The following is a 55,445-nucleotide window of genomic DNA, read 5'->3' on the forward strand; positions in this document are numbered from 1 at the left end:
ACAGACTTGGCGCGGGGTGGAGCAGCCCGGTAGCTCGTCAGGCTCATAACCTGAAGGTCACAGGTTCAAATCCTGTCCCCGCAACCAAATCCGACACACAGAACCCGCCGCGCTCAACAGCGCGGCGGGTTCTGTGTTTGTCCGGCCACGGACGGAGCCCGAACGCCCGAGCGAGTTCGCGATCAGGTTGCGCCACTGGCGCACCGTCGGTCCGCGTCCAGACCCTCCGTCGCTCACCGCCGAGGTGCGGTCGCCACAAAGCGTCGTTGAGGTTGTCCTATCGGCTTTGAGGTATCGGCCAGCGACGCTCTGCGAATGCACAATCGATGGGCAGAAACGGCCTCGTAAGCTCTATAGCCGGCACCGCATCGCACCTTCGGCTGTAGAGTGCAGGCCGCGTCAGGTCGCAGGGATAATTCGGCAATATCGATTGCGCACAAGCGAGACCCCGACAGGCATTACTCCTTGAGGTTGAGCGATCAAGATCGCTCTTATTACGCTATTTGGGACCGTATACCCCAGTTCCGAATTTAAGACTTGACGCTTCTTGCGAATGCGATTGTATCAGGCGTCCGAATCGCGACGCAGTGCTTGCGTTCTGGCGAGTTTCGTCATCACGAGAAGGCAACGCACGAGACATGGCCCAGTCGAACGGCGGCTCTCTCCGCCTCGTCACGCTCGCCTCCGAGATCGTCTCGGCCTATGTGAGCCACAATCACGTGCAGAGCGCGGATCTGCCCGGCCTCCTCAACGAGGTGCACGCGGCGATTCGGGGGGTCTGCGACGCCGGCCAGAGCCCGCCGATCGCCAAGGCGACCGCGCAGGAGATCCGGCGCTCGATCAATCCGGACTTCCTGATCTCGTTCGAGGACGGGAAGCCCTACAAGACGCTGCGCCGGCACCTCACCCTGCGCGGCCTGACGCCGGAGGCCTACCGCGCCAAGTGGGGCCTCGCCTCGGACTACCCCATGACGGCCCAGAGCTATTCCGAGCAGCGCTCGCAGCTCGCCCGCTCCCTGGGCCTCGGGCAGCCGCGCGCCGCGGCGCCGGAACCCGAAGCCGAGCCCGCGCCGCAGCCCGCCGGGAAGCGGCGGGCGCGCAGCAAGGAAGCCGTCTGACGGCGACACGCCCCGCCTGCGGCGAAGGTGTCGTCGACCTGCCGCAATCGGCCTCGATAGCGTGGGGCCGCACGGTGCGCCTGCCTTGTCTCGGCCTGGACGGCGCGCCCGCCCAGACGCCGGAGCCCTGCATGCTGACCCGCCTCACCCTGCCCGCCCTCGTCGCAGCCCTGCTGGCCGCCAGCCCGGCCGCGGCGCAGATGGCGCGGACGGAGACCCGGGAGCCCGCGAAGGACGGCACCGCGAAGGTCGTGCCGCTGAGCAAGGCCGACGTGCAGCTCTCCTTCGCCCCCGTGGTGAAGCGGGCCGCGCCCTCGGTGGTGAACGTCTACGCCTCCCACGTGGACAAGCGCTCCAGCGCGCGCACCAGCGCCATGGAGGAGTTCATGCGCCGCTTCTTCGGCGAGCCGGAGGGCGGCCGCGGCCCCCGGGGTGACCGGGCGCAGCGCTCCCTGGGCTCGGGCGTGCTGGTCGATGCCGACGGGCTCGTGATCACCAACAACCACGTCATCGACAACATGAACGAGGTGCGGATCGCCCTGGCGGATCGCCGCGAGTTCGAGGCCACGATCGTGATGCGCGATACCCGCACCGACCTCGCGGTGCTCAAGATCAAGGAACCGCCGAAGGGCCTCGTGCCGATGCCGTTCGGCGATGCCGACGCCCTGGAGGTCGGCGACTTCGTGATGGCGATCGGCAACCCGTTCGGCGTCGGCCAGACGGTGACGCAGGGCATCGTCTCGGCGCTGGCGCGCACGCAGGTCGGCTCCGCGGACTACCAGTACTTCATCCAGACCGACGCGGCGATCAACCCGGGCAATTCCGGCGGCGCGCTGGTGGACCTGCGCGGCCAACTCGTCGGCATCAACACCGCGATCTACTCGCAGTCGGGCGGCAGCCACGGCATCGGCTTCGCGATCCCGGTGGGCATGGTCAAGGCGGTGGTCGACGCCGCCCGGGACGGGGCGAACGTCGTGCGCCGGCCCTGGCTCGGGGCACGCATCCAGAGCGTGACGCCCGACATCGCCGACAGCATGGGCCTCGACCACCCGACCGGCGTGCTGGTGGCGAGCCTCCAGCCCAAGAGCCCGGCCGAGGAGGCGGGCCTGAAGCGCGGCGACCTGATCCTCACGGTCGACGGCCAGGAGGTCGCCGATCCGGAGGCCTTCGGCTACCGCTTCGCCCTGAAGGGCGTGCAGGGCCACGCCCGGTTCGGGATCCTGCGCGGCACGACCCGTCAGACGGTCCCGGTCAAGCTCGCCCCGGCGCCCGAGACGCGTCCCCGGGACGCGCTCAAGGTGAAGACCCGCTCGCCCTTCCTCGGCGCGACCCTCGTCAACACCTCGCCGGCGGTGGCCGAGGAGATGCAGGTGGACTTCCCGGCCGAGGGCGTGGCCGTGCAGGCGGTGGACGAGAACTCCATCGCGGCCCGGGTCGGGCTGCAGAAGGGCGACGTGATCGTGGCGGTCAACGGCGTGCCGATGGCGACCACCAAGGACCTCGACCGGGTCACCCGCAACAGCCTCAATTCCTGGGAGGTCGCAATCAACCGCAACGGCGAGATCCTGACCTCGGTGTTCGGCGGCTGATCCCGTCGCGGGGCGCCAGGTCCGTGGCCGTGGGCAAGCCCCGGCTCCCGGCTTGCGCCCCCGGCCGCGCCCGGTGTTGATGCGCGGATGTCCGACCTGTTCGCCTCCGCGGAGACACCCGCCGCGCCGGATCCCGGCCGCGCCCCCGGCGCCGAGGCCGCCCGCCCGCTGGCGGACCGGCTGCGCCCGCAGACCCTCGCCGAGGTCGTCGGCCAGGAACACCTGACCGGGGAGGGCGGGGCGCTCACGCGCCTGCTGCGGGGACGGACGCTCGGCTCGCTGATCTTCTGGGGGCCGCCCGGCACCGGCAAGACCACGGTGGCGCGGCTGCTCGCCCAGGGCACCGACCTGCATTTCGAGCAGATCTCGGCGATCTTCTCCGGCGTGCCCGACCTGCGGAAGGTGTTCGAGGCGGCGCGCAAGCGGCGGGCGACCGGGCAGGGGACCCTGCTGTTCGTCGACGAGATCCACCGGTTCAACCGGGCCCAGCTCGACGCCTTCCTGCCGGTGATGGAGGACGGGACCGTCACGCTGGTGGGCGCGACGACGGAGAACCCGTCCTTCGAGCTGAACGCCGCGCTCCTATCCCGCGCCCGGGTGCTGCTGTTCCGGGCCCTCGATCCGGGCGCCGTCGCGCGCCTGCTGGTCCGGGCCGAGGCGCTGACGGGCCAAGCCCTGCCGCTTACCGAGGAGGCGCGCGGCGTTCTGGTCCGCATGGCCGACGGCGACGGCCGCGCGGCCCTGACCCTGGCGGAAGAGGTCTGGCGCTCGGCCCGCCCCGGCGAGACCCTCGACGCCGAGGCGCTGCAAGCGATCGTGCAGCGGCGCGCGCCCATCTACGACAAGGCGCAGGAGGGCCACTACAACCTGATCTCGGCGCTCCACAAGACCGTGCGCGGCTCGGATCCGGACGCGGCGCTCTACTATCTCTGCCGGATGCTCGATGCCGGGGAGGACCGGCTGTTCATCGCCCGCCGGCTCGTGCGCATGGCGGTGGAGGATATCGGGCTCGCCGACCCGCAGGCGCTGGTGGTGGCCAACGCCGCCAAGGACGCGTTCGACTTCCTCGGCAGCCCCGAGGGCGAGTTGGCCCTCGCCCAGGCGGCGATCTACCTCGCCTGCGCGCCGAAATCGAACGCCGTCTACGAGGCCTACAAGGCCGCGACGCGGCTGGCCAAGGAGGCGGGCTCCCTGCCGCCGCCGCGGACCATCCTCAACGCGCCGACCAAGCTGATGAAGCGGATCGGCTACGGCGAGGGCTACCGCTACGACCACGACGAGCCCGACGCCTTCTCGGGCCAGGATTACTGGCCCGACGCGCTCGGGCGCCAGCACCTCTACCAGCCGACCGAGCGGGGCTACGAGACCCGGCTCGCCGAGCGCCTCGACCGGTGGGAGGCGCTGCGCAAGGCGCGGCGCGGGGAGGGGTAGGGGGCCCTCACAGATCGAGCGGCGCGTTGTCGATCACCTCCTTCATCACGAAGAAGGTCCGGGTCTGGCGCACCCCCGGCAGGCCGATCAGCGTGGCGCTGTGGAGGCGGTTGAAGTCGGCCATGTCGGAGACCCGGATCTTCAGCATGTAGTCGAAGTCTCCAGCCACGAGGTGGCAGTCGAGGAGCGCGGGGATCGCCCGCACGGCGGCCTCGAACTCCGAGAAACTCTCGGGCGTCGAGCGGTCGAGCACGACGCCGACGAAGACCAGGGTGCCGCGCCCGACCCGCATCGGATCGATCAGCGCCCGGACCGCCCGCACGAACCCGTCCGCGAACAGGCGCTGGATCCGGCGATGGCAGGTGGCCGCACTGGTGCCGACCCGCTCGGCGATCTCGGCATTCGCCATGCGCCCGTCCGTCTGGAGGAGGCGGAGGATCTTCTGGTCGATCCGATCGAGCCCTGCGGACATGGATGATTCTTTCGGACGCGGCGCGAAATCCGGAATACTCCGTAGCCAGCCTGGTCAGCAGCGCAAGTCAAGCTCTGTTCATGCTCGAAGATCGAGAGCACCTTTCATCCCGGATCGGGTAGATTCTCCCCGCGCCTCGAAGACGGAGCCGGGCCTCGCGCCGGGCCGTTGCCGAGGCCTCGCTTCGACGCGCCCGGGCGGACCGAGACCGCTGCTGCCCCGGGGCGCCCCGAGACCCGGAGAGACCCGATGCTGGACAAGTTCGAGCGCTATCCCCTGACCTTCGGCCCGACGCCGATCGAGCCGCTCAAGCGCCTGACCGCGCATCTCGGCGGCGAGGTCGAGCTCTACGCCAAGCGCGAGGATTGCAATTCCGGCCTCGCCTACGGCGGTAACAAGCTGCGCAAGCTCGAGTACATCGTGCCGGACGCGATCAAGAGCGGCGCCGACACGCTTGTGTCGATCGGCGGCGTGCAGTCGAACCACACCCGCATGGTCGCGGCGGTGGCCGCCAAGATCGGGATGAAGTGCCGGCTGATCCAGGAGGCCTGGGTGCCCCACGAGGATGCCGTCTACGACCGGGTCGGCAACATCCTCCTGTCGCGGATCATGGGCGCGCAGACGCAGCTCGTGGATGACGGGTTCGACATCGGCATCCGCGATTCGTGGAAGCGGGCGCTCGCCGAGGTCGAGGCCGAGGGCGGCAAGCCCTACGCTATCCCGGCCGGCGCCTCCGTGCACAAGTACGGCGGGCTCGGCTACGTCGGCTTCGCGGAGGAGGTGCGCAAGCAGGAGGCCGAGATGGGCCTGCGCTTCGACTACGTGGTGGTCTGCACGGTGACGGGCTCGACCCATGCCGGCATGTTGGTGGGCTTCTCGGCCGACGGGCGCGCCCGCAACGTTATCGGCATCGACGCCTCCTGCACCCCGGCCCAGACCAAGGCCCAGGTCCTCGACATCGCCCAGAACACCGCCGCCCTGGTCGGCGCGGGCGACATCGTGGCCGACGACGTGGTTCTCAACGAGGATTACGCCTACCCGGTCTACGGCGTGCCCTCCAAGGAGACCGTGGAGGCGATCCGCCTCTCGGCCCGGCTCGAGGGGATGATCACCGACCCGGTCTACGAGGGGAAGTCGATGCAGGGCATGATCGACCTCGTGAAGAAGGGCTTCTTCCCGAAGGGCTCGAAGGTGCTCTACGCCCATCTCGGCGGCGCGCCGGCGCTGAACGGCTACAGCTACACGTTCCGCAACGGCTGAGGCCTTCGGCGGCGCCGTCCTTGCGAGCGGAGCGAAGCAATCCAGCAGCGCCACGCTTCCTGACGTGGCGCGACCCTGGGTCACTTCGCTGCGCTCGTGATGACGGAGAGGGGCACCTCAACCGAACCGTTCCAGCGAAACCGAGTGAGGCGGATCGGCCCGATCCCTCACCGCCCTTCGCCCCTCTCATCCTGCGGTGCTGTGCAGCGGGCTCGGAGGGGCTCGGAGGGGCTCGGAGGGGCTCGGAGGGGCTCGGAGGGGCTCCGGAAGTCTCGCGAGCCCTCGGAGGCTCCTTCGCGGCGGCTTCGCCGCCCCTTGGGATGCGGTGATCGGACGGGTCCAGCGACTCCAGCGCATGGTCCCCTATATGACGGCGCGGGACCCGCACCGGAGAGGGCAGGGATGATCGCACCGGCACGCGCGCTGCTCCTCACGGCCCTGCTCGCCCTGGGCGCGCCCGCTGCGCGCTCCGCCTCGGGACCGGCCGTCGAGGCCGAGAACGGGATGGTGGTCTCGTCCCAGCGCCTCGCCTCGCAGGTGGGCGCCGACATCCTGAGGGCCGGCGGCAACGCCGTCGACGCCGCGGTGGCGGTCGCCTACGCCGAGGCGGTGGTGAACCCCTGCTGCGGCAACATCGGCGGCGGCGGCTTCCTGGTGCTCCACAGCGCCGACGGGCGCAGCCGCTTCATCAATTTCCGCGAGACCGCCCCGGCGGCCGCCACCCGGGACATGTATCTCGACGCTGCCGGCAACGTCGTGAAGGGCGCGAGCCTGCGCGGCTGGAAGGCGGCCGGCGTGCCCGGGACGGTGCTCGGCCTCAACACCACCCTTGCCGCGTACGGGACCCTGCCGCTGGCGCGGGTGATGGCGCCGGCGATCGCGCTCGCCCGGGACGGGTTCGTGCTGACCCGGGGCGACACCGACATCCTCGAATCCGGCACGAAGCTGTTCGCGGGCCAAGCGAACGTCGCCCGGATCTTCCTGCGCCCGGACGGCAGCCCCTGGCGGCCCGGGGACCGGCTGGTCCAGTCCGACCTCGCCCGCACCCTCCAGGCCATCGCCGACCACGGCGCGGACGCGTTCTACAAGGGCGCGATCCCGGAGGCCGTGGAGGCGGCCTCCCGGGCGGGCGGCGGCCTGCTGACGGCCTCCGACTTCGCCGCCTACACGGTGACGCAGTCCGAGCCGCTCACCTGCCGCTACCGGGGCGCCACGATCCTGTCGGCGCCCCCGCCCTCGTCCGGCGGCACCACGCTCTGCGAGATCCTCAGCATCCTCGACGGTTACGACCTGCGGGCGGCGGGGTTCAACTCGGCCCGGACCGTGCACCTGATGGTCGAGGCGATGCGGCGCGCCTACGCGGACCGCAACCTGCTGCTCGGCGACCCGGCCTTCGTGGAGAACCCGGTCGACCGGCTGCTGTCGCAGGCCTACGCGGAGACGCTCCGGGCCTCGATCCGCCCGGACCGGGCGACCCCGTCGGCGGAGATCCGTCCGGATCCCGGCCCGGAGCCGCGGGAGCGGCCCGAGACCACCCACATCTCGGTGATGGACAGGGCCGGCAACGCGGTCGCGCTGACCTACACGATCAACGGCTATTTCGGCGCCGGGGTGATCGCCGGCGACACGGGGTTCTTCCTCAACGACGAGATGGACGATTTCACGGTCAAGACCGGGGTGCCGAACCTGTTCGGGCTCGTGCAGGGGACGAAGAACGCGATCCAGCCGGGCAAGCGCCCGCTCTCCTCCATGGCGCCCACGATCGTGCTGCGCGACGGCAAGGTCGCGCTGGTGGCGGGCTCGCCGGGGGGCTCGCGGATCATCACGATCAACGCGCAGACGCTGATCAACGTGCTCGATTTCGGCATGGAGCCGCAGGAGGCGGTGGACGCCCCGCGCATCCATCACCAGTGGCTGCCCGACACGGTCTACGCCGAGCCCTTCGCGCTCTCGGCGGACACCCAGGCCATCCTCAGGGGCATGGGCCACACGATCGTCGAGCAGAGGCCCTGGGGGGCGCAGGAGCTCATCGCGGTCCGGGCCGCGGCGCCCGCCCTGCCGGAGGCCGCGTCGTCGGGCAACGACGCCTCGCGCACGGAGCGGATGCGGCCGGGCCTGCTCTACGGCGCCAACGACAATCGCCGGCCGGCCGGCGCAGCGGTTGGGGAGTAGGGGAGGTTTCCGGACGCTGCGCGGCACCGCGCGGGCTCGGGTCCCGGATCAGCCTCCGCGGCGTCCCGGGCGTCGGGGGCAGGGAGGCGCACGGCCCGCCGCGGCGTCGAACGCGGGCGCCGCTCAGCCCTCTTCCGCCTCCCGCGCCACGGCGCGGAACCCGATGTCGCGCCGGCAGAAACCCTCCGGCCAGTCGATCCGGGCCACCGCCGCGTAGGCGCGGGCCTTGGCGTCCGTGACGCTGTCGCCAAGGGCCGTCACCGCCAGGACCCGGCCGCCATCGGCGAGCAGCTGCCCGTCCTCGGCGCGGGTGCCGGCCTGGAACACGTGGACCCCGTCGCCCTCGGCGGCGTCGACGCCCCGGATCACCGAGCCCCGGACCACGGCGCCTGGATAGCCGGCCGCCGCCATCACCACGGTGAGGGCCGCCCGGTGCGGATCGAATTCCAGGCTCACGCCGGAGAGGTCGCCCTCGCAGGCCGAGAGCAGGGCCGGCACGAGGTCGGAGGCGAGGCGCGGCATCAGCACCTGCGCCTCGGGGTCGCCGAAGCGGGTGTTGTACTCGATCAGCTTGGGGCCGTCGGCGGTGAGCATCAGGCCGGCGTACAGGATGCCGGTGAACGGGCAGCCGCGGGCCCGCATGCCGGCAAGCGTCGGCGCGATGATCTCGGCCATGACCCGGGCCTCGATCTCCGGGGTGACCACCCGGGCCGGGGAATAGGCGCCCATGCCGCCGGTATTGGGCCCCCGGTCCCCGTCGAAGACCCGCTTATGGTCCTGGGCGGTGCCGAGGGAGATCGCCCGCGTGCCGTCGCACAGGGCGAAGAAACTCGCCTCCTCGCCGAACAGGCACTCCTCGACCACGACCTCGGCGCCGGGCTCGGCGAAGAGGCCGGTCAGCGCGTCCTCGGCCTGGTCGACCGTCTCGGCCACGGTGACGCCCTTGCCGGCGGCGAGGCCGTCGGCCTTCACGACGATCGGGGCGCCCTGCTGGCGGACATAGGCCAGCGCCGGCTCCAAGTCGGAGAAGCGCGCGAAGGCGGCAGTCGGGATGTTGCAGGCGGCGCAGAGATCCTTGGTGAAACCCTTCGAGCCCTCGAGCCGGGCGGCGTCGCGGGTCGGCCCGAAGGCGCGGATCCCGGCGGCCTTCAGGTCGTCCACCAGGCCGGCGACGAGGGGCGCCTCGGGCCCGACCACCACGAGGCCGATCGCCTCCGCCGCGCAGAAGGCGGCGACGGCCGCGTGGTCCGTGACCTTGAGGTCCGGCCGGTTGGTCCCGTGGCGGGCCGTGCCGGGATTGCCCGGCGCCGTGAACAGGCGGGTGCAGAGCGGGCTCTGGGCCAGTCGCCAGGCCAGGGCGTGCTCGCGGCCGCCGGAGCCGATCAGCAGGATATTCATGCGCACGCCACCATGGGCCCAGCTTCTGGGGGAAGCGTGCCCGCGGGAAAAGGTTTTTTTCGGGCTTTCCCCGCTCTGCGCGGATATCCCGGCGGCGCGGAGGCCGATGTCAGCAGCCGGTGCAGACGCTCGTGTTGAGGCCGCCGCCCCGCCGCACGATCCCGTTGCGACCGATATGGCGGCCCCGGTACACATCCCCGCGGACGCCCCGATAGGGCAGGTAGGGCCCGAAGGAATCGGCCTGGACGTTGCGCTGGAACGTCTGGTTCAGCGTGTTGAAGTCCGAGACCCGCTGCTGGTTGAGCGACCGGATCTGGCCCTGCAGGGCGAATGAGGCGTTGGCGGCATTCGGGTCGTTCTGCTGCACCTGCGCCGAGGCGGAGCCCGCCGGGAGGGCGAGCGCCAGGGCGAGGAGCGCGCGGGACGCGGCACGCATGGGTCCCTCCGTGCGAGAGTCGAGCGGGTTTCGGAAACGCTTGTGCGAGTCGACGCGCCAGGATCGGTCCGGGTTCCCGGGCGCGTCAACCCGGCACAACGGGGGACTTCGTCTCCGGCAGGGCCTCAAGGCGCTCGGGATCCAGCCCGGTATGGGCCTGAACCAGGGGGTGCGGGGTCAGGGCCAGCCACTGCGTCAGGGAGATGTCGGCGTAGCGCGGGCTCTTGAACATCTCCAGGAATGTCAGGGTCGTGTCGCCGGTATTCTCGATGTAGTGCCCCATGGCGAAGGGCACGTAGCCGACGTCGCCGGCCCGGTAGTCGAAGGTGCGGGCCTTCGATTCCGAGCCGAACACCGTCATCCGGCCCTGGCCGGAGAGGTAGTACTGCCACTCGTCGCTGTTCGGGTGCCAGTGCAGCTCGCGCAGCCCCCCGGGCTCGACCTCGACCAGGGCCGCCGCGATCGTCACGGACGCCGGGAACACCGTGGAATCGGTGATGCGCACGCTGCCGCCCCGGGTGCGGACCGGCTCCTGTGCCAGCATACGGTGGCTGAAGGTCTTCGGCACCGGCCCGGAGCCGCCCATCCTGTCGGCCGCGAGCGGGCCGGGTTTCGGGCCGGGGAAGATGTAGAGCTCCTTCTCGGGGATCCTGGCGAAGGCGCTCTCGGGCAGGCCGAAATTCTTGGCGAGCACGTCCCGGGGCGTGTGGGCCAGCCAGTCGGTGAGCAGGAAGGTGGAATCCTCCGAGAAACCGCCGTCGTCGAAGACGAGCAGGAACTCGCACCCGTCGATCCCGTCGGCGGCGAGTCCCTGGATGGCGTGCGGGATGCCGCCCGGGAAGTACCAGAGGTCGCCCGCGCCGACATCGTCCGCGAAGGTGCGCCCGTCCTGGTCGACCGCGGTGATCCGGGCCTTGCCCTTGATCATGTAGGCCCACTCGGATTCCTTGTGCCAGTGCATCTCGCGGACCGCGCCGGCCTTGAGCCGCATGTTGACCCCGGCCATGGCCTTGGAGACCGGCAGCTCGCGGATCGTGGTCTGGCGCGCCCAGCCGCCCTCCTCCAGCCGCATGTGGCTGTCCGCGAAGGACCATTTCAGGTTCGGCATGGTGCCGTGGTCGGTGGCGGGCGGCGCCAGGGTGAACGGCTCCTCGGCGGCGCGGGGCCGGTTCTGCGGGCCCAGGATGTCGGCGCCCTTGCCGCCGCGCTCGGGGCGGGGCGCGGCCGGCCCGGCGGATTGCGCCGCGGCGGAGGATGCCGCCATCGCGCCGCCGGCGGCTGCGATGACGGCGCGCCTGGAGATCTCGGTCATCGTGGATCGGTCCCTGAGTCGGTGGCAGGGAAACCGGTCGCGTGCTCGGAGGATCCGCGGGCGGGCCGCACTGTGCGCTGCGGCATCTCGCCCGGAGCCCGCGCGCGGTCTATGCATTGAAGACGGCGCATTGAATACGGCGGCGCACGCGTCCCGGCCGGGCGCCGAGGCGGCGGTTCAGGCGCGGCGCGACCCGAGGGCGAGGATGGCGGACCGGGACAGTTCAGCCACGGACGGAACCGTCCCGCCCGCCCGCGGCGGCCGCCGGTGGCTCGCCCTGCTGGCGCTGGCGGGCCTCGGCGTCCTCGGATACCGCCTGTGGCCGGACGCGTCGCGCGCGGCGAGTCCGCCCGCCGCCGAGGCGAAGCCGCCGACCGTGCGGGTCGCCGCCGCGGCCCGGGCCTCCGACACCCTGAGCCTGACCCAGACGGGCACCACCCAGGCGTTCGACATCGCGAACCTCTACCCGCGGGCGACCGGCTACATCGTCGAGCGCAAGGTCGATATCGGCTCGCACGTGAAGGCGGGCGACCTGCTGTTCCGGATCAGCGCGCCCGACCTCGACCAGCAGTTGGTCCAGGCCCAGTCGCAGGTGCTGCAGCTCCAGGCGGCGCTGATCCAGGCGCGGGCGATGGTGGATCAGGCCGAGGCCAACCGCCACCTCGCCGACGTGACCAACCGGCGGACCTCGACGCTCGCCGGCACCGGGGTCGAGACCCGGCAGAACGCCGACACCTCCCAGGCCGGGGTGCTGGCGCAGACCGCCAACGTCGACGCCGCCAGGGCCGCCGTGAAGGTCGCGGAGGCCAACATCGCCGCCCAGGAGGCGCAGGTCGCCCGGCTCAAGGTCCTGACCGGCTTCGAGGAGATCCGCGCGCCCTTCGACGGGGTGGTGACGGCCCGCAACAACGACGTCGGCGACGCGGTCACGGCGGACACGAATACGGGGGCGCCGCTCCTCACGCTGAACCGGGACGACGTGCTGCGCATGGCGGTGAACGTGCCGCTCTACGCCGCCGACGGCGTCCGCGACGGGCTGGCCGCCTCGGTCGAGGTGGCGCAGATCCCGGGCCGGATCTTCCCCGGCACGGTCTCGCGCTCGTCGACGACGCTGCTCTCGGCCGCGCGCACGCTGGTCACGCAGGTCGACATCCCCAACCCCGACGGGGCGCTGCGGCCGGGACTCTACATCACGATCACGCTGGAGATCCCGCGGGTCTCGCCCGCCGTGACGGTGCCGAACGACGCGCTGATCTTCGACCAGCACGGGACCCGCGTGGCCGTGGTCGAGGCGGCCGGGGACGGGGGGGGCGTGGTGCGGATGCGCCCCGTCACGATCTTCCGCCAGACCCGCACGCTCCTGGAGCTGCGCGACGGTCTGAACGGCGGCGAGCGCGTCGTCGTGGGCCCGCCGGCCTCGCTGCGCGACGGCGACCGGGTCACCCTGCGTCCGGAGGACCGGGCCGGAGCGTGAGCGGCGGCGCCCGGCAGCCTTGTCCAGCCTTGGGACAGCTACGGCGGCGATAAGCCGTCGGGCATGCGGCGGCGCCGTGGGGGCTCAGCTTCCGGCGCCGCCGTGACCGGCCGGCTCAGGAAGCGGATACCACCGCCGTGGCACTCGGAACGATAGCGCTGTCGATCGCGCTGCTCGGGCTCGCCCTCGCGAGCTTCGGTCTGACACTGGCCCTCGCGGGCGGGTCCTGGTTCTACGTCGCCCTGGGCTTGGGCGTGCTGGTCTCCGGCGTCGAGCTGCTCCGGCGACGCCAGAACGGCCTCCGGATCTACGCCCTGGTGCTGGCGGCGGCCTTCGTGTGGACGCTCGGCGAGGTCGGATTCGACAAGTGGCAATGGATCCCGCGCGGGGGCCTGCTCCTCCTCGTCGGGCTCGTGCTCTGCCTGCCCTCCGTGGTGCGGCGCCTGCGCGACGCGCCCGAACGGCCCTGGAAGCCCGGTCTCGGGAACGGTCCGCTCGCCCTCCGGGTCGTCGTCCTGCTGATCGCGGCCTCGGGCGCCGCGTCCTGGTTCGTCGACCCGGTCGAGACGCGGGGCAGCCTGCCGAAGGTCGCGGGGGCGGGGCCGGCCGCCGTCGATCCGAGCGGCGTTCCCTTTCCGGCCGACGACTGGGTCGCCTATGGCGGCACCAATCTCGGCCAGCGCTACTCGGCGCTGGCGGATATCGGCACCGCCAATGTCCGGGGCCTCGCCGTGGCCTGGGAGCACCATACTGGCGACCTGCGCGGCGACAGCCGGGCGGATCCGAAGGAATTCACCTTCGAGGCCACGCCGATCAAGGTGAACGGGCTGCTCTACCTCTGCACGCCGCACAACATCGTCCAGGCCCTGGAGCCCGAGACCGGCCGGCTGGTCTGGGCCTTCGACCCGAAGATGGCGCGGGACGGCCAGTACCAGCACCAGACCTGCCGCGGCGTGTCCTACAACGACTCGACCGGCTACGCGCCGCCCGCCGAGACCGACGCCGACCGGGCCGCCGCCGTCGCGGCCGCGGTCGCCGAGTGCCCGCGCCGGATCATCGCGGCCTCGGTCGACGCCCGCCTCTACGCGCTGAACGCCGAGACCGGCGCCCCGTGCAGGACCTTCGGGGCGGACGGGTTCGTCGACCTGAAGGCGCAGATGCCGAACCTCCGGCGCGCCGCCTATCAGCAGACCTCGGCGCCGCTGGTGACCCGGAACCTCATCGTCCTCGGCAGCGCGATCGCCGACAACTACTACGCGGACAACCCCTCGGGCGTGATCCGCGCCTTCGACGTGCGCACCGGCGCGATCGTCTGGAAGTTCGACGCCGGCAAGCCCGACGCGACCGCGCCGCTGCGGCCCGGCGAGTCGTACGAGCCCAACTCGGCGGTGGCCTGGACGCAGTTCTCGGCCGACGAGGCGCTGGGGCTCGTCTACGTGCCGTTCGGCAACCGGGCGCCCGATCAGGTGGGCGTGGCCCGGTCGAAGGCGGACGAGGCCCTCATCGACGCCCTGGCGGCGCTGGATCTGGAGACGGGCGCGCTGCGCTGGGCGTTCCGGACCGCGTATCACGACCTGTGGGACCGCGATAACCCGTCCCAGCCGGTCCTCCTCACCCTGCCGCAGGGCGAGGAGACGGTGCCGGCGATCCTGATCCCCACCAAGGTCGGCAACGTCTGGGTCCTCGACCGCCGCACCGGCGCCCCGGTCCGGCCGGTCTCCGAGATTCCGGTCTCGACCCGGACCGACATCCCGGGGGAGACGCCGTCCCCGGTCCAGCCGATGTCGTCCCTCCGCTTCACGCCGGCGCCGCTGACGGAGGCCGGCATGTGGGGCGTCACGCCCTTCGACCAGATCCAGTGCCGCCTCGCCTTCCGGTCGAATCGCTACGACGGCAACCCGTTCACACCGCCCCAGGCGTCGGAGGGCGCGATCGTCTGGCCCGGCAATATCGGGGTGTTCAACTGGGGTTCGGTGGCGGTCGATCCGGTCCATCACTGGATGATCGCGACGCCGCAATACCTGCCCTACATCTACCGCCTGCTCCCGCGCCCGCCGGGCGAGCCGGAGAGGCGCCTCCTCGGCGCCGATCCCGAGGCGAGCCCAGTCAACGAGAATCTCGGCGGCCCCTACGCGGTCGCGATCGCGCACATGCGCTCCGCCCTCGGCATCCCCTGCAGCGCGCCGCCCTGGGGCGTGCGCGTCGGCGTGAATCTCGCCGACGGCACCGTCGCCTGGAAGCGCCGCAACGGCACGGTCGCGGGGCAGAAGGTCGGCGGTCTGGCCGTCCCGCTTCCACTGGAGATGGGCATGCTGGCCCACGGCGGCACCCTGACCACGGCGGGCGGCGTCGCGTTCACGGCCGCCACGCTCGATGACCGCATCCGCGGCTACGACATGCAGACCGGCGAGGTGCTGTGGTCCACGACGTTGCCGGCCGGCGGCCAGGCCACCCCGATGACCTATCGCGGCAGGGACGGCCGGCAGTACGTGGTGATCGCAGCGGGCGGGCACGGCTCACTCGGGACCACGCCGGGCGATTCGGTCATCGCCTACAGGCTCGAGTGAGCCGTCGCGCGCCGGACGCAACCCGGCAGCCGCGGCGGGTTGAGCGAGGGCCCCGGCCTTCCGGCCGGGGCAGGGCGCGGCGGGGGCGGTCTAGGCCGCGAGCCGGGCCCGCGCGTCGGTGCGGGCGAGGCGGGCCAGCAGGTACTCGACCTCGGCCTTCGCCTGCGCGGTCAGCGCCTGCGACGGCTTGCGCTGCGCGTCGGACGCGAAGATCCCCCGGCGCATGAACACGTATTTGCGGACCGCGAGCCCCAGCGGGCCCTGCTGCTGCTCGTAGCGGAGATAGGGGAGGTGGGCGTCGAACAGGTCGTGGGCGGCGTCGCGCTCGCCGGCCCGGCCGAGGCGGACCACGTCGACCAGCATCTCCGGGAAGGCGTAGCCGGTATTGGCCCCGTCGGCGCCGCGCTCGGTCTCGAAATCGAGGAACAGACCGCCGTTGCCGACCAGGATCGAGATGTGGCGCATCGAGCCGTCCGCCTCGAAGCCGCGCAGCGTCGAGATCTTCTCCAGCCCCGGCCAGTCCTCGTGCTTGAGCATCACGCAGGAGGGGTTCTCCGACACGATCCGGCGGATCACGCCGGGGGTCATCTGGACCGAGAAGGTGAGGGGATAATCCTGAAGCACGAAGGGCACGTCCGGGCCCACGGCCTCGGCGGCATTCCGATAATAGCCGACCACCTGGTCGTCGGTGCGGAGCGTGTTGGGCGGCGCGATCATCACGCCGGCCGCGCCCAGCTCCATCACCTCCCGGGCGAGCGACCGCATGGCCGCGAAGCCCGGCGCCGTGACACCGACGATCACCGGCAGCCGGGTGCGCCCGAGAACGCGCCGCGCCACGGCGATTCCCTCCGCGTGGTCGAGCTTGCCGGCCTCGCCGAGCTGGCCGAGGATCGTCAGGCCGTCGACGCCGGCCGCCCCGAAGAAGTCGGTCATCCGGTCGAGGGAGACCTCGTCGATCCGGCCGTCCGGATGGAACGGGGTCGGCGCGATCGGGACGACGCCGCCGATGTCGCTGGTGAGGGGCATGCCGGTCTCCGCGCTGCTGCGGCGGCCGCCGGCCGCCGGGTGGCATGCCCCATACTAAAAAAACCCGGGCGGCGCGACGCGCCCGGGACCGGTTCCACGCGACCGACGCGCTCGATCAGCCCAGCAGCTTGTCGAGGGTGATCGGCATCTCGCGGACCCGCACGCCGGTGGCGTGCCAGACCGCGTTGGCGATGGCGCCCACCGTGCCGGTGATGCCGATCTCGCCGACCCCCTTCACGCCCAGGTTGTTCACCACCGCGTCGTCCTCGTGGACCAGGATCGCCTCCAGGGCGGGCACGTCGGCGTTCACCGGCACGTGGTACTCGGCGAGGTTGTCGTTGAGGAACCGGCCGGTGCGCGGGTCCATCTCGGCCCGCTCGTGCAGGGCGAAGGACAGGCCCCAGATCATTCCGCCGTAATACTGGCTCTGGACGAGGCGCGGGTTGATCACCCGGCCCGCCGCGAAGGCGCCGACGAGGCGGCTCACGCGGATCTGGCCGAGATCGGGATCGACCTTCACCTCGGCGAAGACCGCGCCGTGGGCGTGCATGGCGTAGGAGGCCTGCGCGGCCGGGTCGGCGCCGGCCTTGCCCTGGCCCTCGATGCGCGACCGGCCGGCCCGCCGGAGGATGTCGGTGAAGGACTCGCTCCGGCCCGGGTCGTCGCGCCGGGTCAGACGCCCGCCCGCGGCGGTCACGCCGGCATTGCCGGCGCCGTAGAGCGGGGAGGCGGGGTCGTTGGTGGCGAGCTCCGCGAGCTGCCGGATCACGTCGCCGGCCGCCGCGTGGACCGCGCCGCCCGCCGTGGCGGTGTGGCCCGAGCCGCCCGCGATGCCGGCATTCGGCAGGTCTGACGAGCCCATCCGGAAGGTGAGGGCGTCCATCCCGATCCCGAGCCCGTCGGCGGCGATCTGGGCGAGCGCCGTCCACGAGCCCTGGCCCATGTCGATCGCCCCGAGCTCCACCGTGCCGGTGCCGTCGGCGCGGATCTCGGCCCGGGCCATCCCCTCGAAGATCAGCGCCGGGAAGGTGGCGGTGCCCATGCCGGTGCCGACCAGGAACCCGTCCCGGTCGCGGGTCTGGCGGGGCTGAAGCGGGCGACCGGCCCAGCCGAAGGCCTCGGCGCCGCGCCGGTAGCAGTCCCGCAGGGCCTTCGAGGAGAACGGCTTGCCGGTGATTGGCTCGACCTCGGCGTAGTTGGCGAGCCGGAACTCCAGCGGGTCCATGCCGAGCTCGTGGGCCATCTCGTCCAGCGCGCTCTCCAGGGCGACGCTGCCGGTCGCCTCGCCGGGCGCGCGCATGAACAGCGGCGTGCCGGTGTCGAGCCGCACGGCCTCGTGCCGGATGGCGATGGCCGGGCTCGCGTACAGGGTGCTGGTCGCCCGGCCAGCCGGCTCGAAGAAGTCGTCGAAGCTCGACGAGGCGGTCCGGATGTGGTGGTCGAGGGCCGTCAGCTTGCCGGAGGCGTCGGCGCCGAGCCGGAGGGTCTGCCGGGTCGGTCCGCGATGGCCCATCGGGCCGTACATCTGGGTCCGGGTCGGGACGAGTTTCACCGGCCGGCCGACGAGCTTCGCCGCCATGCAGGCGAGCACCTGCGGCCCGGCGGGGACGCCCTTCGAGCCGAAGCCGCCGCCGAGATAGGGGCTCTCGATGTGGATGTCGTCGGGGCCGATGCCGAACAGCCCGGCGAGCCTTGCCTGCGACATGGCGAGCGCCTGGGTCGGCATGAACAGCGTCAGCCGGTCCCCGTCCCAGCTCGCCACCGCCGCGTGGGGCTCCATGGCGTTGTGATACTGGGCCGGCGTCTCGTAGGTGGCGGCGATCGTCTTGGACGCGGCCGCGAGTCCGGCCTCGACGTCGCCGTCCGTCTCGACGGGCGGCGCGCCGACGCCGACCGAATCCGGCGTGAAGGCCTCGCCGGAATCGAGCCCGATCCGCGGCGTCTCGGCCGCGTAGGTCGGGGCGAGCAGCCGGGCGCCCTCGGTGGCCGCCTCCAGGGTCTCGGCGATCACCACGGCGATGGGCTGGTTGGCGTAGCGGACGCGATCGTTCTGCAGGAGGTCGAGGCGGAACGTGAACGGCCCGTCCTTGGCGTCCGGGTCCTTGGCGAGCGTCGGGGCGTGCCCCGGCCGCATCACCGCGACGACGCCGGGATGCGCCTCCGCGGCGGCCACGTCGAGGCCGGTGACGCGTCCGCGGGCGATCCGGGCGACGCAGAGCGCCGCGTGGAGGGTTCCGGGCGGCAGGTTGTCGGCGGAGAAGCGGGCCTGGCCCGTCACCTTGAGCGGGCCGTCGCGCCGGGTCAGCGGCTGGCCGATGCTGGAGCCGTGCCGGATCGCGCCGGCGGGGAGATTCGAGGCGGGCGTGGAGGTCGCGGTCATGCGGGTCTCCTCAAAGGGTTCCGGTTGAAGCCTTCGGTTGCGGTGACCCGCTCCGTCATCACGAGCGCAGCGAAGTGACCCAGGGCAGCGCGACACCGGGCATCGTGGCGCCGCCTGGGTTGCTTCGCTCCGCTCGCAAAGACGGCCCTGGAGCCGCCGACCGGGGGCAGGGTCAGACGATGCCGAACGGGGAGGCGGGGAGGGCCGGGATCCGTGCGGGCGTGCCCGCGGCGGCCTGGGTCAGCGCGCGGATCGCCACCCGGCGGGCGAGCTCGACCTTGAAGGCGTTGGCCTCACCGGTGGGCTTGGCGCCGGCGAGCGCGGCCTCGGCGGCCTTCGCGAAAGCCTCGGGGGAGGGTGCCTGCCCGGCGAGCGCGGCTTCAGCCTCCGCCACCCGCCAGGGCTTGAGCGCCAGCCCGCCCAGGGCGAGCCGGGCCTGGCCGATCCGGCCTCCGGCCTCCAGGGTGAGGGCGGCCGCCGCCGAGACCACCGCGAAGGCGTAGGAGGTGCGATCGCGGACCTTGAGGTAGCGGGCATTGCCCCGGAACGCGGCCGCCTCGGGGGGCAGGCGCAGGGCGGTGATCAGCTCGCCGGCCCGCAGCTCGGTCTCCCGCTCCGGGTGGTCGCCGGGAAGGTGGTGGAACGCGGTGAGCGGCACCTCCCGGGCACCGTCCGGCCCGGCGATCTCGACCACCGCGTCGAGGGCGGCGAGCGGCACGCAGAAGTCGGACGGGTGGGTGGCGATGCAGTGCTCGCTCCAGCCCTGGACCGCGTGGATGCGGGTGGCGTGCCCCAGGGCCGCGCAGCCGGAGCCGGGCGCGCGCTTGTTGCAGGGCGAGACCGCGTCGGTGAAGTACTGGCAGCGGGTGCGCTGCATCAGGTTGCCGCCGACCGTGGCGGCGTTGCGCAGCTGCGCCGAGGCGCCGGCCAGCAGGGCCTCGGCCACCATCGGGTAGGCCTTGGCGAAGGCCGGGTCGTGGGCGAGGTCGCTGTTGCGGACCAGGGCCCCGACCCGGGCGGTGCCGTCCGGCAGCCGCTCGATGGCCGAGAGGCCGGGGAGGCGGGTGATGTCGACGACCCGCTCCGGGGTGGCGACACCGCCCTTCATCAGGTCGACGAGGTTGGTGCCGGCGGCGAGGAAGGCGGTGCCCGGCTGCTGGCCGGCCGCCACGGCCTCGGGCACGCTCGCGGGGCGGATGTAGTCGAAGGTCCTCACGCCGCGTCCTCCCGCTGCTCCGAGGTCCGGGCGGCCGCGTCCTGCACGGCGTCCAGGATCCCCGCGTAGGCGCCGCAGCGGCAGAGATTGCCGCTCATGCCCTCGCGGATGCGCTCCGGATCGGTCCCGGCCTGGCCCTCGCGGATCAGGCCGACCGCGCTCATGATCTGGCCCGGCGTGCAGAAGCCGCACTGGAAGCCGTCATGGGCGATGAAGGCCGCCTGGACCGGGTGCAGCCGGTCGCCCTCGGCGAGCCCCTCGATGGTCAGCACCTCGGCGCCGTCGAGGCTCGCGGCGAGGGTCAGGCAGCTGTTGATCCGGCGCCCGTCCACCAGGACCGTGCAGGCGCCGCACTGGCCGCGGTCGCAGCCCTTCTTGGCGCCCGTCAGACCGAGGCGCTCGCGCAGGAGATCGAGGAGGGTGACGCGCGGATCGTCGAGGGCGATCTCGCGCGGCTGCCCGTTCAGGGTGAGCCTGAGGGGAATGGTCATGCGGGGGTCCCGGCTTCCAAGGCTGGAACCGTTACAGATAGCCGCCGCCCCGCTTCCGGCGAGACCTTAAGCAGAAAGCGATGTGCGCAAGATCACGGCACGCGAAGGTTGCGCGCTTACGCCGACTTGACCCGGACCTCAGAGGCCGATTTCAGCACGGTCTTGCCCTTGGCGGTCTTGATCTCGAGGGCGGGCTCGGCCTTCGAGGCTTCGCGCTTCACCGTGTTGCCCTTGATGGTCTTCTCCACGTCCCGCGTGTGGACCTTGGTCACCTCACCCGAGACGGTGCCCTTGCCCCATTTGTAGGTGACGTCGTCCCCGGTCTTCACCTTCGCCTTGGCGGTCATGCGCGTCTCCATCGTGGATATGAGCGTGAATGAGGGCGTGGATGCGGGGAAAGGCGCCCGGCGGCGGGCGCGTTCCCGGGTTTCCACGGCCGGGATGCCGCACTCAGCGGCCGACCTCCCGACGCAGGGCGGTGACCATCGTCTCGACCGCCGCCTGCGCGGTCTCGCCGAGGTCGATGGCGCTCTCGCCGGCGGTGACGAGGCCGCGCCCCTCCAGCTCCTTCACGCCCTCCGGGTCGGCCTCGTGGCCGGCGCCGTCACGGCGGATCACCGAGGTGACCGTCTCGCCGCTGACGAGCCGGTGATAGGCTGCGAAGGCGAGGATCGAGAGGGCCTTGTCGGAGAGTCCGTTCAGGTCGTCGGCCATGCGTGCGTTCCTCCGCGCGTTTCTCCACGCATTCGTCGAAGCGTGCTCGACGGACGAACGCCGTACGGGGCCGGGGGGTCCGGGCGGCCGCCGGGGTGCGACGACACGTGCGACGACACGTACGACGACACTCGCGGCGACGGGTGCGAGGACGGGTGCGCTCCTCCGGGCGACGACGCTTCGCGCCGGGGCCACCTTCCTGCTACCCTGCCGCCCTCCATGACTCCGCAGACCGACCAGACCGAAGTGGAACCGAGCCCCGAGCCGCGCCGCGCGCCCGCGCCGCCCGATCTCGACTATCGCCTGCGCCAGCAGGCGATCCTGTCGGAGTTCGGTGTCGAGGCCCTGCGCGGCACCGATGTCGACCACCTGCTGCAGCGGGCCGCGGAACTGTGCGCGCAGGGCATGGGCGCCGAGTTCTGCAAGGCCCTGGAATATCGGCGCGGCGCCGACACCCTGCTGGTCCGGGCCGGTGTCGGCTGGGGGCCCGACGTGATCGGCAAGGCCCGGATCGGGGCCGATCTCGCCTCCCCGGCCGGATTCGCCCTCAAGACCGGCCGGCCTGTGATCTCCAACCACCTCGCGGACGAGACCCGGTTCCGCACGCCGCAGCTCATGGCCGAGCACGGCATCCGCCGGGCGATCAACGTGCTGATCGAGAACCGGGACGGTGCCTTCGGGGTGCTGGAGGTGGACGACACCCGCGAGGGCATGTTCGCGGAGGCCGACATCGCCTTCATGCAGGGCTTCGCCAACCTGCTCGGCGGCGCCATCGAGCGCCAGCGCACCGAGAGCCTGCTGCGGGCCGCCCTCGCCCGGCAGGACCTGCTCGCCCGCGAGATGAGCCACCGGGTCAAGAACAGCCTCGCCATCGTGGCGAGCCTCCTCGCCCTGCAGGCCCGGGCCGCCGAGGAACCCGCCGTTCAGGCGGCTCTGTCGGACGCGCGCAGCCGCGTCGAGGCGATCGCGGGCGTGCACGACCAGCTCTGGCGGCAGGGTGACAAGGTAGAGGGTGAAGGGGAGGGGGTGCCGGGCGAGCTCGACCTCGCGCCCTTCCTGGAGAAGCTGGTGGCCAACCTCGCCAGCGGCGTGCCGGGTCAGCGGCTTACCTGCACGGCCTGCCCGCAGCGGATCTCGGCCGACCGGGCGATTCCCATCGGCCTCCTGGTCAACGAACTCGTCACCAACGCGCTGAAATACGCCTACCCGACCGAGACGCACCCGGCGGGCGGCGAGATCCGGGTCCGCGCCGAGCGGCGGCCGGAGGGGCTCGTGGTCGAGGTTGCCGACGACGGGATCGGCCTTCCGGCGGGGTTCGAGATCGGGCGCAGCTCGAAGAGCCTGGGCATGCGGGTGGTCGGCAGCCTCACGCGCCAGCTCGGCGGCAGCCTGACGATCCCGGCCCGAGAGAAGGGCGCCTGCTTCCGCCTGGAAGTGCCCCTGGAGGTAACCCCGGAGGCGCCCCCGGCCGGCTGAGCGTGGGGCGCGCCCCGACGAGGGGGCGGGGACTGGACAATGGCCCTACCCCGCCGCGATCGGGGTGCGACGGGCGCGGCGAGACAGAGCGGATGCAGTGACCGAGAACAGGACGACGGCGGCGCTCCTCGCCGAACGGCTCCACGCCTTTCGGAGCCTCGGCGACAATTGCGAGTTCGGGTTCGTGCAGCGCTACGGCGGGGTCGAGCCTTCCGGCCTGCTGCGCTTCTCCTACACGCCCATGGAGGACCTGATCCGCGGCCTGCGCTGCGGCTTCGCGGATTTCGGCGTGCCGGGCGACCTGCGGCTCTCCGTGAGTTCCGGCGGCACCTATTACTGCCACAGCGTCGCCTACAACATCTGGGCGAATACCGGGCACCCGGCCGGCTCGATCGAGCCGGAGGTGCTGCTGGAGCGGGAGTACGGCCGGCTGGCCCATCTCAAGCGCAAGCTGCTGGACGAGCTCGCCGACGGGTCGAAGATCCTGGTGCGCAAGGTCGGCCGCGACGAGCCCGAGGCCGATTTCGCCCGCCTGGCCGAGGCGGTCCGTGCGCACGGGCCCGCGACGCTGCTCCGCGTGACCGAGGCCGGGCCGGACTGGGTTCCCGAGCCCGCCCGGCGCGTCGCCGACCGGCTGATCGCGGGACGGGTCCGCCGGTTCGCGCCAGTGGAGCAGGCGTGGGAGGTCGATCTGGAACCCTGGATGCACCTCGTGGACAGCGTCTACGCGCTGGAGCGCGGCGCGGCACCGACCCGCCTCGACGCCGCCGCCTTCCCGGAGGCGCTGGCGCTGCCGGGGCGCCTGCGCCGGCATGTCGGCCGGCACCGGGCGACGGCTCTGAGCGCCTACACGCGGGCGGTGGATCCGGCCGGCTTCCGCGCCGACACGGTCCACGTGTTCTCGAGCTGGGTTTGGATTCCGGAGGATTTCGCCGGGGACCGGGTCTTCGCGGCGGCCGGCTACGCGCGGCTGGGCTGGCGGGACGCCGACCTGTCGCGGCGCCGGTGCTGGCAGCGCGTCTGGGCGGCGGGACGGCTGCGCCCCGACGCGGCGCGGGAACCCGTCGGGCTCGGCATGATCGGCACGCGGCGGGACGGGTTCTGGTCCGCCGGGGCCCGCTTCGCCGAGGGGCCGATCCCCGGCGATGAGCCGGCGCCGGACCTGCGGATGCCGCCGGTCCGGTTCCCGGGGCGGGATCTCCTCGGCCGGCTGCTGCCGCGGGTCCTGTAGCCCCGGACCGGCGCCCGACCGGGAACCGATCCGGCACGGCGGTCTTGCCTACCGGGCCGCACGGGACCGCGCCCGTCGCGAGGGGGCCCATGCCCGGTTTCGTGCCCGACCGCCGCTCTCTGCTCCTCACCCTGGCCGCGGGTTCGGCCGTCCTGTCCGCGCGGGGGGCCGACGCCGTCGGGGCACCGGAGCGGATCCCGCTCTGGCCGGGCGAGCCGCCGGGCGGCGGCGGTCCGCAGGGTCCGCCGGTCCGCGACGACAGCGGCGCGGTGAAGAACGTCGCCGTGCCGGTCCTGGAGGTGTACGCCCCGGAGACGCCGACCGGCGTGGCGGTCCTCGTCGCCGGCGGCGGCGGCTACGCCCGGATCGGGATGGTCAAGGAGGCGCTCCCCGCCGCGCTCTGGCTCGCCGCGCAGGGCATCACGGCCTTCGTGCTCACCCACCGCCTGCCGGGCGAGGGCTGGGCGGCGGGCCCCCTGGCGCCGCTCCAGGACGGGCAGCGGGCCCTGCGCCTGATCCGCGCCGCGGCCGCGCGCTTCCGGATCGACCCGGCCCGCGTCGGCGTGCTCGGCTTCTCCGCCGGCGGGCACCTCGGCGGCCTCATCGCCGCGCGCTCCGCGTTCCGGGCCTACGACCCCGTCGACGCGGCCGACGACCTGTCGGCGCGGCCCGACTTCGCGACGCTGATCTACCCCGTGGTGAGCCTGGAGCCGCCCTACGACCGCACGACCACCCGGCGGTCCCTCGTCGGCGAGACCCCGAGCCCGGCGGCGAGCCGGGACTGGTCGCTCCAGACCCATATCCGGTCCGGTTGCCCGACACTGTTCCTCGTGCAGGCGGACGACGACGCGGTCATCAGCCCGGAGCACAGCCGCATCCTGGACGCGGCCTGCCGCGAAGCGGGTGTACCGGTCGAGTACCACCGCTTCGCGGTCGGCGGCCACGGTTTCGGGATCGGCCGGTCGGAGGCGCCGGTCGCCCTCTGGCCGCGGCTCTGCCGGCTCTGGCTGACCAGCGTGTCGGTGATGCGCTGACGCGGTGCGCGCACCGCCGGCCTGGATGGCCCCGCCGGGTTGGCCATCCGGCTCGGGAGCCGTCAGACAGGCAGGTCCGACAGGCAGGGCAGGGGACCGGTGAGCCCGGCCGGACGCGCAGGTGCCCTCGCCCGCGCTGACAGGACCGCGCCGGGCGCGTCGGAGATCGCCGCCGCCGGGTGCGCGGGCGGCCACGCCCGAAGAGGCGGGCAGCCACCGCGCGCGACGCTGAGCTAGCCGGAGCGCTGCGGCAGCGCTCGGCCGTGCGTCGTTCCAGTCCGTCCGCCGCGGGGAGGGGCCTCCGGCCCCTGACCCGACCGCCCTGCCCGGGAGCGTCGGACTTCGGCGCCCGTCGGCCCCTTCGTCCCCGCGCCCGCCGTGGCGATCACGCCGCGTCGCGCGCGACGACGGGCACGTCGCGGCCCGGGTCGGGGCCGAACATGCCCGGCGGCGGCGCGCGGTCTTTCAACCCTGCGGCCTCGACCTGACGTCCGATCAGCAGCCCTGATCCAACCGCGCGGCCTCCAGGTCGAGGCGCCCAGCACCCGACAACCCAGCCCCCGACAGCTGCTCCCTTGTTCGCATAAGATATATTATGGAATGCAACGAGCAGATCGGGCCGGGTGAGGGGTGGTCCGCCGGCTGAGCCGCTGTGAGTGACCGGCTGCGAGCCCGGATGGGATCTCGTCTCCGGCCGCCTCCGGATCCGGGCGGTGCGGCCCGGCGTCGAGGCCCGCTCGGCTCGGCGGCATCCGGATCGGGCGAGGGCGGTCCGAGCCCCCTCCCCGCCGCGACTCGCGCCGCCTCACGCGGCGCGCCCGCCCAAGCGGCGCACGTCGCCGAGGATCCGGCCGTCCCGGGTCCGACAGTCGATATGCTCCGACAGCCGGCCCGGCCGGATCCGGATCGAGGCCGGCCGGGCCAGGAGCGCGGCGCGCTCCAGGAATTCCGCGGCGCTCATCGGCGCGTCCCGGCCGCCGCCGAGGCCGCGCCACCAGGACACCGCCTTCTCCCGCTCGTAGCCGCTGCGTTCGGGCCGCAGGCGGACGCGCCACGCCGCCTCGGCGGGGCCGTCCCGCCAGCCGAGGACGAGGTCGAGGCCGTCGGGTGCGGCCTCGAGCTTCAGGGCCGTGACCGGATGCCAGGCGGCCTCCTGCCGAGCAGCCTCCTGCCCGCCGGCCTCCGCCACCGGGGCAGGGCCCGCCGGCTCGGGACCGGGCAGCCCGGGATCCGCCGAGAGGATCGCCAGCTCGTCGTCGGCGGCGGCCTCGTGCGGGGCCTCGGCGTCCGGGTCCGCCTCCGGCTCGGTCCAGCACGCCTCGCAGGCGGAGGCGTTCAGCGCGATCAGGGCGCCGCAGCCGGGGCAGGGCTTGGCGCGCGGGGCCCCTGCCCCGCCCAGTCCCTGGGTGGCGCTCCGGACCGTCACGGCGTCCACGGGCCCGTGCATCCGCACCAGACCGGCGTAATCGAGGATCAGCGCGTCGGCCTTGCCGGGCGCGCAGCGCAGCGCCCGGCCGACCTGCTGCACGTAGAGGCCGGTGCTGCGGGTCGGGCGCAGCAGCGCCACGAGATCGACCTCGGGCACGTTGAAACCGGTCCCGAGCACGCCCACCGAGGTCAGGCAGCGGATTTTTCCCGCCCGGAACGCCGCCACGATCCGGTCGCGCTCCCGGCGGGGTGTCTCGCCCGAGACGCTCTCGCAGGAATACCCCTCCGCCCGCACCGCGTCGCGCACGGCCTCCGCGTGGGCGAGGCCGGCGCAGAAGGCGAGCCAGGCCCGGCGGGCACGCCCGTACTCCGCGAGCTCCGCGACCGCCGCCCGGGTGATCCAGTCGCGGTTGACCGCCGCCTCCAGCTCGCCCGGGATGTAGTCGCCCCCGCGCCGGCCGACGCCCGAGACGTCGAGCTGGGTGAGGGTCGCCTTGGAGACGAGGGGCGCCAGGAAGCCGCGCCGGATCAGCGTGAACGTGTCGGCCTCGTAGGCGATGCCGGAGAACAGCCGGTGCTCGCCTTCGTCGAGCCGGCCCGAATCGAGCCGGTAGGGCGTGGCCGTGAAGCCCGCCACCCGCAGCCCGGGGGTCCGCGCGCGCAGGCCAGCCAGGAAGCGGCCGTAGCGGGTATCGGCGGCGCGGGGGATCAGGTGGGCCTCGTCGACGATCACGAGGTCGCGCGGGCCCACCGTGTCGAGCCGGTCGGCCACCGACTGGATGCCGCAGACCAGCACCTGCGCCCCGGCCTCCCGCCGCCGGAGCCCGGCCGAGAAGATCCCAGCCGGCGCCCCCGGCCAGGACCGGGTCAGCTCGGAGAAATTCTGGGCGACCAGCTCGCGGCTGTGGGTGACGATCGCCACCCGGGCGAGGGGGTTCTCCTCCAGGGTTTCCCGGGCCAGCGCCGCGATCACGAGCGCCTTGCCCGCCCCGGTGGGCAGCACGATCAGGTGGCCGGGCGCCGCGTCGTCCGCCCCTCCCCGCGCCCAGGCGGCCGAGAGCGCGTCGAGGCTGGCGCGCTGGTAGTCCCGCAGGCGCAGCATGGCGGCGGTCTAGCCGGCCGCGCCGGCCCTGTCCGTGGCGGCGCGGTCACGGCGCAGCAGGTAGATGTCCATGATCCAGCCGTGCCGGGCCCGGGCCTCGGCGCGGACCCGGCGGATCTCGTCGCCCGCGTCGCCCAGCCGGCCCGAGACCAGGATCTCGTCCGGGCTGCCGAGATAGGCGCCCCAGTGGATCGTCAGGTCCGGGTCGAGATGCGCGAAGGCCGGGTCGCCGTCGAGCATCACCACGACGCTCTCCGCCTCCGCCGGCCACCCCGCGGCGAGGCGCCGGCCGGTGGTGATCAGCACCGACCCGCCGATGCCGTTCAGCGGGACGCCGTGGCGGGCGGCGAGGACCTGCACGCTGGACAGCCCGGGCACGACGAGGCGCCGGAACGGCACGCGCCCGCGGGCCAGGATGTGGTCGAGGATGCGCAGGACGCTGTCGTAGAGGGCCGGGTCCCCCCAGGCCAGGATCGCCCCCACCTCCCCGGCCCCGAGATGGGCCGCGAAGGCCGCCTCCAGCCGCTCGGCCCGGGCCGCGTGCCAGGCCTCGACCGTGCGCCCGTAATCGGCCGGGCGGCGCTCCCGGGGCGGGTCCTCGACGGTGACGAACCGGTGTGGCTTGGCGATATGGGCCGCGCAGATCCGGCGGCGGATCTCGACGAGGTCGGCGGTCTCGGCGCGCTTGTCGAGGACGAACACCGCGTCGACGTCGGCGAGCGCCCGCACCGCCTGGAGGGTCAGGTGCTCGGGATCGCCCGTGCCGATGCCGATGACCCGGATCTGCCTGTCCTGCATGCCGTCCTCCGCCGGGGCAGGGAGGGCCGGCGCCGGCCTCCCCCTACAGGCGCGCGTCGGCTTTGGCGAGGATCGCCCGGGCGATGGTCAGGTCCTGCAGGGCGATGCCGGAGGAATCGAACACGGTGATCGCCTCCGGATCCGTCCGGCCCCCCTCCCCGCTCCGGAGCACGTCGCCGAGCGCCCGCATTCCGGCCTGGGCGTCCGCGGAGGCGTGCTGGAACTCGCCGATGGTGCGCGACTGCTCCGGCAGGTCGCAGAACAGGGCCGCCCGCTCCAGCAGGGCGGGGGGCAGCTCCTGCTTGCCCTTGGCGTCCGCGCCCATGGCGGCGACGTGCGTGCCGGGGCGGACCCAGTCGGCCTCGAACAGCGGCGCGCGGGCCGGCGTCGCCGTGACGATCACGTCGGCCGCCGCGCAGGCCTCCCGGGGCGCGGCCGCCCGCACGTCGAGCCCGGACGCCCCCTGCCCCGCCAGGCGCTCGGCAAAGCCGGCGACCTTGGCGGCGTCCCGGGCGACGACCAGCACCGTCCGGATCGGCAGGACCCGGGCGAGCGCCGCGCACTCGAACTCGGCCTGGTTGCCGGCCCCGAACACGGCGAGCACCGCCGAATCCGGCCGCGCCAGGACGCTCGCCGCCACCGCGTCGGCGGCGGCGGTCCGGTAGGCGTTCACCCGCCCGGCCTCGATCACCGTGTCGACCCGGCCGACGGCCTGATCGAACAGCAGGATCACCGAATTGTGCCGCGGCAGGCCCCGGTCCGGGTTGCCGGGCCAGAACGAGCCGACCTTCAGGCCGGCATAGTCCGCCGTGGAGCCCGACTTGATCGAGAACCGGTTGGCCGGCTCCGAGCCGTGGCCGAGCACCGCCGGGAACAGGGTGGTCCCCGGCGCCACCGCGGCGATCAGCGCCGCGCGGGCCGCGTCGAACGCCATGGCGTGATCGACCAGGGCGGCGGAGTCCTCCTCGGAGATGAAGCGCATGGATTCAGGGATCTCCCGAGTCATGGTTTCGAAAGGTCGAGACCTTTCGCGGGTATCGGGCGGAGCCCGATGTCGGGGCGCCGCCCCGACGCCCCGCCGAAGGGCCTCGGCCCTTCGGAATCCCGTTACAACGTCATGCCGCGGGCGGTGACCGGCCAGATCGCCTCGACGCGGCCGTTCCGCACGCCCACGTACCAGTCGTAGACGTTGACCGTCGGGTCGCAATGGCCGGGGATCAGTTTCAGGCGCTCGTTGAGCTTCAGCACGTTGCCGGGATCGCTGATCACCCCGTGCTCGTCCGAGCACTTGACGTACTCGACGTCGTCCCGGCCGAAGACCACCGGCAGCCCGCTGTCGATGCTCTGCGCCTTCAGGCCGGCATCGCAGATCGCGACGTCCGCCTTCGCCTTGCTCATGATCGCCGTGTAGATGAACAGGCTGTTCTCGAACTCCGCGATCGGTCGCCCGTCCGCGTCCTTCACCCGCTGGTAGTCGGCGTCCATGAAGACGTAGGAACCGCATTGCAGCTCGTTGTAGACGCCGCTGCCGCCCTCCATGGCGAAGCTGCCGGTGCCGGCCCCCGCCACGATGGCGCAGTCGAGCCCTTCGGCCTTGAGCAGGTCGACGGTGCGCTTCGTCTCGTCGATCGCCGTCTGGATCAGGGCCTTCCGCTCGCCGAAATCGCGCACGTGCTGGGCCTTGCCCTGGTAGGCCTGCAGGCCCGCGAAGCGCAGGCCCGGCGCCGCCGCGATCTTCTTCGCGATCGCCACGGCGGGCTCGCCCGGCGCGACGCCGCAGCGGCCGGCGCCGACGTCGATCTCCACGAGGCACTCGAGGGTGACGCCGTACCGGACCGCCGCCGCCGAGAGGTCGTCGACATTGCCGAGGTCGTCGACGCAGACCAGCACCCGCGCGCGGGTAGCGAGCGCCGCGAGGCGCTCGATCTTCTTCGGCGCCACCACCTGGTTGGAGACCAGCACGTCGCGGATGCCGGCGCTCACCAGCGCCTCGGCCTCGCTGACCTTCTGGCAGCAGACGCCGCAGGCGCCGCCCCGCTCCATCTGCAGGACCGTGATGTCGGACGACTTGTGGGTCTTGGCGTGCGCCCGGTGGCGCAGGCCGTGCGCCTTCATGAAGCGTCCGAGCGTGTCGACGTTGCGCTCGAGGGCGTCGAGGTCGACCAGCAGGCAGGGGGTGTCCACCTCCTCGACCGGCATCCCGACGGTGGCGGGGATGTTGTTGCGCATGGTGTGTCCTCCTGAACGCGTGCGGATCTCGTGGGGGCCGGGATTACGGGGCGAGGCCCAGAAGCTCGGCGATGCGCGGCGTCGCCTTGATGCCGGTGCCGGTGAGCACCACCACGGTGGTCTCCCCGGGCCGGATCGCGCCGCGCGCGGTGAGGTCGGTGAGCGCCGCCGCCGCCATGGCGCAGGTCGGCTCGACGTAGAGGCCCGAGCGGGCGAGCTCCATCAGGGCGGCCTCGATGGCCTCCTCGGAGACCGCCACGGTGCCGCCGCCGGAGCGGCGGAGCGCCGCCAGCACCTCCCGGCCGCGGACCGGCTGGGCGATCGAGGCGCCCTCGGCCAGCGTCGGGCGCGGGGTGACCGGCACGAAATCCGCGGCGCCGGCCTCGAAACCCGCGTGCAGGGGGGCGCAATGGGCCGGCTGGACCGCGTAGAGCCGCGGCAGGCGGGCGATCGCCCCCCGGCGCAGCAGCTCCGAGAAGCCGATATCGCAGCCGAGGATGTTGCTGCCGGCCCCGCACGGGATGATCACGGCGTCGGGCGCGGTGAAGCCCAGATCCTCCCACAGCTCGTAGGCCAGCGTCTTGGTGCCCTGGAGGAAATGGGCCTGCCAGTTGTGGCTGGCGTAGAAGATCGACTCCGCTTGGGCGACGGCCGCGTCGGCGGTGTCCTGGCGGGTGCCGGGCACCAGCTCGACCTCGGCGCCGGCGGCCCGCATCTGGACGGTCTTGGCCGGCGAGGTCGAGGCCGGGACCAGGATCTTGGCCCGCATCCCGGCGGCCGCCGCGTAGGTCGCCACCGCGGCGCCGCCGTTCCCGGAGGAATCCTCCAGCACCGCGTCGATCCCCTGCTGGCGCAGGATCGACAGCATCACGGCGGCGCCCCGGTCCTTGAAGCTGCCGGAGGGCGCGAACCACTCGAGCTTGAAATGGGCGTGGCCGCCCCGCCAGGGCCGGCGCACCAGCGGGGTGCAGCCCTCGCCCAGCGTGACCGGGTCGGCCACCGCCACCGGCAGGGCGGCGGCGTAGCGCCAGAGGGAGCGCCGGCCCGTGTCGATCTCCGCCCGCCCGATTCCCGGCAGGTCGGTGATCATCAGCGGACCGCACGTCTCGGAGCGCCAGCGCGGCGTCTCGATCGGGTAGGTCGCCCCGGTCGCGGGGTCGAGATAGGCGGGAGACGAGGGCATCGCGGCTCGGGTTCCGGGGTGGTTCGGAAAGAGAATACAAAATAATCTTCGACGGCGCGCCCCCGGTTCGAGGATGGGACGGCGCGCCGCGCTGCGCGTCAGGGCTCTGCCCTGACAACCTGCCGAAGGGCCTCGGGCCCTTCGGAGACCCGGGTCAGGCCGCGAGCGGCAGGATCGTCGGCTCCGGGGCGTGCTCGGCGGCGACCGCCCCGGCGACGAGCTCGGCGGTGGCGCCCGAGAGGGTCCATCCGAGATGGCCGTGCCCGGTGTTGTAGAAGATTCCGGGCAGTCGGCCGCGGCCGACCTTGGGCAGCATGGTCGGCAGCATCGGTCGCAGCCCGCTCCAGGCCACCACCCGGTCGGTGTCGACGCGCGGGAACTGCTCGCGGGTCCAGTCGACCAGCGGCTCGATCCGGTCGTGGCGGATGTCGCGGTTGAAGCCGTTGAACTCGGCGGTGCCGGCGACCCGCAGGCGCTCGTCGCCGAGGCGGCTGGTGACGATCTTGGCCGCCTCGTCGAGGATGCTCACCTCCGGGGCCGCCGCCTGCGCCTCCGGGGTCAGCAGGTTCACGGTGATCGAGTAGCCCTTCACCGGGTAGACGTTGACCCGGTCGCCCAGCATCGCCGCGAAGTGCCGGCTGGCGCAGCCCGCGCAGACCACCACCGCGTCGGCCCGCAGGACCCGCGCGTCGCCGGCCGGCCGGCCCGCTTCGCGCCAGCCGACGGCGTAGCCCCCCTCCCCGGGCGCGATCGTCTCGACGCTGGCGTCCTGGACGAAGCGGACGCCCTTGCGCGCGCAGGCGGTCGCGAGGCCGCGGGTGAATTTGTGGATGTCGCCGGTGGCGTCCGAGGGCGTGAAGAAGCCGCCGTGGTAGCGCCCGGCCAGCGTCGGCTCGATCGCCCGGATCTCCTCGGGGGTCACGGCGTAGCGCTCCAGGCCGCCCTCCCGCAGCAGGGCGTTGACGGCGGTCGCCTTCTCGAAGCTCGCCCGGTCCCGGTAGAAGTGCAGGATGCCGCGGGTCTTCAGGTCGAAGTCGATCCCCTCGGCCTCGGCCATGGCGAACAGGGCCTCCCGGGCCTTCAGCGCCAGCCGCACCGTCTCCACGGTGTTCTCCCGGTAATGGGCGATCTCGCGGACGAACTCGGCCATCCACGACAGCTTGTGCCAGGAGGGCTTGGGATTCATCAGCAGCGGCGCGTCCCGGCGCAGCATCCAGCGCAGGCCCTGCATCACCGTGGAGAGCTTGTTCCAGACCTCGGCGTTGCAGGCCGAGAGCTGGCCGCCATTGGCGAAGGAGGTCTCCATGGCGGCGTAGCGCTGCCGGTCGAGGACGGTGACGCGGTAGCCGCGCTGGGCGAGCGCGTAGGCGGTCGTCACGCCGGTGATGCCGGCGCCGATCACGGCGATGTGGGTCATGAGCTTGGACTCCGGGACTGGACGCGTGGAGGCCGCCCTCGAGCGGTCGGCCGGTTGCGCGCCCCATCTGTCCCGGTGCCTGAGAGCTTGATCCGACCCGCCCTGGCGAGGCGAGGCACGGACGTCCCCTTCGGCGGGTGCCCACGGTTTCAGCCCGCTGCACCACTCTCCAGATCGCCCTGACGACACGGTTCCGGTGCCTGAGAGTTTCCGGGGCGGTTGCTCCGTCGGCGCCGGGTCCCCTCTGCTGGGAAGATCCCGGTCTCTCCCGCATCGTCACGATGGGCTGTCCCTGAATACGCCGACCGGCCGCGGGGGAGAAGCCCGTCCGTCCCGCCGGCGGCCGATTCCGCCGACAGCCGGTGCGCGTTGTCACCGCCGGAGCGCTGCCGGAGCGCTGCCGGATCATCGCGGGGAGCGATCCCCGCCGCCGGCGGTTGACCCGGGGGTTTGACGGGGACTTCCGGGGGACGGCCGATGCTGACCAGGACCGCGATCTACGAGGGCACGGTGCGCGACGGGCGGGAGGAGGAGTTCTTCCGCCGGGTCCGGGACGAGCTGGAGCCGTTCTGGCGGCGGTTCCCGGGCGTCACCGCCGTGCGGGTCCAGCGCCTCGTCTCCAAGGACGACGACGCGCGGCCGATCGCCATGATCCTGGAGATGGACTTCCCCGACCAGGCGGCCCTGGACGCCTGCCTCGCCTCGTCGATCCGCCCGGAATCGCACGCCGCCACCGAGGCGGTGATGCAGATGTTCGACGGCCGCTTCTACCATCTGGTCAGCGCCGGACGGACCTTGTCGCTGGTGGATTGAGATCAGGTCCCGGGACGCCGATGACCGACCATATTCACCGCCGTATTTACCGTACATAAACCGAGACTGACAGATTCATATCTTCTAGAGACAAAACTATTCGCCTACACACCAGTCGAACCAACCCTCTTAAGGGTCTCGGTGCAGCTTGTGCCCGAGCGACACCCTTGGTTCAGGCGGACGGCGCGATGGCGAAGTGGATACCTGGCGCGGCCGTCTTCGGTCTCCTGTGCCTGATGATCATCCCGGCCCCCGGGATCTGGGGCGTCCTGATCGGGGCCGCCTGCGTGCTCGCCATCGTCGGCAGCCTGTGCATGCTCGTCCTCGATCGGGTGGCGAGCGCCATCCTCGTCTGGCGCCAGCGGGTGCGGGTGCGACGCCCGAGTTCGGGCCGGAGCCGCAGCCGGGTGGTCCATGCCGGCGCCAGGGTGACCCGGAAGGTCTGAGCCTCCGGCGGGGCGCCGGGGACTGGATTCCCCGCGGTATCGGTGCAAGGTCCCGGCGCCGCGATCACGGCGCCTGAGACCAAACCGGGACGGTCCGATGAAGCTCCTCTACTCCCCCGCCTCTCCCTACGCCCGCAAGGTGCTGGTCCTCGCCCACGAGACGGGACTGATCGACCGGATCGCCGTCACCGTCGCGGGGGCCTCGCCGACCGGCCCCTCCGCGGAGGTCGCCGCCCACAATCCGCTGGGCAAGATCCCCGCCCTGGTGCTGGAGGACGGCACAGCCCTCTACGACAGCCGGGTGATCTGCGAGTATCTCGACAACCTCTCCGCCGGCCCGCGCCTGTTCCCCGAGGGCGCCGCCCGCTGGGACGCGCTGACCCGGCAGGCGCTCGCCGACGGCCTGCTCGATGCGGCGCTGCTCACCCGCTACGAGCGGGTGCTGCGTCCCGAGCCCCACCGCTGGGACGCCTGGGAGGCCGGTCAGGTCGGCAAGATCCGCGCGGCGCTGGACCGGTTCGAGAGCCTGGTCGGCGGGATGCCGGCGCTGGATATCGGCACGGTCGCGCTGGGCTGCGCGCTCGGCTACCTGGACCTGCGCTTCCCCGATCTCGCGTGGCGGGAGGGCCGCCCGGCGGTCGCCGCCTGGTACGCGGAGTTCGAGCGCCGCCCGTCCATGGAAGCCACCGTGCCGAAGGGCTGAGGGCCTCGCCGCGCCGAGCCCCGCAGATCGCGCCCCGCAGACCGCGCCCCGCTACGGCCGGGCCCGGTCGGCGATCGCGTAGGGATGGGTCGATCCGAGCGGATCGGCGAGGAAGTCCTGGACCGTCCCGGCGCCGGTGCCGAAGGTGATGAGCAGGAAGCCGCCCGCCAGCGCGAAGTTCTTCAGGAAGTCCCAGAACAGCTCGCGGCCCCTGCCCCCGGCCCAGAAATCCCCCGGCACCCAGAACTGCTTCCACAGCAGCGCCGTAACCCCGCAATAGCCGGCGAGCACGAAGGCGGCGGCCCGGTCGGCGGTCCCGGTCAGGATGCACAGCGACATCCCGATCTCGACGCAGAGCCCGATCAGGATCAGCGCCGCCGCGGGCGCGGTGGCGTGCACGGCCTGCCGCGCCTGCCCGACCGCGCCCCTGAAGTTCAGGATCTTGTCGAGGGCGCTGAACGGCAGGAACAGCAGCACGAGGAGCAGGCGGACGCCGAACGCGATCGCGACGCTGAGGCTGGCCATGCTCTGAAGGGTCTCCCTCAACCCGGCCCGGTGCGGACCGCTGATCCAAGGCGGTGATCCAAGGCGCTGATCCAAGCCGCGAGCGGCGCGAAGGTTTCCTCCGCGACGGGCCGGTGCCGGCCGGGAGGGGCTCTGCCGCCCGGCATGCCGCGCTTCTTCGAGCGAGGGTGGCATCGCGGCAACAATGATTCAAGCCGTTTCGCGAAAATAATGGAACACCGGAAATTTTCAGAATTTCGGATCGATTCTCGGCCGACCGATCGATCTCGATGTATACAGTAGCTCAGAATCTTTTCGACTATTATTGAACTCAACCCGAACCGATCGCCCGAGACTTGACAGGCACGGTCCGGTCTCGGCTCCAGTTCTGCAAGTCTCTCTCGGTCGACGCGCGGTGATCACGCGTGACGGCGCGCGGATCGGGGGAACCGGACCGCAAACCGTATCCGCAGAACCGGCGAGCCTTGACCATGCGAATCGCGATCATCACGCCGTCGCGGCTCAAACCCTCGACCCTGGCCGGAGAGGCCGGCCCGTACTTCCTGGAGCACGCGATCGCGAGCGCCAACGCCCAGGAGCTCGACCGGCCGGCGACGATCCACTTCTTCGTCGGGACCGATCCCGGGACCGAGATCCCGGCACGGCTCGCCGCGCACCCGCAGGTCACCTTCGCGCGAGGCGCGCGCAAGGGCCAGATCCCCGCGCTGAACGCCGCCATCGCCGCCGTCGACGACAGCTGGGACCTCGTCGGCTTCCTCGAGGACGACGATCGCTGGCTGCCGCCCTATCTGGGCGTCGCCGTCCGCGCCCTGGACCGCTTCGATTTCGTCTCCTCGACGCAGCTCGAGACCGACGAGGCCGGCGAGGTGGTGCGGATCAACGACTTCGCGACGCCGTCGGGCTGGCTGATGCGGCGGACGACCTTCGCGCAGGTCGGCGCGATCAGCCCGGCCGCGAAGTGGCACTACGACAACGAGTGGCTCGGCCGCCTCGCCGAGACCGGCCTGCGCCGCGCCCACCTCGTCGAGGCGACGGCGCCCGTCACGCTGCAGCACGCTTCCCTGGTCCGCCCGTGGCTCGTCAACGTCCTCCAGCTCGGCGGCCCCAACGTGCAGCTCGCGCGCCACGGCTTCGTCCTGCCGCTGGTGTGCCGCCTCGTGCATCCGGGCTCCGGAAGCTCGGATGTCGGCCAGGGCGGGACGTCGAGGGCCGAGAGCGAGGCCGAGTACCGGCGGCTGGTCGACCGCTTCGGCCGCATCCCCTGGTGAGATCGCCCTGGTGAGATCGCGCCGCGCGGCGGAGGCTCCGCGGACCGGCGGCGCGCCCGACCGGCGCGGAGGCCGGTTCAGCCCGGGAGCGCAACCTGGGACGCCGCCGCGGAGCCGGTCACGCAGGCGCCGATCAGCCGCCGCACGAAGCCCGCGCAGGCCGCGAGTTCGTCCCGGGTGACGTACTCGTCCGCCCGGTGGGCGCGCGCGATCGAGCCCGGCCCGATCACCACGGCCGGCACGCCGCCGAGCCGCTCGAACAGCCCGCCCTCCGTGCCGTACGAGACCTTGGCGTGGCCGTTGCGGCCCGCGAGGCGCTTGGCCAGGGTCACGATCGCCGCCTCCGGATCGGTGTCGAGGCCCGGATAATCGATCAGCGGCTCGACCGCGACGCCGCAGGCCGGATCGCCGGCCCGCATCAGCGGCGCCAGCGTCCCGGTGGCGTAGGCGATCGCGGACGCCGCCAGCGCGGCGGCATCGTCCGCGCCGATCGCCCGGTACTCGAACTCGACGCTGCAGCTGTCGGGCACGATGTTGAGCGCCGATCCGCCCCGGACCACGCTCGACAGGCCGGTGGTGTGGGGCACGTCGTAGAGCGCGTCGCGGGCGCCGTCCCGGGCGATGGCCTCCGCCGACAGGCGGACATGCTCGATGAAGCGGGCGGCGTACTCGACCGCGTTGACCCCCTGGGGCGCCAGGGCCGAGTGGCTGGCCTTGCCGCGGAAGGTGAGGCGGGCGGCCGATTTGCCCTTGTGGCCGACCACCACGTCCATCCCGGTCGGCTCGCCCACGAAGCAGCCGAGCGGCCGCGGCACGCGCTCGAGCATCCGGGCGATCAGCGGGCGCACGCCGAGGCACCCGATCTCCTCGTCGTACGAGATCGCGATGTGGATCGGGGTGGCGAGTTCCGCCGCGACCATCTCGGGCAGGAGCGCGAGGCAGACCGCGAGGAACCCCTTCATGTCGGAGGTGCCGCGCCCGTAGAGCCGCCCGCCCTCCTCCCGCAGGACGAACGGGTCCGACGACCAGGGCTGGCCGTCGGTCGGCACCACGTCGCTGTGGCCGGAGAGCACGTAGCCGGGGCGCGTCTCGAAAGGCCCGACGCTGACCAGCAGCGCCGCCTTCCGGCCCGTCGGATCCGGCACCCGCTCGACCGCGGCGCCGAGGTCGCGGCAATAGGCCTCCGCCCAGTCGATCAGAGGCAGGTTCGAGCGGGCGCTCACCGTGTCGAAGGCGACGAGCGCGGCGAGCAGCGCCGCCGGATCGGGCGTGCCGGGGCGCGGCGTGGCGGTCTGTGCGGACTCTGTCATGGATCCCATGTCGTGGGGAGGCCGTGGGGAGGTCTTGGCTGGGTCTTGGCTGGGTCTTGGCCAGGTCTTGGCCGGGCCGCGGCCGGCACACCGCCCCTCCCGAATCGGTTTCGGAGGGGCGCGGCGTCCGCCGGAGTTCTCGGCCTTCCGGGGATCCAGGGCAATGCCCGGCCGGGCCGGCGCCGCTCCGGAACCGGGACGACGTTCGGGCGTAGCCGCCGGGTAGGGCCCCTTCGGCCCGCTCGTCCCGGAGCCCCGACCATGCGTCCCGGTCCCGCCCCGATCCTCGCCGTCCTCCTGTCGACGCTCCTCTTGCCGACGCTCCTCCTGCCGACGGCCCCGCTGCTGGCCGCCCCGGCCGAGGCCCGCCGGCAGGCCGGTCCCCCCGCCGGGCGACCGCATCACCGCGCGGCCTCCGACATGGACCTGACCCTCGCCCGCATGGCGGCGCGCGACCGGCCGCTCTGGCGGGTCTGGCAGCGGCCCCGGCCCCTCGCCCGCACGGTCGCGCCGGCGACGCGCGAGCGGGTCGCGGCGCCGCCGCTCACGGGCTGGGGCTACGGCGGCACCGTCCCGGGTGCCGCGCCCGGCTTCTGAACCGCCTCGACCCGGGCCCGGCCGCCTGCCATGGTGCGGGCGACCGCAGCGGCCCGAGACGGACACGATGGTGCTGGAGTTCCGCCTGGACGATCCGACCCCCGCGGATCCGCGCCGCCGCTGGGACACCCTCGCGCAGGAGGCGCGGGACGCCTGCTACGATAACACCCGCGCGGTGGCCGACAGCGCCGCCCAGGTGGCCGCCCGGGACGCGGCCTCGGCCGCCTATCGGGCGGCGCATCCGGCCGGCCTCGACGTGCCCTACGGCCCCGGCGCCCGCAACGCCCTCGACCTCTACCCGGCGCGGGACGCGGCGGCGCCCTGCCTGGTCTTCATCCATGGGGGCTACTGGCAGCGGGGCGCCCGGGAGCTGTTCGCCTGCTTCGCGGAGGGCCCGAACGCCGCCGGCTGGTCGGTGGCGATGGTCGGCTACACCCTGGCGCCGGAGGCGAGCCTTTCCCGGATCGTGGCGGAGATCGGCGCGGCCCTCGACTGGCTGGCCGCCCACGGGGCCGCGCGCGGGATCCGCGGTCTCCTGATCCTGTCGGGCTGGTCGGCGGGCGGGCTGCTCACCGCGATGCAGCTCGGCCATCCGGCGGTGGCGGCGGGTCTGGCGATCTCCGGCGTCTACGACCTCGCGCCGATCCGCCAGACCTCCCTGGACGCCAAGCTGAGCCTCACCGACGGCGAGATCGAGACCCTGTCGCCCCTGCGGCTCCCGGTGATCGCGAAGCCGCTCTGCATCGCCTACGGCTCCCGCGAACTGCCGGCGCTGATTCACGACGCCCGCAACCTGCACGCCCTGCGGGCGGCGGCCCACGCCCCCGGCTCCCTGCTGCCGGTCCCCGGGGCCGAGCACTTCTCGGTGCTCGACGCCCTGCGCCGGCCGGGCGGGCTCCTGGTCCGGGCGGCCCACGCCCTTCTCGAGGACTGAGGCCCCGGCCGGCAGCCCGGACCGCACCCAGACGCCGGGGGGACGACGGGGTGCAGATTTGCAACTCCCGATAGAAATTCTGCATCGCCGAGGCCCGTTTCCGCCTTGCTGAGGCCTGCCCCGCGTGCTGAGACGGGATCGCGGGCACGATCTCCCTCCACCGGGAGCCGGCCGATCCCAGGGAGATCGGATGCAAGCGGTCGCGCGATCGGAATCCCTTGCGGCGCCCTGCGCCGGCCCCGCGGACCGGACCGGCCGCCGCGGCGGATGGCGTGACCGGTGGCGCGCGCCGCGGCTGCGCGTCGTGCTGGCCCTGGGTTTCGGCACGCTCGGCTTCCTGACGACCCTGACGCTCGCCGCCCTGGTGAGCCGCGAGGCGACCCGACGGCTCGAGGCGGAGGTCGGCGGCCAGCTCGCCGAGATCGCCGGTCAGATGGCCCGGGGCCTCGATATCGGGATGTTCGAGCGCTGGCGCGACATCCAGATCGCCGCCGCCTCGGACAGTCTGCGCGATCCCGGGACCGGAACGGCCGCCAAGCGCGCCGTGATGGAGCGGCTCCAGGCGACCTACCCGGCCTACTCGATCATCGGGCTGATCGACGCCGACGGGCGCTTCTCCGTCACCAGCACCGGCGCCCTGGAGGGCGCCGACGTCTCCGGCCGCGACTATTTCCGCGGCGGCCGCGCGGGCCCCTACGTGGGCGACGTGCACCCGGCCAAGCTCCTCGAGGCGCTGATGCCCCCGGACGAGGCCGCCGCGCGCGCGGCGTCGCGCGAGCCCCTGCGGCTCCTCGACGTCGCGGCGCCGGTGCGGGCGACGGACGGCCGCGTCCTCGGGGTGCTGGCCGCCCATCTCGACTGGACCTGGGCGCGCGACATGGCCCGCATCCTCGAGGCTGGCCTCCGGGGCCACCGCCAGGGCGCCGAGATCCTGATCCTGTCCCGCGACGGCACCGTGCTCCTCGGGCCGCCCGCCCTGCAGGGCGCCCCCCTGCCCCGCTCGGTCCTGGCGGGCGGCCGGCCCCTCGATCCGGAGGGCACGAGCCGGGTCGGCCCCTGGCCGGACGACGCCGCGTATCTCAGCGCCCGCGCGTCCACGGCCGGCCACCGCGACTATCCGGGCCTCGGCTGGCAGGTGGTGGTGCGGCAGACGGCCGACCGGGCCCTGACCTCGGTGGCGGCCCTGCGCGGGGGCATCCTGGCGGCGGGCAGCGCGGTGGCCCTCGCGGCGGCGCTGCTCGCGTGGCTGCTCGCGGGCCTGATCGCCCGCCCCCTGCTGGATCTGGCGGTCGCCGCCGAGACCCTGGGCCGCGATCAGCCCCTGCCGACGCTGCCGCGCTCCCTCGTGCGCGAGGGCGCGACGATCGCCGACGCCCTCGCGGCGGCGGCGGACGAGCGGGCCCGGCGCGCCGAGACCCACCGGCTGCTGATCGACGAACTCAATCACCGGGTGAAGAATACCCTCGCCACCGTGCAGGCGATGGCGGCGCAGAGCCTGAAGAATCTGGGCGCCGGCGCGGCGGCCGGGCGCGACGCCTTCGAGGCGCGGCTCCTCGCCCTGTCGCGCGCCCACGACATCCTGACCCGCGAGAGCTGGGCGAGCGCGGATCTGCGCGGCATCGCCGCCCAGGCGGTGCGGCCCTTCCTGGGTCCGGACCCCGCGGGCGGCGATCCGTCGAACCGGGATTCCTCCGGTCGGGAGACTTCGGATCGTGACCCTGCGGACCGGGACGCTCCGGGTGCGAACACCCCGCGCATCACCCTGGACGGCCCCGACCTGCGGCTGCCGCCCGAAGGCGCCCTCGCGCTCACGATGATCCTGCACGAATTGTGCACCAACGCGGTCAAGCACGGCGCCCTGTCGGTTCCGGGCGGGCGGGCCGCGCTGGCCTGGACGGTGGAGGCGGGTCCGGACACCGAGACCCTGCGGCTGACCTGGCGCGAGTGCGGCGGCCCGCCGGTCGTCTCGCCGTCGCGGAAGGGGTTCGGCACCCGCCTGCTCGAGCGGGGCCTCGCCGGAGGCAGGACCGCCAGCCTCACCTACGAGGCCGGCGGCCTCGTCTACGTGGCGGCCAATCCCCTGCCCGCGGCGCGTCTCCACACCGGACGGGCCTGACCCCGCTCCGGCCCGGGCGACCGTCGTCCCGACCGCACCCGACAGCGCGCGCGTCCGCGGTGCGAGGGCGGCCGCGCGGCCCTGCGCGCCGCGGACTCGCGCCGGAAGGACACGCTCCTGAAGGACACGCTCCTGAAGGACACGCTCCGCGCCGTCGGCGCCAGATCTGTCCTTAATCCCGGCCGCTCTCTCAAGATGGACAAAGACGTGCGCGGACGCACACGATAGTACTTACGCCACGGATTAAAGCTTTCGTCGATACAATGTGCCGATGCGCACACGCTATTCCGAAAATGTAGACTAGGGTCGACTTATCGGCAGGGATGCGGTGTCCCTCGCCACAAGTCGAACAGCGAGGAAACGTCATGATCCAGTCCCGCACCCAGTCCCGACATCTCCCGGTTCGCGGCCACGCGGCCGGTCCCGCCTTCGGCCTCGCCCTCGGCCTCGTGGTCGGAATCCTCGGAGCGCCCCTGGCGGCGCAGGCGGGCGAAGGCGGCGGCGGGAGCCGGCAGGCCGCCGGCGGCGGCCACATGAGCTCCTACATCAACGACCCGCACCACGACCCGCGCTCGCTGCACTCGCAGCGCTCCGGGTCCGGGCAGCTCCTCGGGGCGCCGATGGTTCACGACAGGGCCGGGGCCACCGTGGCGCGCGGCCAGGTCGTCGACCCGCACTGGGCCTCCGGAACCGCGGAGCGCCGCCGGGTCCGTCGCTGAGACTTCGGAGGCCGGGCCTCCGACGCGACACCCGACACGTCACCCGACACCGAGACCCGCCGCCCGGCCCCTCCGGCCGGGCGGAGCCGACCGAACACCGCTGCGCGCTCCGGCGCATCGCCCTTCCCCGCTCTCGCCTTCCGGTTCTCCCGGCCTCAGGGACCCTTCATGAACAACCTCATCCAGGGCATCGCCAGCTTCCAGGGCAGCGTCTTCCCCGGCCAGCGGCAGATGTACCAGCAGCTGGTGCGCGACGGTCAGCACCCGAGCGCGCTGATCATCGCCTGCGCGGATTCCAGGGTCTCGCCCGAGCACATCACCCAGGCGGGACCCGGAGACCTGTTCGTCTGCCGCAACGCCGGCAACATCGTGCCCCCGGCCTCCGACGTGGTCGGCGGCGTCTCCTCGGCGATCGAGTACGCCGTGGTGGCCCTCGGCGTGCGCGACATCGTGGTCTGCGGCCACTCGGATTGCGGCGCCATGAAGGGGCTGATGAACCGGGACCTGCTCAAGCGGATGCCCAGCGTCGCGGCCTGGCTGCGCCACGCCGAGGCCGCCGAGCGGATCGTCTGCGAGGCCTATCCCGAGGGGATGGACGCCCAGGCCCGCCACCACGCCCTGGCCCTGGAGAACGTGGTGGTCCAGCTCGCCAACCTGCGCACCCATCCGAGCGTCGCCGCCGCCCTGGCCAAGGGCTCCCTGCGGCTGCACGGCTGGTTCTTCGAGATCGAGACCGGTGCCCTCCTGGCCTACGACGGCGCGAGCGGGCAATTCCGGCCGATCGCCGGGGCCGACATGCCCGTGGCGCAGGATTCCTCCGCCAGCAGCCGCCTGCAGGCGGCCTGACCATGCGCGCCCCCGGCCGCCTGACCACGAGCCTGCAGAGCGCCCTCGCCCCGGACGGCGCCGTCCGGGCGAGCCTCGCCCGGGACCTGCCCGCCTCCGTGGTGGTCTTCCTGGTGGCGCTGCCCCTGTGCATGGGCATCGCCATCGCGTCCGGCGTGCCGCCGGAGCGCGGCCTCATCACCGGCATCGTCGGCGGCATCGTGGTCGGCCTCCTCGCCGGCTCGCCGCTCCAGGTCAGCGGGCCCGCCGCCGGGCTCGCCGTGATCGTCTACGGGTTCGTGCAGGCGCACGGTCTCGACGCCCTGGGTCCCGTCCTGGTGGTGGCGGGCCTCGTCCAGCTCGTCGCCGGCGCCCTGCGGGTCGGCGGCTGGTTCCGGGCGATCTCGCCGGCCGTGGTGCACGGCATGCTGGCCGGCATCGGGATCCTGATCGTGCTGGCCCAGATCCACGTCCTGACCGACGCCCTCCCCCGGGCGAGCGGCCTCGATAACCTCGTGGCGATCCCGGCCGCGTTCTTCAACTTCGTCAGCGGCACGGGCGACCGCACCGGGGCCGTGATCGTCGGCGGGATCACCATCGCGGCGATGATCGCCTGGGAGCGGCTGCGCCCGGCGCGGCTCCGGCTCCTGCCCGGGGCGCTCGTCGGCGTGCTGGCGGGCAGCCTCGTGGCGGGATTCGGGGATCTCGCCGTCAAGCGCGTGGCGGTGCCGGAGGCCCTGTTCTCCGGCCTCGCCCTGCCGGCGGCCGAATCCTGGGCGCGCCTCGCCGAGGCCGAGATCCTGGTCATGGCCCTGGTGATCGCCGTGATCGCCAGCGCCGAGAGCCTGCTCTCGGCGGCCGCCGTCGACCGGATGCACGACGGCCCCCGCACCCAGTTCAACCGCGAACTCGGCGCGCAGGGCATCGGCAACCTGATCTGCGGGCTCGCCGGCGCGCTGCCGATGACCGGGGTGATCGTGCGCTCCTCGGCCAACGTGCAGGCGGGCGCGGTGAGCCGCGCCGCCACGGTGATGCACGGGACCTGGATCCTGGCGTTCCTGCTCGCGCTGCCCTGGCTGCTGGCCCTGGTGCCGACCGCGAGCCTCGCCGGCATCCTGGTGGTCACCGGCTGGCGGCTGGCGAGCCCGGCCCACGCCCTGCACCTGCAGGCCCGCTACGGCTGGCTGACCGCGGCGATCTGGCTCGCCACGATGGCCACCGTGGTGGCGGTGGACCTGCTCACCGGGGTGCTCACCGGCCTCGCCCTGAGCCTGATCCAGGCCCTGCCGAGCCTGCGCAAGGGACGGCTCCGGATCGAGCACGCGGCGGCCCCCGAAGTGCCCGGCGTGCCGGAGTTGCGCCTGTCGGGGGCGGCGACCTTCCTGCAGCTGCCGAGCCTCACGGCGGCCCTGGAGCGGACCCCCGCGGGCGGCGAGGTCCGCCTCGCCACCGACAACCTCGCGGCCATCGACCACACCTGCCTGGAGATGATCGGCGACTGGGCGAGCCGGCGCAGCGCCGGCGGCAGCCGGATCGCCGTGGTGGGCGGGTCGGGTGTCCCGCACGACCGGCTCGCCGCCGCGGTGGCGGCCCCGGCGCACTGAGGACCCTGGCGCCCACCCGGGGCGGTTCGCGGTGCCCCGGCCCGAACCGACGGCCCGAAACGACGGCGCGGAGCCGTTCCCGGCGCGATCGGGAGCGGCTCCGCGCCGCGTCCGCACCCGGTCGCCGGGCCTCCATTCCCGGACGACGGCGGCCCGCCGCGCGGGCCGTCAAGGCTGTCCGCCTCCGGGGAGACGGCGATCTTCAAAACCGGTTAATCCTGAATCTTCGCGCCCCTTTAACGAGCGGGAGGCCAGGCTCAGCCTCACGGCAGGTCCGGCCCGCGGGACCGGCCGGCGGAATGGTTCTCGTCAGGAGCTTCGTCGATGATCAGGTTCCTCGCGGCCTCGGCCGCCTGCCTGGTCCTGTGCGGCGCCGCGGCGGCGCAGGACATGCCCGGCCTCGCGACCCTGAGCCCGCCCGACCCGGTGCAACCGCTGGGAGCGAGCCCCGCGCTCCCGGCACCGGACGGCGCGGTCGCGCCGGGATCGCGAGCGGAGGCCGGCCCCGATCCGGTCGCGCTCCGGCCCGCGCCCGGCCGGGTGCCCGTCGGCAGCCTCACCCTCCGCGGCACCGCCGCCGACCCCGCGCAGACGACCGCCAGCCTGAAGGTTCCGGCGACCGGCCCCGGCGCGTCCAAGCCCTGGTGCGCGCAGGAGCGCCGGATCGGCACCGGTCAGGGCTTCTGCCTGGTCAACTGAACGGCCCCTGATGGGCCAGGCGACGGGATCAGGAGGCCGCGTAGACCGTGACCTCGTCGAAGGTTCCGCCCTCGGGCGCGTCGTCGAGGGACGCGACGAGAAGCACCAGCACGGCCGCGCCGACCGCCGTGACGGCGAGGAGCCGCGTGATCCGATCGGCGTGGGCGCGGGCGGCGTGGATCAGCGCGCATCCGAGCACGAAGGCGCAGACCTGCGTGACCGGCGCGGCGAGCGCCGCCGTCATCGCGCCCGCCCGATCATCCGATCACGTCCGGTCCTGTCCATGCACGCCCTCCCCGGCCGGGACGCCGTCTCCCGGCCCGCCGGCGCGCAGCCGAGCGGATCGGCGGGCACCGCGCGCGCCCGATATGGGGGAGACGGCGGCGGGGTCCGGCCACACGCCTTCGTGACCGACGCCCCTCAGGCGGGGCCCGGCCCCGGCCAGTCCGGAGTGGATCCCGGAGTGGATCCCGGACTGGATGCGGGGGTCGATGCCAGGGCGTAGGTGGCCTCGGCGACCCGGTTCAGGGGGCCGCCCGGCCCGGACCGCTTCCACAGGCGCGTGTTGAGGGCCGCCACCGGATCCCGGCCGGGAAGGGTGAAGCCCTGCCCGGCGAGCACCTCCAGGATCTCGGCCGCGTGCAGCGGCCGGCCCGCCCGCGCGATCGCCGCGCAGGCCGCCTGCACCACGGCCCGGCCGTAGCGGCGGGCGCCGGCGGCGTCCTCCGTGAAGGCGATCGCCGGCGGGATCGGTCCGGCGGCGCCGACGGGGCCGGGCGCCCCCGCGGACCGCGCCGCCGGACCGGCCCGCGCGCCCCAGTGCCCGGGGGCCGCGCCCGCCGCGTCGGCAAGCGATCCGGACCGGGCCTCTAGGACGTCCCGTACGTCCCGCCCCCGCGGCGGCTCGTCGGCCGGGTCTCGGCGTGGCCCTGCCGGCGGTTCGGGCTTCGGGGCCGGGTCCGGCCGCGCGTCCGCTCCACCTGCTGCCAACCGGCGGCCGAGCTCCTGGTAGAGGACGAGATCGGCGATCTCCCGATCGAGCGCCTCGCGCTGGCGTCGCAGCGCGGCGAGCCGCGCCGCGATCTCGGAATCCGACAGGGCCACGTGATGTTCCTTCCAAGAGGACGGAACACATATCTCATTCCGCGCCATTCAGGGAATAGCCACCGTCACATATTCCGTCAGGCAGCCATTCCCTGAGGGAATGAGAGGCAGCGATCCCTGTTCTATTCCTTGAGGCGTTTCCGTATTCCCTTAGCCGCAGGGCGAGGCGGCACGAGCAGCGTGCTGGGATCGGCCGGGTGCAGGGTCAGCCCGCCGTCGTCGAGCACCAGCGGCAGCCGCGGAAACACCTCGCGCAGATGCGCGAGATCGGCCTTGAACGCCTGGCGGAAGCTGCGGATCGAGGCGTTCTCGGCCCCGAACTGCGCGTGGAGGTTGGCCCAGGTCAGGCGGAGCGGCCGCTGCAGGGACCGCAGGCGGTAGCCGGTCCAGAACAGCAGGTCGAGCTTGCGCGCCGAGCCCGAGAAGGCCCGGGCCGCCCGCAGGTCCACCGGCAGGGCGTGCCGGATCAGGGTCTCGTAGAATTCGGGATCGAAGCGCACCGTGCGGCCGGCCTCGTCCTCACCCTCCCCGGCGCGGGGGCGCCACAGTTCCAGGCTGCGGAACGGCGGGACGTTGAGGGTGGTCGCGCTGTCGCGCCCGTCCCAGAGGCCGATCTGCATGGAGCAGGCGGCCAGCCGGTTCAGCTGCTCCTTGAACTGGCGGATGGTGCCCCGCTCGCCCCCCGTGACCGCGAAGCCCATCTCCCGCATGAAGCCCGACAGGGTCTCGGCCACCTTCACGGTGGGGCTGCGCTGGCGCACGGCCTCGGTGCAGAGGTGCAGCAGCACCAGCCGGGCCTTCGGGCCGTAGGGCAGCCCCTGGGGCTCGAAGGCGCCGGTCTCCGGGTCCTTGATCCGGCCGGCGATCAGGTTGAGCGAGTTGCGGCCGTAGCTGCGGGAGAATTCCCGCACCGGCCCGGGGTCCCGGTAGGGCAGGCCGCACAGCGCCAGGACCGAGTGGATGTGCTGGAGGCTCGACGGGACGGCCGGCTCGTTCTCGATCACGAGGCGCACCGCGTCGCGGCGGCGCTGGTCGCGGGACAGCCCGGCCCGGCGGCTCTCCTCCTCCCCCAGGAGGGCGGCCTGTGCGTCGCGCTCGCGCTGACGGTGCAGGACGTGCTCGACGATCTGCGCGAACAGGAAGCCGCCGCGCGCCGCCTCGATCTCGGCCCGCAGGTCCGAGTCGTGGATCCCGGCGATCTTCTCCTCGATGCTCATCGCCCCTCGGCCCGCGGTACACGGGCCGTCGATCCGCCAGGCGGACGGACGGCCCGATCCTGCCATGCCACGATTCGCCCGCCGCGGCCCCCGTCCGATCGGCCTTGTCCCGGCTATCCACGCTTCCCCGGTCGCGGGGATACGCCCGAAAGCGGGCCGACACTGCTCCCTTCACGGCCGGCTCCCGGGCCGGCACGCGCAGAGTTCGATACGGGCCCCGCTCCCCCGGCGATCCCACGCAGAGTCCGATACGCGGGACCGCTCGGTGTCCGTCCCCGTTATTCACCGCTCCGGGTCCGGATTCGCGCCGAATCGGATACGCCGCCGCGCAGATTCCGATACGCCGACCGGCCGTCCGGGCGCAGAATCGGATACGCCGCGACGCAGAGTCCGATGCGGGCCGGCGCAGAGTCGAATGCGCGAACGCAGGCCAAGGCCCTGGCACAGATGCGGAATTCGCAACCCCATATAACTTGCTGAACTGACTCTCTGAGAGATTCTTCCAGATAATCTTCCTACTTCGGACCAGCCCGTTCGTTCTGACGAACGACCGTGTCGCGCCCGCACATGCACAGGTCACAAAGGGAATATGAGTTCGTTTTCCACATTCCTACGCGGGAGGACCGTCCCGACTTGACGGGTCGGCGACGGAATCCGGTGCCGTGCCGGCGCGCTCCGTCGATCGTCCTGGCCCTGGATCCCCGAGGGCTGCCGGCAGTTCCCGGTGTGATGCCGGCTTGACGCGCGCGATCCCGCCCGGTTTCTCGGCTCCTTCCGACAGGGCCCTCAGAGAAGAGCGCGCCGATGCCCCCCTTGCCCGAATTCGTCTGGCCCAGCCTCGCCCGACCCAGCCTCGCCCGACCCAGGGCCCCTTCGCCGATCGCGGCCCGATGACGGATCGCCGCGACGACGCCCGGCCGCCCGGCGGCCGCCCCGCCCGGCCCCGCCCGCACGGGCCCCGGCGCCCCGCCCCCCGGTCCGGAGGTCGCCCGGGCGGGGCGTCCCGCCCGTGGGAGGAGGGCGGCGACGGGCCGACCGTGCTCTACGGGTGGCATCCCGTGGTGCAGGCCCTGGGCAACGCCCAGCGCGGCCTGCACCGGCTGCTCGCCACCGAGAACGCGGCCGCGCGGCTGGAGGCCGAGTTCGGCGGCGCCGTGCGGATCACCCCGGAGCTGGTGCGGCCGAGCGACATCGGCCGCCTGCTCGGCCCGGACGCCGTCCACCAGGGCCTGTACCTGGAGGCCGAGCCCCTGCCCGCGCCCGGCCTCGACGACCTGCCCGCCGACGCGCTGCTGCTGGCGCTCGACCAGATCACGGACCCGCACAATGTCGGGGCGATCGTGCGCACCGCCGCGGCCTTCGGGGTCGCCGGGATCGTCACCACGGCGCGCCACGCGCCGGGCGCCACCGGGGTCCTGGCGAAGTCCGCCTCCGGCGGCCTGGAGCACGTGCCCTTCGTGACCGTCCGGAACCTCGCCGAGGCCCTGATCGCCCTGGGCGAGCGCGGCTTCACCCGGGTCGGCCTCGATTCGGACGCGCCCGAGAGCCTCGACGCGCTGACCATCGCGCGGCCGCTGGTGATCGTGCTGGGCGCCGAGGGCAAGGGCCTGCGCGAGCGGACCCGGGGCTGCTGCGACGTCCTGGCCCGGATCCCCTTCTCGGGCGCGATCCGCAGCCTCAACGTCTCGAACGCCGCCGCCATCACCCTCTACGCCCTCGGCCGCGAGAGAGACTGACAGGGGAGCGACAGGAACCCGCCGGGGCCGTGACGGACGCGCGACGGGGACGCGGCCGGACCGGCACCCGATCGGTCCCGGCGAGACACGTTCGGAAACACGGAACCGCCACCGGAAGCCCTTCTTCCGCCTAGGCAATCTTCGCAACTTCCCGTAGAATAAGTCGCGAGGGGGGCGTCGTCTCGAGGGCTGCGCCGGATGTTGGACGATGCGTTTACCTACGGCGGTTGGGTCCTCGGCCTGATCGCCGTCGGCGTGTGGATCTGGCTCGCGCGGCGCGCCTTCCCGAGTTTCGAATCCTTCGTGACGGGCTTCGACGACGAGCTCCAGCTCGGCGCCAGCCCGGAGGAGCGCGCGCGCAGCGCGCGCTGGCGTCAGGTCCGTCAGGCCGCCATGGCCCTGACGGCCGTCGCGGCCCTGTGTCTGTCGATCGGTTTCGCGATTCCCGACTGATTCCCGACCGAGCCGGAAACCCGGAGGCGATCCGGCCCGGATCCCGCGCTGAAGCCCCGGGGTTCCGGGCGTGCACCGTCCCCGTGCCCTCTCGCGGCCGGCGCGGAGCCTTCGTGGCGGTGGGCTCGTTCGGCCTCGAAGCCCTGGATCGCCGTGCCGCCCAGGGAGCGCGGCGTGTCGTGGCGGCCGCAAGCCCGTCATCGGTTCCCCGGGCCGCCTCGCGCCGAGACGGTTCCCGACGCCGCCAGGGGGCTCGACCCGCCGGAAGCCTCTCTTCAGGCCGCGCGGACCCGGGCCAGGAAGCCTTCGACGGCGCCGCGCAGGTCGCCCGCCTGCCGGGACAGGTCGGCTGCCGCCCGCAGCACCTGGGCGGAGCCCTGGCTCGCCGTGCCGGCCGCCGCGCCGACACCGGCCATGTGGCCCGAGACGCCGCGTGTGTCCTGCGAGGTCTGCGCGGTGGTCCGGGCGATCTCCGCGGTGGCCGCCCCCTGCTGCTCGACCATGGCGGCGATCTCGGCGCCGATCCGCGCGAGGTCGCGGATCACCGCCGTGATGCCGCCGATCGACCGGACCGAGGCCTCGGTCGATCCGGTGATCTCCGCGACCTTGCCGGCGATCTCCTCGGTGGCCCTGGCGGTCTGCTCCGCGAGCGTCTTGACCTCGGCGGCCACCACCGCGAAGCCGCGGCCGGCCTCCCCGGCGCGGGCCGCCTCGATGGTGGCGTTGAGCGCCAGCAGGTTGGTCTGGCCGGCGATCTGCGAGATGATCGCGACGATCTCCCCGATGCTGCCGGCCGCCTGGGCGAGGCGGTGGACTTCCCCGGCCATGCCGTCGGCGCTCCGCGTGGCGTTCGCCGCGAGGTCCGCCGAGGACCCGACCTGCACGCCGATCTCCCGGACCGAGGCGGTGAGCTCCTCGGTGGCCGCCGCCACCGTGTCGGCCGAGCGGGCGGCCGAATCGGCCGACACCGCCACCGCCCGACTCAGATCGGTCGTGTCCTGGGCGGCCCGCGCCATCCCGTGCGCGGAGGCCTCCAGCTGGGCCGCCGCCGCCGAGACGGCCTCGACGATCCCGCCGACCTGGCGCTCGAAGCTGTCGGCGAGGCCGAGGGCGGCCGCGCGCTGGGCCGCCGCGGTCTCGGCGGCGAGCCGCTCCTGCGCGGCCCGGGCCGCCCGGCGCTCGGCGACGCTGTCGCGGAACGCCAGGGCGGCCGCGGCGATCGCCCGGACCTCGCGCGGCCCGCCGGTCGGGATGGTCAGGTCGGCCGTGCCCGCGTCCCGGCCGATCGCGGTCAGCACCCCGGCCATCCGGGAGAGCGGCCGGGCGATGGCCGTGCCGAGCCAGACCGCGAGGCCGGCCGAGAGAGCGAACAGGGCGAGCCCGCCGGCGGCCCAGAGGGCCAGCATCCGCTCGGCGCGGGCGTGCGCCGCCCCCGCGGCCGCCACCAGGTCGGCGGTGAGCCGATCCTCCACGCCCTTGAGGGCGTCGATCCGCTGCGTGGCGAGGCGGAACCACCCCGGCGCGTCGCGGAAGGCCGGGGGCGTCCCCGGCATCGTCTCCTGCACGCCCGCGCGCAGGCGGGCGACCGCGCGGGACGGCTCGGTCGCCTCCGCGGCGTCGAGCAGGCTCGCCTGCCCCGCTTCGGCGCCGGCCCGGAACAGGCCGGCATAGGTCGCCTGGTCGGCCGCGAGGGTCGCGAGGCGGCGGGCGGCCGCGAGGTCGAGGGTGCCGGAGGCGAAGACCGCCGAGGCGGCGGCCCGCTCCTGGCCGGCGGCCTCCTTCAGCGCCAGGAAGGCCGCGTAGGCGTTCGCCCGGGCGGCGAGGCCGGCCTCGTCGATCGCGCCGCCCATGGCCCGCACCAGGCCGAGCCCCTCCCCGATCAGGCCCGTGTAGTAGGCCACGGCCTGCGGCGGGGCCGCCGTCAGGGCGTCGACCGCCCGGCGCTGCGCGGCCAGCCCGGTGAGCGCCCGCGCGAAGCCCTCACCGCGCGCCTGGAAGACCGGCCCGAAGCCCGTCGCGGCCTTCATGGCCTCGGGAAGCCCGGCGAGGGCCGCGTCGGTGCGTTCGCGCTGGGCCGCCAGTTCCGGGCCGAACTGCGCGCCCTTCGCGCCCAGGAACAGGCTCGAGGCGCCGCGCTCCCGCTGAGCCTCGTGCACGAAGGCGCTGATCCGGGAGGCGAGGCCGACCAGGCCCTCCACCCGGCCCATCTCGGCGCGGCGCGCCCACTGGTCCGACACGGCGAGGCCCGCCGCCCCCGCGAAGGCGAGGCACGGGGCGAGCGCCACCGCCAGGATGCGGGCGCGGAGCGAGGCGAGGATCGGCATCGGAAGTTCTGGAACCGTCCGGCGGGAGATGCGCCACCTTCCGGCCAAGTCATAAAGATCCGGTTATGTGGTCGCGCCCATATTCGGCACCGGTTTGCACAATCAGGCGGCGTTTTGAGTCGTATCTGCCAATTCCGCGTGCAGATCACCCCAGGTCTTCAGCGCGCGGATGACCGGATCGAGGGACCGCCCCCGCTCGGTCAGGCTGTATTCCACCTTCGGAGGAACCTCGGCGTAGACCGTCCGGGTGATCAGGCCGTCGGATTCCATTTCGCGCAGCTGGTTGGTGAGCATGCGCTGGGTCACGCTGGCGAGGCGCCGCCGGATCTCGTTGAAGCGCAGGGTCCCCTCCAGCAGATGGTAGAGGATCACGCCCTTCCACTTGCCGTCGATGAGCCGGAGCGTCGCCTCGACGGCGCAGCCGGGGCTGCAGGCGCCCGTGTGGCGGCGGGTGCGGGGCATGGGCTGTCTCCGACGGTATCATTTCCGGCACTAGTGGCGTTTTATGTGCGTACTTGCGGCCTGTGAAGGCGGGCGGCATCTCCTGCGGCGACACTCCGAGGAGATCACCATGCGCGCCGTCGGCTACCGCAAGTCCCTGCCGATCACCGATCCCGAGGCCCTGGTCGACCTCGACCTGCCCCAGCCCGAGCCCGGCCCGCGCGACCTGCTGGTGAAGGTCGAGGCGGTCTCGGTGAACCCGGTCGACACCAAGGTCCGGCGGCGGGCCGAGCCGGAGGAAGGCGGCACCAAGGTGCTCGGCTGGGACGCGGCCGGCACCGTCGTCGCCGCCGGCGCGGAGGTCCAGGGTTTCGCCGCGGGCGACGCGGTGTTCTACGCGGGCGACCTCACCCGGCCGGGGACGAACGCCCGGTTCCACTGCGTCGATGCCCGCATCGTCGGGCACAAGCCGGAGAGCCTCGACTGGGCGCAGGCCGCCGCCCTGCCGCTCACCGCGATCACCGCCTGGGAGACCCTGTTCGACCGGCTCGACGTGGACAAGCCGGTGCCGGGCGCGGCCCCGGCGATCCTGATCGTCGGCGGCGCGGGGGGCGTCGGCTCGGTGGCGATCCAGCTCGCCCGGGAACTCACCGACCTCACCGTGATCGCCACCGCGTCGCGGCCTGAGACGGCGGCCTGGTGCCGGGACCTCGGCGCCCACCACGTGGTCGACCATTCCAGATCCCTGGCGGCGGAGGTGGCGGCCCTGGGGATCGGCGCGCCGGGCCTCGTCTTCTCCACGACCAACACCGACGCCCACCTCGCCGCGATCGTGGAACTGATCGCCCCGCAGGGCCGCCTCGCCCTGATCGACGATCCGGAGCGCCTCGACGTCGGGCTCCTCAAGCGCAAGAGCCTGTCGCTGCACTGGGAGTTCATGTTCACCCGCTCAATGTTCGCCACCGCCGACATCGCCGCCCAGGGTGCGCTCCTCGACGAGATATCCCGCCTCGTTGATTCCGGGCGCCTGCGCACCACCCTGGGGGAGCATTACGGGCGGATCGACGCCGCGAACCTGCGGCGCGCCCACGCGCTGGTCGAGAGCGGGCGCGCCAGGGGGAAGATCGTGCTCGAAGGGTTTTCCGATTGAGGAGGGCGTGATGGCGGACGCGGCGGGGAGCGGCCTCTTCGACGTGACGGCGCTGGCGGCGGGTCTGCCCGACAGCGCCGAGACCCTCCTGGTCGACACCTACCTGACCGACCGGGAGGCGGCGAGCGCCCGGGTGTTCCGGGTCTACCGGCCGACCCCGCCGCACTATCACGCCACCTGCGACGAGTACCTCTACTGCCTCTCGGGCCGGGGCCGGGTCTGGCTGGGCGATCCGGCCGCCGAGACGGCGTTCGGCCCGGGCCAGCTCCTGTTCTTCGAGAAGGGCACGGTCCACGCGATGCCGGCGCTCGAGCCCGGGGACCCGGTGGTGTTCCTGTCGATCGACACGCCCCGGCGGGCGCCGACCGACATCGTCTTCGTGAACCCGGAGGACGGGACGCCCGCCACCTTCATGGCGCGCAACGCCGAGGCGTGAGGGGTCACACCCGCAGGGACCGGCCGGCCGCCGCCACGCCGAGGAGCAGCGCCGCCACGATCAGCAGGGACGCGGGCAGGCCGAGCGCCTGCGCGGCGAAGCCGATCAGCGCGGGCCCCGCCAGCACCCCGGCATAGCCCAGCGTCGTCACCGCCGGCACCGCCACGCGCGCGGGCATCGCGGTCTGGCGCCCCGCCGCCGTGAACAGGACCGGGACGATGTTGGCGCAGCCCGCCCCGACCAGGGCGTAGCCGGCGAGCGCCGCCTCCCAGGCCGGGATGACGACCGAGAGCGCGAGGCCGGCCGCCGCCAGCAGGCCGCCGAGGATCACCACGGGCCGCCGGCCGAGGCGGGCCACGATCGCATCCCCGCCGAGCCGGCCGGCCGTCATGGTGACCGAGAAGGAAGCGTAGCCGAGCGCCGCCCAGGCCGGATCGAGCCCGCGCTGCTGGATCAGGAACACCGCGCTCCAGTCGAGGGCCGAGCCCTCGGTCAGGAACACCACGAAGCAGAGCAGGCCCAGCACCAGCACCGGGCCGCGGGGCAGCGCGAAGGCGGGCCCGCCGCTTCCCCCTGTCCCGCCGGCCGGAAGGATGCCCGGCCAGGCGGCCGCGAACAGGGCCACGATGCCGGCGACCAGGATCAGCACGCTCCAGCCGGCGCCCAGGCCGGTGCCCATCAGGACGCTGGCCAGCAGCGCCCCCAGGATGCAGCCGAGGCTGTAGAGACCGTGGAAGCCCGACATCATCGGGCGCCCGGCGGCGCGCTCCACCGCGACGGCCTGCAGGTTCATGACGCAGTCCACCGCCCCCATCCCGGCCCCGAACAGCAGCAGCGCCCCGGTGAGCGGCACGAGCCCGGAGGCCAGGGCCAGGACCGGCAGGGCCAGGCCGATCGCGAGCGTCCCGGCGAGCAGGACCGGCCGGTATCCCAGCCGCGCGGCCGCCGCCCCGGCGCTCGGCATCGCCAGGAGCGAGCCGACGCCGAAGGTGAGGAGCAGCAGGCCGAGCCCGGCCGCGTCGAGGCCGGCGCGGTCCTTCACCAGCGGCACCAGGGGCGCCCAGGTGGCGT

The 55,445-nt window shown here is 73.4% G+C and carries 49 protein-coding genes, 1 tRNA gene and 2 riboswitches (1 of these 52 running past the window's edge); of the genes, 26 read left to right on the plus strand and 24 right to left on the minus strand.

Features of this window, described 5'->3' with window-relative positions:
- The first annotated feature begins 10 nt into the window (after positions 1-10).
- From ACQKQD_RS29155 to ACQKQD_RS29170, 4 genes are all read left to right on the plus strand, one after another.
- A tRNA-Met gene (locus ACQKQD_RS29155) sits at positions 11-87 on the plus strand.
- A 551-nt stretch (positions 88-638) separates the two neighbouring features.
- Positions 639-1,118, plus strand: a complete 480-nt coding sequence (locus ACQKQD_RS29160; protein WP_020095549.1) for a MucR family transcriptional regulator — start codon at positions 639-641, stop codon at positions 1,116-1,118.
- Positions 1,119-1,249: 131 nt separating this feature from the next.
- A complete protein-coding gene (locus ACQKQD_RS29165; protein ID WP_042674063.1) occupies positions 1,250-2,707 on the plus strand; it encodes a Do family serine endopeptidase in 1,458 nt (485 codons plus the stop codon).
- 87 nt (positions 2,708-2,794) lie between these two features.
- Entirely contained in the window at positions 2,795-4,138 is a 1,344-nt protein-coding gene (locus ACQKQD_RS29170; protein ID WP_020095547.1) for a replication-associated recombination protein A, read from the plus strand.
- Positions 4,139-4,145: 7 nt separating this feature from the next.
- Here the strand turns inward: ACQKQD_RS29170 and ACQKQD_RS29175 are convergent, their stop codons facing one another.
- Entirely contained in the window at positions 4,146-4,610 is a 465-nt protein-coding gene (locus tag ACQKQD_RS29175) for an Lrp/AsnC family transcriptional regulator (RefSeq protein ID WP_020095546.1), read from the minus strand.
- A 249-nt stretch (positions 4,611-4,859) separates the two neighbouring features.
- Between ACQKQD_RS29175 and ACQKQD_RS29180 the strand changes: the two genes are divergently transcribed.
- Together ACQKQD_RS29180 and ggt are read left to right on the plus strand one after the other, a co-directional pair.
- Positions 4,860-5,870 (plus strand): 1-aminocyclopropane-1-carboxylate deaminase, encoded by a 1,011-nt coding sequence (locus tag ACQKQD_RS29180; protein WP_020095545.1) that lies wholly within the window; start codon positions 4,860-4,862, stop codon positions 5,868-5,870.
- Positions 5,871-6,272: 402 nt separating this feature from the next.
- On the plus strand, positions 6,273-8,042 hold the full coding sequence (gene ggt / locus ACQKQD_RS29185; RefSeq protein ID WP_427510297.1) for a gamma-glutamyltransferase: 1,770 nt from the start codon (positions 6,273-6,275) through the stop codon (positions 8,040-8,042).
- 123 nt (positions 8,043-8,165) lie between these two features.
- On the opposite strand, the gene purD is transcribed toward ggt, so the two are convergent.
- The 3 genes from purD to ACQKQD_RS29200 form a co-directional block, all read right to left on the minus strand.
- Positions 8,166-9,440, minus strand: a complete 1,275-nt coding sequence (gene purD, locus ACQKQD_RS29190) for a phosphoribosylamine--glycine ligase (RefSeq protein WP_091981324.1) — start codon at positions 9,438-9,440, stop codon at positions 8,166-8,168.
- 109 nt (positions 9,441-9,549) lie between these two features.
- Entirely contained in the window at positions 9,550-9,876 is a 327-nt protein-coding gene (locus tag ACQKQD_RS29195) for a hypothetical protein (RefSeq protein ID WP_020095542.1), read from the minus strand.
- Positions 9,877-9,961: 85 nt separating this feature from the next.
- Positions 9,962-11,188, minus strand: coding sequence for an oxalate decarboxylase family bicupin (locus ACQKQD_RS29200; protein ID WP_427510298.1), 1,227 nt, complete (start codon positions 11,186-11,188; stop codon positions 9,962-9,964).
- A gap of 205 nt (positions 11,189-11,393) precedes the next feature.
- On the opposite strand from ACQKQD_RS29200, the gene ACQKQD_RS29205 reads away from it, so the two are divergent.
- Entirely contained in the window at positions 11,394-12,662 is a 1,269-nt protein-coding gene (locus ACQKQD_RS29205; RefSeq protein ID WP_056529915.1) for an efflux RND transporter periplasmic adaptor subunit, read from the plus strand.
- A 137-nt stretch (positions 12,663-12,799) separates the two neighbouring features.
- On the plus strand, positions 12,800-15,229 hold the full coding sequence (locus tag ACQKQD_RS29210) for a membrane-bound PQQ-dependent dehydrogenase, glucose/quinate/shikimate family (protein WP_427510299.1): 2,430 nt from the start codon (positions 12,800-12,802) through the stop codon (positions 15,227-15,229).
- A 90-nt stretch (positions 15,230-15,319) separates the two neighbouring features.
- Here the strand turns inward: ACQKQD_RS29210 and ACQKQD_RS29215 are convergent, their stop codons facing one another.
- The 6 genes from ACQKQD_RS29215 to ACQKQD_RS29240 form a co-directional block, all read right to left on the minus strand.
- Positions 15,320-16,255 (minus strand): dihydrodipicolinate synthase family protein, encoded by a 936-nt coding sequence (locus tag ACQKQD_RS29215; protein ID WP_100253330.1) that lies wholly within the window; start codon positions 16,253-16,255, stop codon positions 15,320-15,322.
- 115 nt (positions 16,256-16,370) lie between these two features.
- Positions 16,371-18,635 (minus strand): xanthine dehydrogenase family protein molybdopterin-binding subunit, encoded by a 2,265-nt coding sequence (locus ACQKQD_RS29220; protein ID WP_427510300.1) that lies wholly within the window; start codon positions 18,633-18,635, stop codon positions 16,371-16,373.
- Positions 18,636-18,807: 172 nt separating this feature from the next.
- The gene (locus tag ACQKQD_RS29225; RefSeq protein WP_020095536.1) at positions 18,808-19,851 is read right to left on the minus strand and encodes an FAD binding domain-containing protein; all 1,044 of its coding nucleotides are present in this window, start codon (positions 19,849-19,851) and stop codon (positions 18,808-18,810) included.
- Positions 19,848-20,342: a (2Fe-2S)-binding protein gene (locus tag ACQKQD_RS29230; RefSeq protein ID WP_020095535.1), complete on the minus strand. Its 495-nt coding sequence runs from the start codon at positions 20,340-20,342 to the stop codon at positions 19,848-19,850. Before ACQKQD_RS29230 ends, ACQKQD_RS29225 begins: the two co-directional genes overlap by 4 nt.
- Before the next feature lie 116 nt (positions 20,343-20,458).
- Complete coding sequence (locus tag ACQKQD_RS29235; protein ID WP_042673358.1) at positions 20,459-20,689, minus strand: DUF2945 domain-containing protein; 231 nt, start codon at positions 20,687-20,689, stop codon at positions 20,459-20,461.
- A 103-nt stretch (positions 20,690-20,792) separates the two neighbouring features.
- Positions 20,793-21,056, minus strand: a complete 264-nt coding sequence (locus ACQKQD_RS29240; protein ID WP_020095533.1) for a hypothetical protein — start codon at positions 21,054-21,056, stop codon at positions 20,793-20,795.
- A gap of 219 nt (positions 21,057-21,275) precedes the next feature.
- Between ACQKQD_RS29240 and ACQKQD_RS29245 the strand changes: the two genes are divergently transcribed.
- From ACQKQD_RS29245 to ACQKQD_RS29255, 3 genes are all read left to right on the plus strand, one after another.
- Positions 21,276-22,532, plus strand: a complete 1,257-nt coding sequence (locus ACQKQD_RS29245; protein ID WP_026605307.1) for a sensor histidine kinase — start codon at positions 21,276-21,278, stop codon at positions 22,530-22,532.
- Positions 22,533-22,629: 97 nt separating this feature from the next.
- A complete protein-coding gene (locus ACQKQD_RS29250) occupies positions 22,630-23,763 on the plus strand; it encodes a hypothetical protein (RefSeq protein WP_427510301.1) in 1,134 nt (377 codons plus the stop codon).
- Between the two features lie 89 nt (positions 23,764-23,852).
- The gene (locus ACQKQD_RS29255) at positions 23,853-24,797 is read left to right on the plus strand and encodes an alpha/beta hydrolase (RefSeq protein ID WP_427510302.1); all 945 of its coding nucleotides are present in this window, start codon (positions 23,853-23,855) and stop codon (positions 24,795-24,797) included.
- Positions 24,798-25,602: 805 nt separating this feature from the next.
- Here ACQKQD_RS29255 and ACQKQD_RS29260 read toward each other — a convergent pair.
- From ACQKQD_RS29260 to ACQKQD_RS29285, 6 genes are all read right to left on the minus strand, one after another.
- The gene (locus tag ACQKQD_RS29260) at positions 25,603-27,327 is read right to left on the minus strand and encodes a DEAD/DEAH box helicase (protein ID WP_427510303.1); all 1,725 of its coding nucleotides are present in this window, start codon (positions 27,325-27,327) and stop codon (positions 25,603-25,605) included.
- 9 nt (positions 27,328-27,336) lie between these two features.
- Positions 27,337-28,125 (minus strand): precorrin-6A synthase (deacetylating), encoded by a 789-nt coding sequence (gene cobF, locus ACQKQD_RS29265; protein ID WP_427510304.1) that lies wholly within the window; start codon positions 28,123-28,125, stop codon positions 27,337-27,339.
- Between the two features lie 43 nt (positions 28,126-28,168).
- The gene (locus tag ACQKQD_RS29270) at positions 28,169-29,107 is read right to left on the minus strand and encodes an ornithine cyclodeaminase family protein (protein WP_091926284.1); all 939 of its coding nucleotides are present in this window, start codon (positions 29,105-29,107) and stop codon (positions 28,169-28,171) included.
- Positions 29,108-29,232: 125 nt separating this feature from the next.
- Entirely contained in the window at positions 29,233-30,354 is a 1,122-nt protein-coding gene (locus ACQKQD_RS29275; protein WP_056529946.1) for a DSD1 family PLP-dependent enzyme, read from the minus strand.
- A 43-nt stretch (positions 30,355-30,397) separates the two neighbouring features.
- Positions 30,398-31,537 (minus strand): pyridoxal-phosphate dependent enzyme, encoded by a 1,140-nt coding sequence (locus ACQKQD_RS29280; protein ID WP_427510305.1) that lies wholly within the window; start codon positions 31,535-31,537, stop codon positions 30,398-30,400.
- A gap of 154 nt (positions 31,538-31,691) precedes the next feature.
- Complete coding sequence (locus tag ACQKQD_RS29285; protein ID WP_427510306.1) at positions 31,692-32,954, minus strand: D-amino acid dehydrogenase; 1,263 nt, start codon at positions 32,952-32,954, stop codon at positions 31,692-31,694.
- A gap of 65 nt (positions 32,955-33,019) precedes the next feature.
- Positions 33,020-33,129, minus strand: a riboswitch (glycine riboswitch).
- 3 nt (positions 33,130-33,132) lie between these two features.
- Positions 33,133-33,235, minus strand: a riboswitch (glycine riboswitch).
- A 196-nt stretch (positions 33,236-33,431) separates the two neighbouring features.
- Between ACQKQD_RS29285 and ACQKQD_RS29290 the strand changes: the two genes are divergently transcribed.
- From ACQKQD_RS29290 to ACQKQD_RS29300, 3 genes are all read left to right on the plus strand, one after another.
- Positions 33,432-33,767: a hypothetical protein gene (locus ACQKQD_RS29290; protein WP_056529955.1), complete on the plus strand. Its 336-nt coding sequence runs from the start codon at positions 33,432-33,434 to the stop codon at positions 33,765-33,767.
- Between the two features lie 188 nt (positions 33,768-33,955).
- The gene (locus ACQKQD_RS29295; protein ID WP_427510307.1) at positions 33,956-34,213 is read left to right on the plus strand and encodes a hypothetical protein; all 258 of its coding nucleotides are present in this window, start codon (positions 33,956-33,958) and stop codon (positions 34,211-34,213) included.
- 97 nt (positions 34,214-34,310) lie between these two features.
- Positions 34,311-34,916: a glutathione S-transferase gene (locus ACQKQD_RS29300; RefSeq protein WP_091981296.1), complete on the plus strand. Its 606-nt coding sequence runs from the start codon at positions 34,311-34,313 to the stop codon at positions 34,914-34,916.
- A 51-nt stretch (positions 34,917-34,967) separates the two neighbouring features.
- Here ACQKQD_RS29300 and ACQKQD_RS29305 read toward each other — a convergent pair whose 3' ends face one another.
- On the minus strand, positions 34,968-35,441 hold the full coding sequence (locus ACQKQD_RS29305) for a DoxX family membrane protein (protein ID WP_042673314.1): 474 nt from the start codon (positions 35,439-35,441) through the stop codon (positions 34,968-34,970).
- A gap of 470 nt (positions 35,442-35,911) precedes the next feature.
- Between ACQKQD_RS29305 and ACQKQD_RS29310 the strand changes: the two genes are divergently transcribed.
- Positions 35,912-36,709 carry a glycosyltransferase family 2 protein gene (locus ACQKQD_RS29310; protein ID WP_427510308.1) on the plus strand — a complete coding sequence of 266 codons (798 nt, stop codon included), beginning with the start codon at positions 35,912-35,914 and terminating at the stop codon, positions 36,707-36,709.
- A 77-nt stretch (positions 36,710-36,786) separates the two neighbouring features.
- On the opposite strand, the gene argE is transcribed toward ACQKQD_RS29310, so the two are convergent.
- Positions 36,787-38,019, minus strand: coding sequence for an acetylornithine deacetylase (argE, locus tag ACQKQD_RS29315; protein ID WP_427510309.1), 1,233 nt, complete (start codon positions 38,017-38,019; stop codon positions 36,787-36,789).
- 261 nt (positions 38,020-38,280) lie between these two features.
- Between argE and ACQKQD_RS29320 the strand changes: the two genes are divergently transcribed.
- From ACQKQD_RS29320 to ACQKQD_RS29350, 7 genes are all read left to right on the plus strand, one after another.
- Positions 38,281-38,616, plus strand: coding sequence for a hypothetical protein (locus tag ACQKQD_RS29320; RefSeq protein ID WP_427510310.1), 336 nt, complete (start codon positions 38,281-38,283; stop codon positions 38,614-38,616).
- Between the two features lie 67 nt (positions 38,617-38,683).
- Complete coding sequence (locus ACQKQD_RS29325) at positions 38,684-39,550, plus strand: alpha/beta hydrolase (protein ID WP_427510311.1); 867 nt, start codon at positions 38,684-38,686, stop codon at positions 39,548-39,550.
- A gap of 190 nt (positions 39,551-39,740) precedes the next feature.
- Positions 39,741-41,666, plus strand: a complete 1,926-nt coding sequence (locus tag ACQKQD_RS29330) for a sensor histidine kinase (protein ID WP_427510312.1) — start codon at positions 39,741-39,743, stop codon at positions 41,664-41,666.
- A 365-nt stretch (positions 41,667-42,031) separates the two neighbouring features.
- A complete protein-coding gene (locus ACQKQD_RS29335; protein ID WP_020095514.1) occupies positions 42,032-42,385 on the plus strand; it encodes a hypothetical protein in 354 nt (117 codons plus the stop codon).
- A gap of 168 nt (positions 42,386-42,553) precedes the next feature.
- Complete coding sequence (locus ACQKQD_RS29340; RefSeq protein ID WP_020095513.1) at positions 42,554-43,231, plus strand: carbonic anhydrase; 678 nt, start codon at positions 42,554-42,556, stop codon at positions 43,229-43,231.
- A 2-nt stretch (positions 43,232-43,233) separates the two neighbouring features.
- Positions 43,234-44,814 carry a SulP family inorganic anion transporter gene (locus tag ACQKQD_RS29345; RefSeq protein ID WP_427510313.1) on the plus strand — a complete coding sequence of 527 codons (1,581 nt, stop codon included), beginning with the start codon at positions 43,234-43,236 and terminating at the stop codon, positions 44,812-44,814.
- A gap of 324 nt (positions 44,815-45,138) precedes the next feature.
- Entirely contained in the window at positions 45,139-45,513 is a 375-nt protein-coding gene (locus tag ACQKQD_RS29350; protein WP_427510314.1) for a hypothetical protein, read from the plus strand.
- Positions 45,514-45,541: 28 nt separating this feature from the next.
- Here ACQKQD_RS29350 and ACQKQD_RS29355 read toward each other — a convergent pair whose 3' ends face one another.
- The 3 genes from ACQKQD_RS29355 to ACQKQD_RS29365 all read right to left on the minus strand — a co-directional run bounded on the left by ACQKQD_RS29355 (position 45,542) and on the right by ACQKQD_RS29365 (position 47,834).
- Positions 45,542-45,757 (minus strand): hypothetical protein, encoded by a 216-nt coding sequence (locus tag ACQKQD_RS29355; protein ID WP_091677296.1) that lies wholly within the window; start codon positions 45,755-45,757, stop codon positions 45,542-45,544.
- A 176-nt stretch (positions 45,758-45,933) separates the two neighbouring features.
- Positions 45,934-46,617, minus strand: coding sequence for a hypothetical protein (locus ACQKQD_RS29360; protein ID WP_427510315.1), 684 nt, complete (start codon positions 46,615-46,617; stop codon positions 45,934-45,936).
- A gap of 122 nt (positions 46,618-46,739) precedes the next feature.
- Complete coding sequence (locus tag ACQKQD_RS29365) at positions 46,740-47,834, minus strand: replication protein RepA (RefSeq protein WP_427510316.1); 1,095 nt, start codon at positions 47,832-47,834, stop codon at positions 46,740-46,742.
- 890 nt (positions 47,835-48,724) lie between these two features.
- Here ACQKQD_RS29365 and ACQKQD_RS29370 point away from each other — a divergent pair.
- Both ACQKQD_RS29370 and ACQKQD_RS29375 read left to right on the plus strand, forming a co-directional pair.
- Positions 48,725-49,570 (plus strand): TrmH family RNA methyltransferase, encoded by an 846-nt coding sequence (locus tag ACQKQD_RS29370; protein ID WP_082558017.1) that lies wholly within the window; start codon positions 48,725-48,727, stop codon positions 49,568-49,570.
- 198 nt (positions 49,571-49,768) lie between these two features.
- Positions 49,769-50,023, plus strand: coding sequence for a hypothetical protein (locus ACQKQD_RS29375; protein ID WP_026605300.1), 255 nt, complete (start codon positions 49,769-49,771; stop codon positions 50,021-50,023).
- Positions 50,024-50,298: 275 nt separating this feature from the next.
- Here the strand turns inward: ACQKQD_RS29375 and ACQKQD_RS29380 are convergent, their stop codons facing one another.
- The gene (locus tag ACQKQD_RS29380; RefSeq protein WP_427510317.1) at positions 50,299-52,347 is read right to left on the minus strand and encodes a methyl-accepting chemotaxis protein; all 2,049 of its coding nucleotides are present in this window, start codon (positions 52,345-52,347) and stop codon (positions 50,299-50,301) included.
- Between the two features lie 102 nt (positions 52,348-52,449).
- A complete protein-coding gene (locus tag ACQKQD_RS29385) occupies positions 52,450-52,809 on the minus strand; it encodes a winged helix-turn-helix transcriptional regulator (RefSeq protein WP_042671335.1) in 360 nt (119 codons plus the stop codon).
- 109 nt (positions 52,810-52,918) lie between these two features.
- Here ACQKQD_RS29385 and ACQKQD_RS29390 point away from each other — a divergent pair, with 109 nt between their 5' ends.
- On the plus strand, positions 52,919-53,938 hold the full coding sequence (locus ACQKQD_RS29390; RefSeq protein WP_427510318.1) for a zinc-binding alcohol dehydrogenase family protein: 1,020 nt from the start codon (positions 52,919-52,921) through the stop codon (positions 53,936-53,938).
- 10 nt (positions 53,939-53,948) lie between these two features.
- The gene (locus tag ACQKQD_RS29395; protein WP_427510319.1) at positions 53,949-54,374 is read left to right on the plus strand and encodes a cupin domain-containing protein; all 426 of its coding nucleotides are present in this window, start codon (positions 53,949-53,951) and stop codon (positions 54,372-54,374) included.
- 4 nt (positions 54,375-54,378) lie between these two features.
- Here the strand turns inward: ACQKQD_RS29395 and ACQKQD_RS29400 are convergent, their stop codons facing one another.
- Positions 54,379-55,445 carry the 3' portion of an MFS transporter gene (locus ACQKQD_RS29400; RefSeq protein WP_427510320.1) on the minus strand. It continues 112 nt past the right edge of the window, so 1,067 of the gene's 1,179 nt are visible here — the last part of the coding sequence; its start codon lies off the right edge, out of view — the gene reads right to left on this strand; the stop codon is at positions 54,379-54,381.

It is taken from the genome of Methylobacterium sp. NPDC080182 (genome assembly GCF_050281105.1).
Taxonomy (GTDB): domain Bacteria; phylum Pseudomonadota; class Alphaproteobacteria; order Rhizobiales; family Beijerinckiaceae; genus Methylobacterium.

Coding starts and splice junctions, on each gene's coding strand:
- argE (WP_427510309.1), bottom strand. CDS start 38,019: ATGACAGAGTCCGCACAGACCGCCACGCCGCGCCCCGGCACGCCCGAT.
- purD (WP_091981324.1), bottom strand. CDS start 9,440: ATGAATATCCTGCTGATCGGCTCCGGCGGCCGCGAGCACGCCCTGGCC.
- ACQKQD_RS29380 (WP_427510317.1), bottom strand. CDS start 52,347: ATGCCGATCCTCGCCTCGCTCCGCGCCCGCATCCTGGCGGTGGCGCTC.
- ACQKQD_RS29175 (WP_020095546.1), bottom strand. CDS start 4,610: ATGTCCGCAGGGCTCGATCGGATCGACCAGAAGATCCTCCGCCTCCTC.
- ACQKQD_RS29305 (WP_042673314.1), bottom strand. CDS start 35,441: ATGGCCAGCCTCAGCGTCGCGATCGCGTTCGGCGTCCGCCTGCTCCTC.
- ACQKQD_RS29320 (WP_427510310.1), top strand. CDS start 38,281: ATGCGTCCCGGTCCCGCCCCGATCCTCGCCGTCCTCCTGTCGACGCTC.
- ACQKQD_RS29230 (WP_020095535.1), bottom strand. CDS start 20,342: ATGACCATTCCCCTCAGGCTCACCCTGAACGGGCAGCCGCGCGAGATC.
- ACQKQD_RS29240 (WP_020095533.1), bottom strand. CDS start 21,056: ATGGCCGACGACCTGAACGGACTCTCCGACAAGGCCCTCTCGATCCTC.
- ACQKQD_RS29370 (WP_082558017.1), top strand. CDS start 48,725: ATGACGGATCGCCGCGACGACGCCCGGCCGCCCGGCGGCCGCCCCGCC.
- ACQKQD_RS29355 (WP_091677296.1), bottom strand. CDS start 45,757: ATGACGGCGGCGCTCGCCGCGCCGGTCACGCAGGTCTGCGCCTTCGTG.
- ACQKQD_RS29295 (WP_427510307.1), top strand. CDS start 33,956: ATGGCGAAGTGGATACCTGGCGCGGCCGTCTTCGGTCTCCTGTGCCTG.
- ACQKQD_RS29235 (WP_042673358.1), bottom strand. CDS start 20,689: ATGACCGCCAAGGCGAAGGTGAAGACCGGGGACGACGTCACCTACAAA.
- ACQKQD_RS29245 (WP_026605307.1), top strand. CDS start 21,276: ATGACTCCGCAGACCGACCAGACCGAAGTGGAACCGAGCCCCGAGCCG.
- ACQKQD_RS29325 (WP_427510311.1), top strand. CDS start 38,684: ATGGTGCTGGAGTTCCGCCTGGACGATCCGACCCCCGCGGATCCGCGC.
- ACQKQD_RS29300 (WP_091981296.1), top strand. CDS start 34,311: ATGAAGCTCCTCTACTCCCCCGCCTCTCCCTACGCCCGCAAGGTGCTG.
- ggt (WP_427510297.1), top strand. CDS start 6,273: ATGATCGCACCGGCACGCGCGCTGCTCCTCACGGCCCTGCTCGCCCTG.
- ACQKQD_RS29350 (WP_427510314.1), top strand. CDS start 45,139: ATGATCAGGTTCCTCGCGGCCTCGGCCGCCTGCCTGGTCCTGTGCGGC.
- ACQKQD_RS29260 (WP_427510303.1), bottom strand. CDS start 27,327: ATGCTGCGCCTGCGGGACTACCAGCGCGCCAGCCTCGACGCGCTCTCG.
- ACQKQD_RS29280 (WP_427510305.1), bottom strand. CDS start 31,537: ATGCCCTCGTCTCCCGCCTATCTCGACCCCGCGACCGGGGCGACCTAC.
- ACQKQD_RS29215 (WP_100253330.1), bottom strand. CDS start 16,255: ATGCCCCTCACCAGCGACATCGGCGGCGTCGTCCCGATCGCGCCGACC.
- ACQKQD_RS29205 (WP_056529915.1), top strand. CDS start 11,394: ATGGCGGACCGGGACAGTTCAGCCACGGACGGAACCGTCCCGCCCGCC.
- ACQKQD_RS29200 (WP_427510298.1), bottom strand. CDS start 11,188: ATGACCGAGATCTCCAGGCGCGCCGTCATCGCAGCCGCCGGCGGCGCG.
- ACQKQD_RS29395 (WP_427510319.1), top strand. CDS start 53,949: ATGGCGGACGCGGCGGGGAGCGGCCTCTTCGACGTGACGGCGCTGGCG.
- ACQKQD_RS29375 (WP_026605300.1), top strand. CDS start 49,769: ATGTTGGACGATGCGTTTACCTACGGCGGTTGGGTCCTCGGCCTGATC.
- ACQKQD_RS29340 (WP_020095513.1), top strand. CDS start 42,554: ATGAACAACCTCATCCAGGGCATCGCCAGCTTCCAGGGCAGCGTCTTC.
- ACQKQD_RS29335 (WP_020095514.1), top strand. CDS start 42,032: ATGATCCAGTCCCGCACCCAGTCCCGACATCTCCCGGTTCGCGGCCAC.
- ACQKQD_RS29165 (WP_042674063.1), top strand. CDS start 1,250: ATGCTGACCCGCCTCACCCTGCCCGCCCTCGTCGCAGCCCTGCTGGCC.
- ACQKQD_RS29330 (WP_427510312.1), top strand. CDS start 39,741: ATGCAAGCGGTCGCGCGATCGGAATCCCTTGCGGCGCCCTGCGCCGGC.
- ACQKQD_RS29285 (WP_427510306.1), bottom strand. CDS start 32,954: ATGACCCACATCGCCGTGATCGGCGCCGGCATCACCGGCGTGACGACC.
- ACQKQD_RS29275 (WP_056529946.1), bottom strand. CDS start 30,354: ATGCGCAACAACATCCCCGCCACCGTCGGGATGCCGGTCGAGGAGGTG.
- ACQKQD_RS29170 (WP_020095547.1), top strand. CDS start 2,795: ATGTCCGACCTGTTCGCCTCCGCGGAGACACCCGCCGCGCCGGATCCC.
- ACQKQD_RS29385 (WP_042671335.1), bottom strand. CDS start 52,809: ATGCCCCGCACCCGCCGCCACACGGGCGCCTGCAGCCCCGGCTGCGCC.
- ACQKQD_RS29255 (WP_427510302.1), top strand. CDS start 23,853: ATGCCCGGTTTCGTGCCCGACCGCCGCTCTCTGCTCCTCACCCTGGCC.
- ACQKQD_RS29310 (WP_427510308.1), top strand. CDS start 35,912: ATGCGAATCGCGATCATCACGCCGTCGCGGCTCAAACCCTCGACCCTG.
- ACQKQD_RS29345 (WP_427510313.1), top strand. CDS start 43,234: ATGCGCGCCCCCGGCCGCCTGACCACGAGCCTGCAGAGCGCCCTCGCC.
- ACQKQD_RS29195 (WP_020095542.1), bottom strand. CDS start 9,876: ATGCGTGCCGCGTCCCGCGCGCTCCTCGCCCTGGCGCTCGCCCTCCCG.
- ACQKQD_RS29180 (WP_020095545.1), top strand. CDS start 4,860: ATGCTGGACAAGTTCGAGCGCTATCCCCTGACCTTCGGCCCGACGCCG.
- ACQKQD_RS29220 (WP_427510300.1), bottom strand. CDS start 18,635: ATGACCGCGACCTCCACGCCCGCCTCGAATCTCCCCGCCGGCGCGATC.
- ACQKQD_RS29270 (WP_091926284.1), bottom strand. CDS start 29,107: ATGCGCTTCATCTCCGAGGAGGACTCCGCCGCCCTGGTCGATCACGCC.
- cobF (WP_427510304.1), bottom strand. CDS start 28,125: ATGCAGGACAGGCAGATCCGGGTCATCGGCATCGGCACGGGCGATCCC.
- ACQKQD_RS29365 (WP_427510316.1), bottom strand. CDS start 47,834: ATGAGCATCGAGGAGAAGATCGCCGGGATCCACGACTCGGACCTGCGG.
- ACQKQD_RS29290 (WP_056529955.1), top strand. CDS start 33,432: ATGCTGACCAGGACCGCGATCTACGAGGGCACGGTGCGCGACGGGCGG.
- ACQKQD_RS29390 (WP_427510318.1), top strand. CDS start 52,919: ATGCGCGCCGTCGGCTACCGCAAGTCCCTGCCGATCACCGATCCCGAG.
- ACQKQD_RS29160 (WP_020095549.1), top strand. CDS start 639: ATGGCCCAGTCGAACGGCGGCTCTCTCCGCCTCGTCACGCTCGCCTCC.